Annotated in this window: 51 protein-coding genes and 1 tRNA gene; 10 read left to right on the top strand and 42 right to left on the bottom strand. The window is 38.1% G+C overall.

The genetic code is table 11. From position 1 onward, the window contains the following. Window positions 1-4 precede the first annotated feature (4 nt). Window positions 5-97: an IS3 family transposase gene (locus EIH20_RS08755; protein WP_420894250.1), complete on the top strand. Its 93-nt coding sequence runs from the start codon at window positions 5-7 to the stop codon at window positions 95-97. A gap of 50 nt (window positions 98-147) precedes the next feature. Here the strand turns inward: EIH20_RS08755 and EIH20_RS07730 are convergent, their stop codons facing one another. From EIH20_RS07730 to EIH20_RS07720, 3 genes are all read right to left on the bottom strand, one after another. Next, complete coding sequence (locus EIH20_RS07730; RefSeq protein WP_124059413.1) at window positions 148-345, bottom strand: CsbD family protein; 198 nt, start codon at window positions 343-345, stop codon at window positions 148-150. A 240-nt stretch (window positions 346-585) separates the two neighbouring features. Next, window positions 586-657: transfer RNA gene (locus tag EIH20_RS07725), tRNA-Arg, on the bottom strand. A gap of 70 nt (window positions 658-727) precedes the next feature. Continuing rightward, on the bottom strand, window positions 728-1,531 hold the full coding sequence (locus EIH20_RS07720; protein ID WP_124059411.1) for a hypothetical protein: 804 nt from the start codon (window positions 1,529-1,531) through the stop codon (window positions 728-730). Window positions 1,532-1,807: 276 nt separating this feature from the next. On the opposite strand from EIH20_RS07720, the gene EIH20_RS07715 reads away from it, so the two are divergent. The 3 genes from EIH20_RS07715 (at window position 1,808) to EIH20_RS07705 (ending at window position 3,688) form a co-directional block, all read left to right on the top strand. After that, complete coding sequence (locus EIH20_RS07715; RefSeq protein WP_124059409.1) at window positions 1,808-2,233, top strand: HIT family protein; 426 nt, start codon at window positions 1,808-1,810, stop codon at window positions 2,231-2,233. Window positions 2,234-2,243: 10 nt separating this feature from the next. Then, a complete protein-coding gene (locus tag EIH20_RS07710; protein ID WP_124059407.1) occupies window positions 2,244-2,597 on the top strand; it encodes a YtxH domain-containing protein in 354 nt (117 codons plus the stop codon). Between the two features lie 110 nt (window positions 2,598-2,707). Further along, window positions 2,708-3,688 carry a peptidylprolyl isomerase gene (locus EIH20_RS07705; RefSeq protein ID WP_241152414.1) on the top strand — a complete coding sequence of 327 codons (981 nt, stop codon included), beginning with the start codon at window positions 2,708-2,710 and terminating at the stop codon, window positions 3,686-3,688. A 49-nt stretch (window positions 3,689-3,737) separates the two neighbouring features. On the opposite strand, the gene EIH20_RS07700 is transcribed toward EIH20_RS07705, so the two are convergent. The 10 genes from EIH20_RS07700 to EIH20_RS07655 all read right to left on the bottom strand — a co-directional run bounded on the left by EIH20_RS07700 (window position 3,738) and on the right by EIH20_RS07655 (window position 15,369). Beyond that, window positions 3,738-4,637, bottom strand: coding sequence for an SRPBCC domain-containing protein (locus EIH20_RS07700; protein ID WP_124059405.1), 900 nt, complete (start codon window positions 4,635-4,637; stop codon window positions 3,738-3,740). Between the two features lie 20 nt (window positions 4,638-4,657). Then, window positions 4,658-5,602: a 3'-5' exoribonuclease YhaM family protein gene (locus EIH20_RS07695; RefSeq protein ID WP_124059403.1), complete on the bottom strand. Its 945-nt coding sequence runs from the start codon at window positions 5,600-5,602 to the stop codon at window positions 4,658-4,660. 32 nt (window positions 5,603-5,634) lie between these two features. Beyond that, window positions 5,635-8,454 (bottom strand): ATP-binding protein, encoded by a 2,820-nt coding sequence (locus tag EIH20_RS07690; protein ID WP_124059401.1) that lies wholly within the window; start codon window positions 8,452-8,454, stop codon window positions 5,635-5,637. Then, entirely contained in the window at window positions 8,444-9,712 is a 1,269-nt protein-coding gene (locus tag EIH20_RS07685) for a metallophosphoesterase family protein (protein WP_124059399.1), read from the bottom strand. The genes EIH20_RS07690 and EIH20_RS07685 overlap by 11 nt, the downstream gene beginning before the upstream one ends. A gap of 106 nt (window positions 9,713-9,818) precedes the next feature. Further along, complete coding sequence (locus EIH20_RS07680; RefSeq protein ID WP_124059397.1) at window positions 9,819-10,172, bottom strand: YlbF family regulator; 354 nt, start codon at window positions 10,170-10,172, stop codon at window positions 9,819-9,821. 80 nt (window positions 10,173-10,252) lie between these two features. Beyond that, on the bottom strand, window positions 10,253-12,382 hold the full coding sequence (locus EIH20_RS07675) for a transglycosylase domain-containing protein (protein ID WP_241152413.1): 2,130 nt from the start codon (window positions 12,380-12,382) through the stop codon (window positions 10,253-10,255). Window positions 12,383-12,655: 273 nt separating this feature from the next. Beyond that, on the bottom strand, window positions 12,656-13,942 hold the full coding sequence (locus EIH20_RS07670; protein WP_124059395.1) for an alkaline phosphatase family protein: 1,287 nt from the start codon (window positions 13,940-13,942) through the stop codon (window positions 12,656-12,658). Window positions 13,943-14,248: 306 nt separating this feature from the next. Then, window positions 14,249-14,629, bottom strand: coding sequence for a lactoylglutathione lyase (gene gloA / locus EIH20_RS07665; protein WP_124059393.1), 381 nt, complete (start codon window positions 14,627-14,629; stop codon window positions 14,249-14,251). 61 nt (window positions 14,630-14,690) lie between these two features. Beyond that, window positions 14,691-15,092, bottom strand: a complete 402-nt coding sequence (locus EIH20_RS07660; RefSeq protein WP_124059391.1) for a cytidine deaminase — start codon at window positions 15,090-15,092, stop codon at window positions 14,691-14,693. Beyond that, window positions 15,085-15,369, bottom strand: coding sequence for a glutaredoxin (locus EIH20_RS07655; protein ID WP_206424118.1), 285 nt, complete (start codon window positions 15,367-15,369; stop codon window positions 15,085-15,087). The genes EIH20_RS07660 and EIH20_RS07655 overlap by 8 nt, the downstream gene beginning before the upstream one ends. 148 nt (window positions 15,370-15,517) lie before the next feature. On the opposite strand from EIH20_RS07655, the gene EIH20_RS07650 reads away from it, so the two are divergent. Beyond that, complete coding sequence (locus EIH20_RS07650; RefSeq protein WP_124059389.1) at window positions 15,518-16,348, top strand: DUF368 domain-containing protein; 831 nt, start codon at window positions 15,518-15,520, stop codon at window positions 16,346-16,348. Between the two features lie 125 nt (window positions 16,349-16,473). On the opposite strand, the gene EIH20_RS07645 is transcribed toward EIH20_RS07650, so the two are convergent. The 10 genes from EIH20_RS07645 to glpK all read right to left on the bottom strand — a co-directional run bounded on the left by EIH20_RS07645 (window position 16,474) and on the right by glpK (window position 26,260). Continuing rightward, window positions 16,474-16,962 carry an NUDIX domain-containing protein gene (locus EIH20_RS07645; protein WP_124059387.1) on the bottom strand — a complete coding sequence of 163 codons (489 nt, stop codon included), beginning with the start codon at window positions 16,960-16,962 and terminating at the stop codon, window positions 16,474-16,476. A gap of 93 nt (window positions 16,963-17,055) precedes the next feature. After that, window positions 17,056-17,733, bottom strand: coding sequence for a YczE/YyaS/YitT family protein (locus tag EIH20_RS07640; protein WP_124059385.1), 678 nt, complete (start codon window positions 17,731-17,733; stop codon window positions 17,056-17,058). A gap of 112 nt (window positions 17,734-17,845) precedes the next feature. Next, a complete protein-coding gene (locus tag EIH20_RS07635; protein ID WP_124059383.1) occupies window positions 17,846-18,295 on the bottom strand; it encodes a YaiI/YqxD family protein in 450 nt (149 codons plus the stop codon). A 27-nt stretch (window positions 18,296-18,322) separates the two neighbouring features. Next, complete coding sequence (locus EIH20_RS07630; protein WP_124059381.1) at window positions 18,323-18,652, bottom strand: hypothetical protein; 330 nt, start codon at window positions 18,650-18,652, stop codon at window positions 18,323-18,325. Between the two features lie 13 nt (window positions 18,653-18,665). Further along, window positions 18,666-19,997, bottom strand: a complete 1,332-nt coding sequence (locus EIH20_RS07625; RefSeq protein ID WP_124059379.1) for a carboxylesterase family protein — start codon at window positions 19,995-19,997, stop codon at window positions 18,666-18,668. A gap of 141 nt (window positions 19,998-20,138) precedes the next feature. Continuing rightward, window positions 20,139-20,864 carry an aspartate/glutamate racemase family protein gene (locus tag EIH20_RS07620; protein ID WP_124059377.1) on the bottom strand — a complete coding sequence of 242 codons (726 nt, stop codon included), beginning with the start codon at window positions 20,862-20,864 and terminating at the stop codon, window positions 20,139-20,141. Continuing rightward, window positions 20,861-22,045 (bottom strand): carboxylate--amine ligase, encoded by a 1,185-nt coding sequence (locus EIH20_RS07615; RefSeq protein WP_124059417.1) that lies wholly within the window; start codon window positions 22,043-22,045, stop codon window positions 20,861-20,863. The genes EIH20_RS07620 and EIH20_RS07615 overlap by 4 nt, the downstream gene beginning before the upstream one ends. An 86-nt stretch (window positions 22,046-22,131) precedes the next feature. Next, a complete protein-coding gene (asnB, locus tag EIH20_RS07610; RefSeq protein WP_124059375.1) occupies window positions 22,132-24,015 on the bottom strand; it encodes an asparagine synthase (glutamine-hydrolyzing) in 1,884 nt (627 codons plus the stop codon). Between the two features lie 285 nt (window positions 24,016-24,300). Next, on the bottom strand, window positions 24,301-24,639 hold the full coding sequence (locus EIH20_RS07605; protein WP_124059372.1) for a hypothetical protein: 339 nt from the start codon (window positions 24,637-24,639) through the stop codon (window positions 24,301-24,303). Window positions 24,640-24,748: 109 nt separating this feature from the next. Continuing rightward, complete coding sequence (glpK, locus tag EIH20_RS07600) at window positions 24,749-26,260, bottom strand: glycerol kinase GlpK (protein WP_338133176.1); 1,512 nt, start codon at window positions 26,258-26,260, stop codon at window positions 24,749-24,751. Window positions 26,261-26,419: 159 nt separating this feature from the next. Between glpK and fsa the strand changes: the two genes are divergently transcribed. Continuing rightward, window positions 26,420-27,076: a fructose-6-phosphate aldolase gene (gene fsa / locus EIH20_RS07595; RefSeq protein WP_124059370.1), complete on the top strand. Its 657-nt coding sequence runs from the start codon at window positions 26,420-26,422 to the stop codon at window positions 27,074-27,076. Between the two features lie 83 nt (window positions 27,077-27,159). On the opposite strand, the gene EIH20_RS07590 is transcribed toward fsa, so the two are convergent. From EIH20_RS07590 to lacD, 11 genes are all read right to left on the bottom strand, one after another. Further along, complete coding sequence (locus EIH20_RS07590) at window positions 27,160-27,504, bottom strand: DUF956 family protein (RefSeq protein ID WP_124059368.1); 345 nt, start codon at window positions 27,502-27,504, stop codon at window positions 27,160-27,162. Window positions 27,505-27,539: 35 nt separating this feature from the next. Next, window positions 27,540-28,454 (bottom strand): PTS system mannose/fructose/sorbose family transporter subunit IID, encoded by a 915-nt coding sequence (locus tag EIH20_RS07585; RefSeq protein ID WP_124059366.1) that lies wholly within the window; start codon window positions 28,452-28,454, stop codon window positions 27,540-27,542. A gap of 13 nt (window positions 28,455-28,467) precedes the next feature. Further along, a complete protein-coding gene (locus EIH20_RS07580; protein ID WP_124059364.1) occupies window positions 28,468-29,277 on the bottom strand; it encodes a PTS mannose/fructose/sorbose transporter subunit IIC in 810 nt (269 codons plus the stop codon). Between the two features lie 17 nt (window positions 29,278-29,294). Further along, a complete protein-coding gene (locus tag EIH20_RS07575; RefSeq protein WP_124059362.1) occupies window positions 29,295-30,281 on the bottom strand; it encodes a PTS sugar transporter subunit IIB in 987 nt (328 codons plus the stop codon). Between the two features lie 433 nt (window positions 30,282-30,714). Next, window positions 30,715-31,743, bottom strand: coding sequence for a PTS system mannose/fructose/sorbose family transporter subunit IID (locus tag EIH20_RS07570; protein ID WP_124059360.1), 1,029 nt, complete (start codon window positions 31,741-31,743; stop codon window positions 30,715-30,717). After that, window positions 31,733-32,551 (bottom strand): PTS mannose/fructose/sorbose/N-acetylgalactosamine transporter subunit IIC, encoded by an 819-nt coding sequence (locus EIH20_RS07565; RefSeq protein ID WP_124059358.1) that lies wholly within the window; start codon window positions 32,549-32,551, stop codon window positions 31,733-31,735. Before EIH20_RS07565 ends, EIH20_RS07570 begins: the two co-directional genes overlap by 11 nt. 18 nt (window positions 32,552-32,569) lie before the next feature. Further along, complete coding sequence (gene agaV, locus EIH20_RS07560) at window positions 32,570-33,046, bottom strand: PTS N-acetylgalactosamine transporter subunit IIB (RefSeq protein ID WP_124059356.1); 477 nt, start codon at window positions 33,044-33,046, stop codon at window positions 32,570-32,572. Window positions 33,047-33,061: 15 nt separating this feature from the next. Continuing rightward, window positions 33,062-33,349, bottom strand: coding sequence for a preprotein translocase subunit YajC (gene yajC / locus EIH20_RS07555; protein WP_124059353.1), 288 nt, complete (start codon window positions 33,347-33,349; stop codon window positions 33,062-33,064). Next, window positions 33,349-33,786 (bottom strand): PTS sugar transporter subunit IIA, encoded by a 438-nt coding sequence (locus EIH20_RS07550; protein WP_124059351.1) that lies wholly within the window; start codon window positions 33,784-33,786, stop codon window positions 33,349-33,351. Before EIH20_RS07550 ends, yajC begins: the two co-directional genes overlap by 1 nt. A 95-nt stretch (window positions 33,787-33,881) precedes the next feature. Next, window positions 33,882-35,051, bottom strand: a complete 1,170-nt coding sequence (locus EIH20_RS07545; RefSeq protein WP_124059349.1) for an SIS domain-containing protein — start codon at window positions 35,049-35,051, stop codon at window positions 33,882-33,884. Window positions 35,052-35,073: 22 nt separating this feature from the next. Next, window positions 35,074-36,069 carry a tagatose-bisphosphate aldolase gene (lacD, locus tag EIH20_RS07540; protein ID WP_124059347.1) on the bottom strand — a complete coding sequence of 332 codons (996 nt, stop codon included), beginning with the start codon at window positions 36,067-36,069 and terminating at the stop codon, window positions 35,074-35,076. Between the two features lie 204 nt (window positions 36,070-36,273). Between lacD and EIH20_RS07535 the strand changes: the two genes are divergently transcribed. Together EIH20_RS07535 and EIH20_RS07530 are read left to right on the top strand one after the other, a co-directional pair. After that, the gene (locus EIH20_RS07535; RefSeq protein ID WP_124059345.1) at window positions 36,274-37,029 is read left to right on the top strand and encodes a DeoR/GlpR family DNA-binding transcription regulator; all 756 of its coding nucleotides are present in this window, start codon (window positions 36,274-36,276) and stop codon (window positions 37,027-37,029) included. A gap of 12 nt (window positions 37,030-37,041) precedes the next feature. Next, a complete protein-coding gene (locus tag EIH20_RS07530) occupies window positions 37,042-37,977 on the top strand; it encodes a hexose kinase (protein WP_124059342.1) in 936 nt (311 codons plus the stop codon). A gap of 149 nt (window positions 37,978-38,126) precedes the next feature. On the opposite strand, the gene EIH20_RS07525 is transcribed toward EIH20_RS07530, so the two are convergent. From EIH20_RS07525 to EIH20_RS07495, 7 genes are all read right to left on the bottom strand, one after another. Then, on the bottom strand, window positions 38,127-40,124 hold the full coding sequence (locus EIH20_RS07525) for an FtsX-like permease family protein (protein ID WP_124059340.1): 1,998 nt from the start codon (window positions 40,122-40,124) through the stop codon (window positions 38,127-38,129). Then, entirely contained in the window at window positions 40,114-40,884 is a 771-nt protein-coding gene (locus EIH20_RS07520) for an ABC transporter ATP-binding protein (RefSeq protein WP_124059338.1), read from the bottom strand. The genes EIH20_RS07525 and EIH20_RS07520 overlap by 11 nt, the downstream gene beginning before the upstream one ends. A gap of 104 nt (window positions 40,885-40,988) precedes the next feature. Further along, a complete protein-coding gene (locus EIH20_RS07515; RefSeq protein WP_124059336.1) occupies window positions 40,989-41,888 on the bottom strand; it encodes a sensor histidine kinase in 900 nt (299 codons plus the stop codon). After that, window positions 41,885-42,565, bottom strand: a complete 681-nt coding sequence (locus EIH20_RS07510; RefSeq protein WP_124059334.1) for a response regulator transcription factor — start codon at window positions 42,563-42,565, stop codon at window positions 41,885-41,887. The genes EIH20_RS07515 and EIH20_RS07510 overlap by 4 nt, the downstream gene beginning before the upstream one ends. 80 nt (window positions 42,566-42,645) lie before the next feature. Continuing rightward, window positions 42,646-44,067: an amino acid permease gene (locus EIH20_RS07505; RefSeq protein ID WP_478212820.1), complete on the bottom strand. Its 1,422-nt coding sequence runs from the start codon at window positions 44,065-44,067 to the stop codon at window positions 42,646-42,648. Between the two features lie 131 nt (window positions 44,068-44,198). Then, window positions 44,199-44,915 carry an HAD family hydrolase gene (locus EIH20_RS07500; protein ID WP_124059330.1) on the bottom strand — a complete coding sequence of 239 codons (717 nt, stop codon included), beginning with the start codon at window positions 44,913-44,915 and terminating at the stop codon, window positions 44,199-44,201. 127 nt (window positions 44,916-45,042) lie between these two features. Beyond that, window positions 45,043-45,981: an ATP-dependent 6-phosphofructokinase gene (locus EIH20_RS07495; protein ID WP_124059328.1), complete on the bottom strand. Its 939-nt coding sequence runs from the start codon at window positions 45,979-45,981 to the stop codon at window positions 45,043-45,045. A 167-nt stretch (window positions 45,982-46,148) separates the two neighbouring features. On the opposite strand from EIH20_RS07495, the gene EIH20_RS08750 reads away from it, so the two are divergent. Together EIH20_RS08750 and EIH20_RS07485 are read left to right on the top strand one after the other, a co-directional pair. Then, entirely contained in the window at window positions 46,149-46,526 is a 378-nt protein-coding gene (locus tag EIH20_RS08750; RefSeq protein ID WP_124059326.1) for a DUF3021 family protein, read from the top strand. 28 nt (window positions 46,527-46,554) lie between these two features. Beyond that, window positions 46,555-46,971 (top strand): deoxynucleoside kinase, encoded by a 417-nt coding sequence (locus EIH20_RS07485; protein WP_124059324.1) that lies wholly within the window; start codon window positions 46,555-46,557, stop codon window positions 46,969-46,971. Window positions 46,972-46,979: 8 nt separating this feature from the next. On the opposite strand, the gene EIH20_RS08745 is transcribed toward EIH20_RS07485, so the two are convergent. After that, entirely contained in the window at window positions 46,980-47,072 is a 93-nt protein-coding gene (locus EIH20_RS08745) for an IS3 family transposase (RefSeq protein WP_420894250.1), read from the bottom strand. Window positions 47,073-47,076: the final 4 nt, after the last annotated feature.

Genomic DNA, 47,076 nt, shown 5'->3' with positions numbered 1-47,076 from the left:
CTATATAGAATATTATAATTTAGTTAGGAAGAAGAGAAAATTAAAAAGCAAGACTCCTGTAGAATACAGAAATCTTGCTTTAATGACAGTGGCTTAATAAAAAGTTCAACTTTTTGGGTCCACTACAACGATGGCTTTTTACTTACTTTACTTATTATCCTTCAACCCATCGAGTGCTCCATTGAGGGTTTCCTTAGCATCAGTTAATGCTTCGCCAGCTTGGCCCTTAAGCTTTTCAACTTTTCCTTCTGCTTCTAGGCTTTTATTGTCAGTGACTTTACCAGCTATTTCCTTTGCATTGCCAGCTACTTGATCTAACTTACTATCAAATTTTTCTTCACTCATCTATAATTCCTCCTTCTACTAAGTCTAACCTAAGGATAGTAAAGATAGAAGGATCTGTCTAATATTCTGCTTCTGATAAAAAAACTAAAGTATTGAATTAAGTGCTGAATAAGTAAACGAATGTGTGCCATTTGTGCCAAATTTGTGCCAAAAGATTTTAAAACTAACATTTTTAAAAAATAAAAACGTTGATAAATCAACGTTTCTGATAGCTAATATAAGCAAAAATAGTATAAAATATATCGCCGGAGGGAATCGAACCCCCATTACAAGAACCGGAATCTTGTGTGATATCCGTTACACTACGGCGACCTAACTATTTAATAATACAAATTATCCAGCAAAAATGCAAGAAAAAATTGCCCTTTTCGTTATGACGCCTTTAGTTTAACTTACCTTGTGTACTTGTAATTTGCAATACAGGATTTGAATGTCCTTGGCTATCCACTTGTTCTACATAGATAAGGCCCACTCCCGCTGCATAATAATAATTTTGCGTTTGAACCTGACCCGCTACTGTTTTCTCTTCTTGGATACAGATTACATCAGAAAAAGTCTGATGGTTACCGATTGTCAATTCAGAGACGGGAGCTAGAATTTTGCGACGACCGTTTTCTTTACCACCCATTTTAAAACTTTTGCCAACAGTCAAATCACTTGGCATAATCAGACTTTCATCCGCATCACTAGCTTCCGGAGAATATCTCAAATCTTTAACATCACTATATTGGTCAAAAGTCGCTAACTCATATAGACCAGTAGATCGGATCTGAAGTACATGGGCACTGACTTGCTTATTAGCAAAGACTGCAATTTGAAAAATGCCATTATTATCTGGCGTGTATTCCATAATAACTTCCATTGTTTCAGCTTTTTGATTATTAGTTTGGTAACGATAATTAATATAGTGGATATAAGGTGCGTATGCCGAAAAATCTTGAATCGGCGTTTCATCCATCATGCTAGTTGACTCCTCGCTAGTCTCAGAATCCTCGCTAAGCGGATCCTCTTCTGAAGTGAAAGATTCACTCATTTCACTAACTGATTCAATCGAATCATAACTCGATTCCTCGCTCGATTCTTGAGCCAAAATAGGAACAACTACCCAAGCTTGGATAATAAGACTTCCCATAAGACTTAATAGCAAGATCATTTGCCAAAAATGGCCATTGCGTTTTTCTTTCACCTTCACACCCACCTTAATGTTTACACTCCTGATTAAATAACAAACATATTATAGCATACGAGACCCTTGTTAAAAGGATTTAATAAAGAAAATAATATGAAAAAAAATGATTAGAATGTAATTTATAGTGAATAAAATATGATTTTTTTATGAACACTAAATACGTTGGTGCCATCATTCAATTTCTCTATTTTTGCGCTAAATCATTTCAGACTTGGGCAAAAGTATGTTATCCTTTAGACAAAGCCAACTTTATCCGTTTAAGGAGTGTTATTAATGGAAGATTGTATTTTTTGTAAGATAGTTGCTGGTGAGATTCCTTGTCATAAGGTTTATGAAGATGAGCTTGTTTTAGCTTTCTTAGACATCTCACAAGTTACCCCTGGTCATACTTTAGTTATTCCAAAACAACATGTGACAGATATTTTTGCTTACGAGGATGACCTAGCTGGGCAAGTCTTCGCTCGAATTCCTAAAATTGCTCGTGCTATGGAACAAGCGTTTCCAGACATGAAGGGACTTAATATTGTTAACAATAACCGTCCTCTTGCCTATCAATCGGTCTTTCATTCACACTTCCATCTTATTCCCCGTTATCACAAAGAAGATGGCTTTGGTCTAACTTTCACGAATCATCAAGCTGACTATGATGCCGAAAGCTTAGGTCAAATCGCAAGTAAACTTTCAAATCAATTATCATAGGAGGGTTATTATGTCAAAATTCGGACAAGGATTATTATTTGGTAGTGTCATCGGAGGGATTGTAGCTTTATTAAACGCCCCTAAAAAAGGAGAAGAAACCCGTCAAGATTTAAAACTTTATCTTGATCAAACTCGAACGGATGTCGACGATGTTCGTTTCAAAGTGGATAATCTTAAAGTAGCTATTGAACGCTTATCCAAAGAAGGATTACCACAAGCTCAAAGTGCTGTTAAAGATTTACAAACAGCGATTCAACATTTTTCCGAAGAAAGCAAACCTCGTATTAACCGCGTTATGAATCAAGTTGAAACCTTACAAACAGACATTAAAGATGGAATGGAAGACATTCAAATTAATAAATAAGCTTGTAATTTCTATGAAGATATTCAATTTCAACTAGGATTATGTTATAGTTTTTTTATGCATAATCCTAGCATTTTTTTGCTAATTTGATAAATAGGAGCCGATTACTTATGAAGAAACACGTAATTACCTTTATGACAATTGCTACTGGCGCAACTTTACTTACTGGCTGCTCACAAGCCAATGATAAACAAGCTAGCCAAAATGATAGTCAAGTTATTGCCACGATTGGCGATAAAAAAATCACAAAGGGTGATTTTTATAACGAAATGAAGAAAGCTTCAGGTACTGCCACCCTACGGACTATGATTTTAGAACAAGTTTTAGAAGCTAATGTCCAAGATGCTAATAAACTTAAAAAAGCAGCAGATGAAGAAGTTGCTAAGCAAGTCAAAGAAGCTGGTGGCGAAGAAACCTTCCAACAATTACTTTCATATCAACAATTAGGTTCAATTGATGAATTTAAACATCAAATTTATGTTCGTAATATGTTCCGTGAAGTTGTAGAAAAAGAAATCGACACTTCAGACAAAGCGGTTCAAGCCTACTACAAAGAAGGGTACTCACCTAAGATGGAAGCCCAACACATCCTAGTTAAAACCGAAGAAGAAGCTCAAAAAGCCATCGATCGTATCAACAATGGTGAAAAATTTGATGATGTTGCCAAAGAAGTTTCAACTGACGGATCTGCTCAAAACGGTGGATTATTAAGTCCTTTTACTAAAGGGCAAATGGTACCTGAATTTGAAAAAGCCGTGACTAAACTTAAAAATGGTCAAATGACCGAAAAACCAGTTAAATCACAATATGGCTACCATGTCATTAAAGTGATTAATAATGGCGAAAAGAAACCTTATGATAAAATCAAAGATCAAGTGAAAAAAGAGTATATCGATAGTAAATTTGCTGATCAAAAATTTGCTTATGGCATTATCGGCGAGTTAATCAAAAAAGCTAAAATTGATATTAAAGATGCCGACCTTAAATCAGCTGTAACTGACTTAATCAATATTTCAAAACAATCTGCCCAACCTACAGGTCAAGATGCACCTGCTAGCCAAGCACAAGAATCTAAACCAAAAGCTGAATAATATTCATTAAAAAAGAACGATTTCAATTGAAATCGTTCCTTTTTTTAGTTTAATCAAATTCTTGATCTGTTTGTTGTTCTAGCATGGTCTTAATCCGTGGATACAATTCATCAAATTTTTCTTCACGGTCACCAAATGGTTCATTATTTAATACAGCCGCCATGTTTTGTAAGCAAATCATCCAGCCCGTTAAATCAACTGGACTATGGTCATTGACTTGAGAAATCCATTCAGTAAAGACCATTTCAGTTTGACCCTCTTCAGCAGATTGTAATTCAAACGAGACAATGTTGATGTCCCAAGTAAAGGATAAATAATGAGGTTTTTCAACATCTAATACCATCATCTCTTCCGAACCACCGTCACGATAATTAAAAATTAGTCGCCCTCCAGGTTCCACTGCTTCAAATTCAAGCTCGGGGAACCATTGTTTCAAGCGTTCGTTTTCGGTTAACATGGCCCAGACTTCCGCGATGGGAGCTTCAAATAAGCCTGAGAATTGTACGGTAACACCAGCATCTGGTTCAATATCATTAAAGTGTTCATGATTATGCCCACAACAGCACCCTTCGTGATCATGATGATGGCCGTGACCCCCACAGCATCCTTCGTGATCGTGCTGGTGGCCGTGACCTCCACAGCATCCTTCGTGGTCATGCTGGTAGCCATGACCTCCACAGCATCCTTCGTGATCGTGCTGGTGGCCGTGACCTCCGCAGCATCCTTCATGGTCGTGTTGGTGCCCGTGACCTCCGCAGCCCCCTTCGTGATCATGATGATGGCCGTGACCTCCGCAGCATCCTTCGTGATCGTGTTGGTGCCCGTGACCTCCGCAGCATCCTTCGTGGTCATGATGATGCTTGCAAGTACATTCTGCTTCTTCATTTGACTTTTGGCATTGACAAATTTGACCTTTTTGCTGACATTTACATTCTTTTTCTTGTGTCATAATAATTCTCCCTTTGATGGTTATTTGAACTTAGGTTTATACACTTGTCGACGATCTAATGGATAAATAGCTTCTGAAAAATGACCAGGTTCAACTTTAGCTAAAGCAGTTGTCATCATATTAATAGTTGCATCCATATTATCGATATGGTGAATAACTTCGGCTTCTAATAGTTGCGGCACAACCGGACTACCAAACTCGAGTTTACCGTGATGGGCTAATACAACATGTTTTAAAGCTAATACCGCTTCAATTTCAGGATCAATACCTAATTCAACAGCTGCACGATCAATCAATTCATCCATAATGACGATATGACCCATTAATTTTCCTTTTAGTGTGTATTCCGTCGAAATGGCCCCGCTGAGCTCAATCGTTTTACCAATGTCGTGGAGTATAATTCCACCGATCAGCAAGCTAGAATTTAGTTGAGGATATATTTTTAAAAGTTGGCGTCCAATTTGTACCATCGTAATCGTGTGAAAACTCAAACCGCCTGCCATGGCATGATGGTGGCGTTTTGCAGCTGGATGCAAGTAGAACTCTGTTTCAAATTGATGCAAAATTTTTCTGACAATTCGTGCTATATTTGGTTCTCTGAGCTCAAATAATGCATCTTTAAGTTCCGCCTCTAGATCATCTTGGTTAACCTCTATTCGCTCAATAAACAAACTTGGGTCATTGGGCTCTCCTTCATCGGCTAAGCGAAGAGCTTTAATTTTGATTTGAGGAGATCCTTGATAAGAATCACGTTCTCCACGTAAGAAAGCTACCTTACCAGGTTGGTACTTAGCAATCTCTTGTTCCGTTGCGGACCAATACATCCCATCAATGGAGCCTGACCGATCTTGAAAACTAAAGGCAATAAACGGGTTGCCATTGCGAGCCATGCGGATATCCGCAGATTTGATTAGAACAAACATGCCAAATTCTTCGTTGTTTTTTAGATCATATAGTTGCGTCATGATTTCCTCCTAAACCCAAAAGTAGATTTATATTATGCCTCACTACTTGCCTTATTGTTTTCTAATACACTTAAATCAATTCGAATATCCTCACTAAATGATTCACGCGCTTGCAAATCAAAGGTAAAGAATAGGACTTGCATTTCTTTGGCAATTTTTTCAAGTACTTGATACATACTCGTCTTGCGTAATTCATCAAAATTCACAAAAGCATCATCTATAATGATTGGCATCTTAACCATTTCACGAGCATTTATAACGAAGGCAATTCGTAAAGCAACATATAATTGTTCTAAGGTTCCTTGAGAAAGTTCATGTGGTTCAAAAAGAATATCACTAAACTGTTTCACCTTAATACCCGTTTTATTCAGTTTGATTTGCGTATAGCGTCCGTAACTTAGCGTCGAGAAAATTTCATCCGCGATTCGGTTCATCTCTGGCAATGGGTTATCCAAACCTTGACGCAAGGTGCGGTATATCATCTCCATAGCCATGCGTTTTTTACCCCAAGTTAATGCCATTTCACGAACTTCCGCTTTCTTATTTTCCAACTCTTGACTCAAATCTTGATAGGTGCCATCTTGCTCAAGATGAGATATCTCAACTAGTAAGTTGGCCCGTTCGTGGTGATGAGGTGCCAAACTCTCTTTTGCCAATTCTAATTGGTGTTCTAAGCGGTGATAATCTTCAATAAGACTTTGCTTATTCTTAATTTGAGCCAGAGCGTCTTCAAAACCTACCATTTGTTCTTGATATAGACTATGTTTATCATTCAACTCTTCAATGCGATTATTGGTCTCCACTTTCTGCATGAAATCCAATTCATTTTGACTATTGGTTTGATCAAATAGGGACTGTATCAGAGACTGATTAGAAGAAATCAGTTCTTGATTCTTTTGAATTTGGGATTTCGCCTCTTGAATTCGGGCATCGATCTGTTGCCCTTTTTCTTGAGTTTTAACCAAATCAACTTCAATTTCTTCCACATGCCGGATTAACTGACGAGTGGCTTCCTCTTGACTAGGAAAGCGTTCTAATAACGGTTGAATTTGTGTTTTCCACTCTTCAACTTTTTGTTCTAATTGTTTAATTTCAGTAAGAAAATGTTCCTTCTGTTGTTTTGCTTGGAAGTAATTTTTTACCGGATTGGCCTTCAAGATAAGCTCAGGATCGGCAGATGGATAGAAACCAATTTGCTTAAGCCATTGAATTTGTTCCTGACCGAGTTTTGCTAATTGATTCGCTAACTGATCAATGACTTCATCCCGTTGATTAATTTGTAAACCAGTTTGTTTACTTTGCTCATAATAATCGGCTTCTTTTTCCCGCAAATCTTGGATTTGACTTAAGATTGGATCATTGCGATAATCCGCAAACCGTCTACGGTGAGCTGAAAAAATGTATCCGATACTAGCTAATCCAATTAAGGAAAAAATTAAACCAAAAATTAGGAACATTTTTGAGCTATCTGGCGTCATAAATTTAACAAGTAATACCGCTAATCCAGTTATTAAAAATAAAGCACCAAAGAAATAATGTTTGAGTGACGTTTCTTGAACTAATTGTGCTTCTTGGTTCATTCGTTCAGCTTCCAATTGAGCCACTTGCTGTCTAACCGTCACGCTATATTGCTGCTGTTCTTTCCTTTGTTGCAAAAAGACTTTTCGCTCAGCCTTCAAAGTATCTTGTTGTTTAGTTAATTCGATCTTTTGAGTTTGAATAGCTAAACCGGCTTCCATTTGTTCATCAAATTCAAGATCTTCTTTTATTTTATCTGGATAAAATTGTCCTTGGACGGCTAACTGGGTCATGGTTTCATCTTGTTCACGAACCCGTTCAGTCAACTGTTCAATCTTGGCTTGAATTTCTTTGATTTTTAGAGTTTGAACGACCCACTGACGTCTTTGATCTTCATGATTGTTAGCCCAGTTTAAACGGGTCAGAGCATGAAGTTCGGTCTTCAACTGCTGAATCCGTTCTTGCAACTGAATCAGTTCTTCATTGGCTTGCTTATTTTCGTTAGACGCTTTCATTAATTTTTGCGACCCTTCTTCAGGAATCGGCGTAAAAATCAATTGTTCTAACTCGCGTTTAACTGTCCGATCTTTTAGATAAATATCATATCGACCTAGAAGTTTGTCTAAATCTCTTATTTGGGTTTCTAACTGATTAATCGATTGATTAATTTGTTCAATCGCAGCTTCTTGTTCCTGCTTTGCTTGATTTAAAGCATCATAGCGCCCCATCGATTGTTTCATGCGATCAACTTTTTGTGCTAATTCATCGTATTGGCTTAACACTTGATTCAATGGACGACTTTGACCTTGAGGTCGATAAAGGTCATCGGTCGCTTTCTCTAATTGTTTAGCTAAGCTCAGAAATTTATCCGATCCGACCGTTCCAATTGAAAGAAAATAGTCACTTAATCGTTCAACATCGATATTGGCTAATTCTTGTAAATTTTGCAGATTAAAGGCATAAAAGTTATCATAGAGTGTTTCGTTTAAACCGCCAAGTACTTCATCTAAAGTTTTATTTGGTAATAAATCCCCTGCCGTATTGGTAATTTTTAATCCTTTTTGAGTACGTTCAATCCAAATGTCACCATGACTGGTTTCAGTGAGTAACAATCGTCCCCCATAAACTTCACCTAATTTGGGTTCATACCGGTTGGGCTGATTCACCTTTTTGCGTTTGGTTGGGAAGCCAAACAACATGCTTCGAATAAACGATTGTAAAGTAGATTTACCGGCTTCATTTTGTCCATAAAATAGCTGCAATTGATCTTTCAATTCAAAACGTTGATTGACCCATTTACCATAGCCATAAATATCTAAGGTTTTAATCTTCATGGTCAGCCTCCTCTGCATCGATACCCAAGGTTTGAATCATCAATTGCTGCGTAGCTTGGATCATTTCAGCTTTAAAATCCGCATCCTTGCTTAAATCTGCCAACCAAGTGCGCATGGTGGCATGTTGAGCTAAATCTTTAGTTACCTCATCATATAAACTACCGTCAACTAAGGCCTCTAGAGCCTCCAAGTAACTATTTTTAAGTCCTGCATCATAGCTAAAAGCATCGAAATTGGTTTCCATTTGCATTTGGACTTTAATAATGGCAACAAAAGGAATATGGTTATTCAGTTCAGGTAACACTAAACTTAGCTGGTCCTGGGCAATCTGCTCTTGAAGTTCAGGATTTAATCGTTGCGCATTTTCCAATATTAAAGTCAATAATTGAGATTGCTGATTGGCATCGGCTTCTTCTTGATAATTATTGAGCACCTGTTCCAAATGCTCAAGCAAGTGATTGACTTGCCAATCTTTGTGACAATCTAAACGAACCTCTTGCCATACGATTGGTGCTAATGAAATAAAGCGGCTTTTTGGCGGTTGACCCTGCTTAAGTTCAATGATATAGGCTCCCTTATCCCCTGATTCGTTACGGTGTCGTCCTTGGATAGTCCCTGGATATTGAATCAGTGGGTTCTCATTGAGTACTAAGGCTTGATGAATATGACCTAGCGCCCAATAATCATAATTCTTTGCGACTAATTCATTAACGGTAAAAGGAGCATAATTTCCTTTGGTTGACTGAAGACTTTCTACCGAACCGTGTAGGTAGCCAATCGTATAATCTGTCTCTTGAGGATTCACTGGGTAGTGTTGAATCATCCGTTCTTGAATCCAGCGTTGAGTATAAGAAAAGCCATAAATTCGCGTCACTTCTTGATTCTTGTGTTTTAAATCAAAAAAAGTAACCTCTTGTTGATCAAAATGATACACATTTTCCGGATAAGATAAACCGGCTTTTTCTAAATTTAAAAAATCGTGATTCCCATGTCCAACTACAACTGGAATCTCAACTTCTGCTAACCGCTTGAGTTGTTTTAAAAAGAAATTCTGCGCATAGATAGTCTGTCTTTCTGCATCATAAACATCACCAGCAATTAACATAAAATCAACATTTTGATTAATAGCGATTGAAACACATCGTTCAAAAGCTAGAAATGGTGCTTGAATCAATTGTTTTTGCACGACCTGAAGTTGTTTAGCCATCCCAACAAATGGCGTATCCAAATGCAAGTCAGCCACATGCATAAATTTCATAGTAACCCTCCCATCCCTGTCACTAAAAAAGCCAGAAGTTAAATCGAAAGGAATCGATTGACTTCCAGCTACTTGTCGTAAAACGTTGAATCAATTACCTGACCCTTTAAATTTCGGATTGGTAAATTTCTTGTAATGGCTTAGTGATAATTTGGTTAATATCCGCCATAATTTGGCTTAATTGTTGTTCACTTGCCATTAATTGATTAATCGCTTCGTTATCTCTAACTTGATCCGATAAGTCTTGTAACGCTTTAAGATCCTCTTCAGAGATTTCTTGACCGGACATTTGTTTCATTTGATAATCTTGGCTTGCTTGTTTAAATTGTTCAAATAATTTTGCGCTTGCTTCATCAGCTCTAATGGCTGCAAAAGCAGCTTGTAATTGTTTAAATGCATTTAATTGACGGAATTCCCGTTCAAGTTGATTAGCTGTATCATAAATATTAATTTCTGCCATATTTAAGCCCCTCTCTATCTTCTATATCATAACAAAATTACGCTAATTTATCCACGCTTAATCCTTGTTTTGACCGGCTTTTACTGATTCAATAAATTCCCAGCCCAGTCACTCACACCATTCCAGATTTCATTAGCTTTTTGTTTTCCTTGTTCCCATAAATTCGAGCCATTTTGATCAAACCAGTCCTTTCCTTCTTGGAAAACTTGGTTAACTTGATCATCGATACCGGAGGCCACCCCGTCGTTAGAATTCTCTTTCATCTGTGAGGCCATTCCTACCGCAAAAGGAGTTTGAGGCGAGTTAGCCATTAAATTCGTCGTTTGAATACTAAATAATTCGCGAATACCTGAAGGCATGAGATCATCAAGTGACTGTCCTTGCTCCTCTCGGTCCAAACCGACCCAAGATACCACAACAAAATCAGGCGTATAGCCGACCATCCACTTGTCTCGAGTAGCCATATTTTCTTGCGAAATTTCGGTAGACCCAGTTTTACCGGCAATCTGTCCACTTGCTGGTCCGGCACCGTACCCCGTTCCGTAACCTCCATAAGTATCTAACATCATGCTAGTCATATCAGCAGCCACCTTAGGTGTCATAACCATGTGCTTTTTCGGTTTTTCATTGGCATAAACGACATTACCGTCGGCATCTTCAATTCTACGAATGAAATAAGAATCTTGACGAACCCCTCCGTTAGCAAACGCAGCATAAGCACTAGCTAATTGAACCGGTGAAACGCCTTCTCGCAAGGCTCCAAGGGCTAGGGTTAGTGACCGATCTTCCTCTTTAATATTAATGCCAAATTGGCTTAATTTCTTCACTGACCGATCAATACCTAGTTTATCCATTAAGTAAACGGCTGTGGTATTTTTACTCTGAGCTAAAGCTAAATAGAGTGGAACTTCACCACTTGGATCCGTTTGGCGGTCATAATTTTCAGGAGCATAGTGATCGCTACCATAAGCCTTGACCACATCCGGAACTTGCGAATGAATATTGAAATTATTCTCCAAAGCTGGCGTATAGATGGCTAACGGTTTAATGGTCGATCCAGGCGAGCGCTTCATGCTAACGGCACGGTTAAAGCCGCGATAAACATAATCTCCTCGTCCCCCATAAACAGCCATGATTCCCCCAGTTTTTGGACTTACCACAACACTGGCACTCTGCACCAATGGCTGACCAGTCCCATCATCAGGGAAAACATTACTATTTGCATAGGCACTATCGATTGCACTTTGATAGCCAGTGTTGAGATTGGTATATATCTTATACCCTTTAGCCATTAATTCATCTTCTGGTATATTGGCTTCAGATACAGCTTCTGTGATGACAGCGTCAAAATAATAAGGAAACTCATTTCCAGCTTGACTTGCATAAGCATCATTTAAGGTAATCGGACTATTCTTCACGTAATTAGCATCATCTGCCGTAATAATTCCTTGTTTAAGTAATAAATCAGCAATGACATTTCGCCGATCAATTGCTCCTTGATACTCATCAATCGGGTTATACAAAGATGGGCCTTTTAAGATTCCCGTTAAAACCATGCTTTCATTCCAGTTAAGACTGTCCGCTGAATGACCAAAGTACTTAAGAGAAGCATCTTCGATTCCCCAAACACCGTTGCCGAAATAGGCGTGGTTCAGATACATCTCTAAAATCTGATCTTTAGTAAACTGTTTTTCTACTTCTAGGGCTAAGAAGAGTTCTTTTAATTTCCGTTCAATCGTCTGATCGGATGAGAGAAAAGCATTCTTAACCAGTTGTTGAGTGAGGGTCGACCCACCGCCCCCTGATGCATTTCGACGAATAACCGCCCGAACTAGCGCGCGACCAATCCCAATCGAATCAAAACCATTATGCTGATAGAAACGTTTATCTTCTGTCGCGATTAGCGTATCACGCATTTGTTGTGACACATGATCTAATTCAACGTAAGAGCCTTTTTGCGATGACAAGGTCCCTGCTTTTGCATCATTCATATCATAAATAGTTGTTTTTGACATTAAAGCATTTTGCAAAGTAGCCACGTCAGTTGTTTTAGCAATGAGTACTAGATAACTGGATGTCACTAATGCTAGCGACATACCTATGAAGATTAACCATTTCCAACCACGATAATACTGCCATAGATTTTTTATTCCTTGCCAAATTCGCTGCTTACGTGTCATTTGATGGGGATCAAAGTAATGATCATTCATAATAATGTACCTCTCTATAATATCTAAGTTCAATTTTAGGCCAAACAATCATACGATACCTCGGCCTTTTTACTGAATTTTCTTTCCCAATTATATACCACACTGTCACTATAGCATTAAATTATGTCTTTTTGATGAAAAAAATATGCCATCAAGCAAGACAATTCTTTTTGAGAGTTATTCATTATAACACAGTCATTAGCAAAGAAAAATCCGCTCCCAAGACATTAAGTCTTAAGAACGGAGAAAAGGTGGGTCTTGTTTTCCAAGTAGTTAAGTGAAGAGATTAAATAAAATCTTTCCATCAAAGTAATGGTTCAACTTCAAATCACAAGTTCGCGCTAAGGTGGGGGCAATATCTATTAAGCGTGCTTCAGGAAGATGGTAACCTTGTTTTATTCTTGGTCCCATCCAAAGAGCCAAACTATCATGTTTAATTTTATTTGAAATCCAACCCGAGCTAACTTTGTCGTGTTCGTAAGAATCTTGGTAACTGAAAGCTTCCACAAAAGATCCGCGCAAATCATCTCTAAAGGCAAAACCCGGTTTGGCTTCTAACATGAAAAGACAGTTTATATTGGCTCCAAGATGTTTAAGTTCTTCTTGGTCATAGTAATGATTGATCATCGGATTTAATGGGCTTAGGCAATCTACTATTGCTTTTTTGGAAATGTCAGCTTTTGGGTGACGATAAACATAGGCACTGGCTTGTGTCGCCTTACAATAGACCTGCCACTGATTAATGCGTCCTTGCTTAGAAAGAGACTGCCAGCCCTGTGGAAGGCTGAGTAGATGATTCGGTCGGATTAAAGTATGAGTATGAATGGGAGCCTGATCTCCAACAATAACCACATGAGCCGACTTTCCCTTACCTAACTGATTTAATACCATCATGAGCCGACCAAGTCGTTGGTCAAAATGAGCTAAGGCTTGTTGGGCTTCAATCGAATTTAAGCCGAATCGCTGACGTGTTTTGGCCAACTCTTGACAGGAAATGGCCAAAAAGTCAGCTTGATGATTTTGCAAAAGATAGCAAAGAATGTCAAATAAGTAGTCATCTAGATCGGCTCCACACGCTTCCTTGCGAGCTTTAAAGGAACCAAATTTTTGTTCCATCTTACGAAAAAAAGCCTTACTCGATAATTTATAACTTTCTAATCGTGCATGTTGCCAAGTTCGACTTGGTGTAAAACATGACCAATTATAATCAATGGCTGGATGTTTACCTACTACCGGCCAATTTAAACTCGCTGTCCGATAACCATTAGCTTTAAAATAGTGAAACAAACTTGGTACCCGCACCTGTTTAGCAAGTCGATACTCGCTTGCCTGATAGTATTCAGGTTCAATCAGGGTCTGATCAATAATGCCATGGTGGCTAGGGAATGTTCCTGTAATTAAGCTAGTTTGTGCAACCGTAGGCAGAGATGGACTCACGCTAGATAAAGACCTAATTAACGTTCCCTGGGCCATGGCTTGTTTAAAGTGAGGTAAGTCGGCCATAATTGCTAAATCATGAGCTGCTAAACTTGATAGTGATAGGATGATGACAGGATCCATGACCCCTCCCCCTTCCAATGAATCCGTTTACATTTTCATGTTTATCATAACAAAACACAAGCAAAGATAACAGTCCCAAATAAAAAAAACCTTGAAATCTAAGATTTCAAGGTTCGAAGTGTCACCACTCCATTCGAACGACAAAACTCCGCAGAGTTGATTAGAGAGGTTCACAGCAACTCTAACCCATACCGCCTTCCTGGCTTGGAATTAAATCCAGGTATCCTGTCTTGCAATCTATCAGATTGCTTCTCGACTCATCGCATGTTCTAGAGTTTAACATATCTGTTAATCAGTCGCAAGCTTTTATTTATTTCGCATGACTTCAAGTCGATAACCGTCTGGATCAGAAACGAAGAAATAATACGGTTGATCACCAGGCAAGCCTTTTAATTCGGTTGTTTTATAGCCAGAAGCTTGACATTTTTCATGAATGGCTTCCAAATCATCGACACCTAAGGCTAAATGACTAAAGCCATCCCCAACAGTATAAGGCCCATGATCATAATTATAGGTAAGTTCAATCTCAAAAGGACTACCCGGAACCACTAAGTAAACCAAATCAAATTGGTGTTCAGGCATCCGTTTTTCACGCGAAATACGAAAATCAAATAATTCCGTATAGAATTTCAAACTCGCATCTAAATCTGCTACTCGAATACAAGCATGTAATAATGTTTGGGTCATGAATACCACTCCTTTTGCTTTACTATACCAAATATTGATAATAAGGCTCAAATGAGATGCCCTAGAGATCTAAACTTTCAAAAGCATAGGGTACCAATTCTGCCAAGCTCAGGCTCTTAATTTGTCCATCTTGACGTGTTAAATAAACCGGTGTTTCTGGACCACAGAATTCAACTAGAACTTGACGACAAACACTGCATGGGGGTAAAAAATCTGTCGTTTGGCCGGCAATGGCAATTGCTTGTATATCTCCCTTGTGATAGCCTTGACTCACCGCTGTAAATATGGCGCTGCGCTCCGCACAATTCGTTACCCCAAAAGAAACATTCTCAACATTTACCCCGGTAATCACGGAACCATCCTTCATCAATATAGCACAGCCAACTGGAAAATGAGAATATGGACTATATGAATGAATGCGAACCGAACGAGCTTGCTCCATTAATTGTTCAACCTTATTCATGAAGATCATGCCCCTCCTTAACTAAACCTTGAAGTTGAGCTTGGTCAAAAATAAAGACCCCTTGAGGACCTACTAGAACTGGAATGCCCACTTGTCCTCTCTCCTTAGCTGGGACAAAGGCATCTTGTTTATCACGCAAGGCAAGAAATTGTTTAAGATTTGCCATCGATGCTGTAATATCGATAGATTGATATTTGATAGGCAAACGATCAAGCTCGGTTACAAATGCGTCCGTATCTGGACAATGACTACTATAAAATAGTTGATAGGTCAGCATAACTTCTTCCTCTTTTCTTATTCTTTTTTTAGTATACTGTATTTTATAATAAATTCCTATCTTCTTTCGATTTGCCAAATAGTCAAATTCAGTATAGACTGTTTAAGAAATGGTTAGACGAAAAAGCCTAACCCTGTAAGGAGGATTTATGGAAACCAAACACAATCAAAATTGGATTTTGCGCTTTTTTAAAGGCATCTTAATTGGATCAGGATTTATTGTTCCTGGCATTAGTGGTGGCGCCCTGGCCGCTATCTTTGGATTATATGAGCGAATCATTAACTTTCTAGCAAATATGACCAAAAACTTTAAAGAAAATGTTCTCTTCTTCATTCCAGTAGGCTTAGGAGCTTTAATGGGAATTGTTCTATTTTCTTTTGGCGTTAGCTTTGTCCTTGAACACTACACAACAATTATTTATTGGTTCTTTGTCGGCTGTATAGTCGGTACCGCCCCTAGTTTATGGTCCGAAGCCGGTAAGAAAGGTCGTCAATCCGTTGACTATATTATTCTTTTGGCCTCATTAATTGGCGGACTTGTTCTCTTGCGTTTTGGTCAAGATATGTTTGGTAGTCAGGTTCAACCAAGCTTCTTTGCTTGGGTAATCTCCGGAGCCCTGATTGCCCTAGGTATTCTCATCCCTGGTCTAAGTCCATCTAATTTCATCGTCTATATGGGATTATATAAAAACATGTCAGATGGCTTCAAATCAGTAGATTTTGGCGTAATAATCCCAATCGGAATCGGTGGACTCCTTACAATTGTGACCCTGTCAAAATTAATTGAATTTATCTTTAATAAATATTACGCCCACTTCTTCCACTTCATTTTTGGCGTCGTGATTGCATCAACCATTATGATTATTCCAACGGACTATAGTCACTTTAGTCTTTTACAATACGCAATGTGCTTTGTCATGCTACTAGCCGGCGCTCTACTTGGCTGGTGGATGGCTCAATTAGAGGAAAAATATAAATAGCCCTAGCTTATATTTCTCCAGTCACACCATCATGAACAGTCAAAAAACCGCTTCATTAAGCTCAACAGCCAATGAAGCGGTTTTTTTGTGTATCTTTGACGAAAGTAAATATCTTGAATCGAAATCTATGCTTGAGGTCGATCGCGGAAAATCCGTACGTGCTCTTTAGGTTCTAAGAGAATTTGTTGGTAACAAATTGGAACTATTTGATTGGCTTTTATTTGGGATTGATCAAGCCAAATAAACTGGCGTTCAGGATTTTTCTGCTGATTATACTTTTTAATCGCTTCAGCCAAAGCTGTTTCATGATCAGCCAGGTCAATTCGATAATAGAAAGCTACTTCATGATGAGTCTGATGCATTTGTGGATAAGTATTAAATGATTCTTCAATCATTAATAATCGTTCAACCTGAGCTTGGATTCCAAAGGTTTCTTTTAATAAACGAAGCACAGCCTGCTCGGATACCTCGCCTGCTTCCACTTGGGTAGAAACTGGATAATAATGATTATCTAGGACTTGTTGCATCATCAAATAATGTTTATTGACCTCAATGACAGCAACAGATCTTAACAAGAAAGATTGCTTCATTTCCATAACATTCGTATCTTCCATCTTAATCTACCTCCAAGTATATTCGATTTTATATAATCTAATTTTACCGCAAAATATTATTATAATAAACTAATAGGTTTAAACACTAACATTCTAGAGATAATCTTTATTGGAATTGAAGCGCAGACGGTAAAGAAAATTTTTAAATCGCGGAATAATCCAGCTAAGAACGGGGCCAAATGATAGAGCCATCAAAACTGTTCCTTCACGAATAAACAAGGGTAATTTAAAAATTAAGGTAGCCGCTATGACAAGGGCTAATGAGATCACATCAATTGCCTGACGAACTTGCCCAAATTTTAATTGAAAATGATTTGCAAAGACTAAAGCAAAACCCTCCAGAGGAAAAGTAATAATATCAAGGGCCATTATCATCGAGATAGCTAAGCAAATCATACTAAATGCCAAAAGTAAGACTAGAAAACGTAGTCCATAGGAGGTTAAATTCCAATTTCCTAATATTCCATAATAAACAAAATTCACGACATAACCCAATAAAACCGTAATTGGAATTTGGAGTAAGGTAGACAATTTCGTTTGCTTTTTCAAGATAATAATCTGACCGAACACGCATAACCCATTTAAAATCATTCCAATGGTTCCCACTTTAATGGTGGATAACTGGGATAGAGTTTGAGCCAAAGCATCCCAAGCACTTACACCTATGGCCGCTTTCAGTGAAAACGATCCTGCAACGCCGACCGAAAGGATTGATATGATTAATAAAGTTATCTCGATAAAAGTAAATTTCTTTAGTGACTGTTCTTCCATTCATTCCATGCTCCTCACGCAGTTATCTTGTTTAATCATATGCTAGACCACAAGGATAAGCAAGCTTAATTCTATCCTTTACTGTCGTAAACTTACCTCAAATAAATAGGGGCTAAGATTCGATAGTTGATTCAATTAAGCGCCGTAAAGCTAGATCAAATTCGGCTTGTTGTCTAGCTGAAAATGGTTTAGGTCCTTTAGTTCGAATGCCCGCTTGACGCATTTGTTTGGCTTGCGCACGCTGAAACAAGAGAGCTTCAATATTATTTTTGTTATAAATCATTCCTGTATGATGGATGACTAGAGCCTTGTCTAGAACTAGAGAAGCTAGACCATAATCTTGAGTCACTAATATGTCTCCCACTTTAATTAATGCAAAGAGTCGATAGTCGGCCATTTCCTGCCCCTTGTCAACATAGACTATTTGGACATAGTCAGGATAGACTTTATGCGTATAATGGTCAATCGAAGTGACTATTTTTACTTTTAAGCCATAATCATTGGCAATGCTGATCACCCTATCTTTAACAGGTGATCCATCACCATCAATATAGATGTCCAAAGACTAATCCTCCCATCAAGTTAGACACTAACTAAAATAAAGACCCAAAACAAGACATTCAAGTAGAAGAATAGTGGTGGAAAAGCGACCTACCCTCTTTTGATTAAAGTACTGGCTCACCAATATATCTAAAAAATTCTTGACTAATGAAAGCGACATGACCGCCATCATTAAAAATGGGCTCCGCACAAAAAAAGGAATAATAGAAATGCCTACAAAAACCAATTCTCGACTCAGCAAATATTGCGTGCTCACTCTTAGGGCTTCTTGATTTTTAAAATAATCATGTAATGAGAAGGAAAAACTCAAAACCGCACTAAAAAAACAAACGACTGCACATAAATAATAATCTAACATGGTTCATTCTCCCTTAATGATTTATCTCATTAATTAACTTTATGGTTAATACCTGATCAACTTGTTTATGGCCCACAAGTCCTGATCGAGCAAATTCAGCCCAAATCGCTCGCACTTCTTGACCTTTTTGTTTCACTTCCTGCCAACTAGAACCACGTAAAATATTTCGCCGTCCCCAAGCAGCTTGATCAGCAAAAATAAAAGGAAGTTCAACACAGTGGCCCGCAGCTTCTGGATTAGCTTCAGGACCCCAGTAGAAACGGTAAAAATAACTTGGATATAAGCTGTGGCGATACCGGCGAACCACTCCTTTTATTGGTCGAACAAAAACCCACCAAGTAGCCGCTCGCACCCCTGCTTCGAAGAGGATTTTCCCAATAAAAGGCCACGAACGAATTTTTGCCACCCAAGGCATGGTATATGTTAAGGAGGCCACTTCCCGTTGATTGTAACCAATCATAATGGGGACGTTTTGACTCGCCGCTTCAAGCTGAAGGCCAATCTGTTTGGCCTCAGGCAATGGAAACTGTCCATACTGACCAGAAAAAGGCATTAACTTGGCTAATTTAATGCCTGACAATTGTTTTTCCATTTGATGTTGAAAGACCACTAATTCTTTTAGTTCGACTTGGCTAATCCAATTCTGAATCGAATGACTCACCTGGACTAGTAAAGATTGACGTGAACGAATCAAACCTAAGGGAGGACTCTGTAAAATAACACGATTAAATAAACCTATAGCTTGATCAGTCAAAAGCAAATTATAGATGGCTTCGGCTCCAGCCGACTGTCCAAACAAGGTGATATTGGTTGGATCCCCACCAAAATGAATGATATAATCACGTACCCATTTTAAAGCTAAAATAATATCAGCCAAGGCTAAATTGGCTGGCAACTGATCTGTTTGTGGTAGGAAACCCAAAATTCCAAGACGATAAGTGATGGCTACCACAATCACCCTTTGTTCTTCAACTAGAGCTTTAGGGTTATAAATCGTTAAATCTCCCCCACCTGTTGTATTCATCCCACCATGAATCCAAACCATAACCGGAACTAATTCTCCTGGCTCTAGATCTTTAGGTATAGTAATCGATAAGTGTTGGCAGTCCTCACTCATTGTCATTGAACGTGTTTGAGGTAACTGATTCTTAATAGCAGCAAAGTTTTGGGGAGCTATGGGTGACCAGCTATTAGCCTGAATAACCTGATCAATATGATAATTCACTGCTTGCGGGAACTCAAAACGCTTGGCATGACCATAGGCAATTCCCGTTGCCTTAATCACTGTTCCATCTTGCCATCCTTGAATTACCGTCTGATCGATTTTCCATTCCGTTCGCATCATCTTGCTCCTCCCCTCCCTATCCTATTTCCTTATCATGTTAAACCATTACGTTACGTTTAGCTATTATTTCGCCTATTTATACCAAAAAGAAAACCCAATTCAGTGTCAAACAGTGACTTGAAATGGGTTTTTTGTATCATTCTAACTTACTTTGTCTTTTTTTGCTTCCATCAAGCTAATCACTTGATCCACTAACTCAGATTGAGCATCGACTACTGGACATGGGTGTTCTCCCTGATAATTGGCTTCAATTAAAGATAATTCCGTACAGCCCAAAATAGCAACTGACGCTTGATATTGACTCGCAGCTTGATCTAAAACTTCATAAAATAACTCGAAATTTAAAAAAGCTCTTTCTTTAACATCTTGATAAATAAGATGGTTCACTTTGGCTTGTAAATCTACTTGCGGTTCAATATAGCGATAACCTTTCGACTCAATCTCTTGGCGATAAACACCTGCAATTAATGAGCCCTCTGTCCCTAAAAAGATGATATTTGGAGCTTGTTCTACCGGATAACGCTGAGCCAAAGCCTCAACAGCAAGCCGAGGCATATGAAGAATTGGATAGGAAGTTTGAGCAGCAATCTCATCATAAAAATAATGCGCTGTATTGCAAGTCATCACAAAGAAATTTGGTTCGAGCGGCGTCAAACTTTGAACATCTTCAATTAACTGTGGCCGAGGATCTGGCAAGGTACGATCCTTAATAAACGCAGTCCGATCGGGAATAGTCGCATGATTGACGACTAAATAATTATAATAATCTTGATCACAATGGGCAGGTGTCCGTTGATTCAACAAATGGACAAAACTCTCCGTAGCGAGCGTCCCCATCCCCCCCAAAATTACAAAGAAATCTCTCATTTTAATTCCTCTTTATAATACTTTTTAAAGGCCCCATAATAACGATAAAACACATAATGATTCAAAAGCCAACGTTTTAATGATCGATCTTTACTATAAAAGCTCGTTGTTCCATAGGCCTTACGGTCCAAATAAAATCGAACTTCCTCTTTTAATTTATCATCTTTAAGATATTTCTCAACTAAACCTTTAGGTGCACCTAGCCAAAGTTTATCTCCTTTAACAAACTCCGTTTGAGTAAATGGTTTGTTAAAGATTCGATCTTCAACTAGATAGCGAGCCATATTATAACCATTCAAAGTTACATAATAGCTTGAACGTCCTTGACGCAAGTTAATTTCGAATAACTTATATTGCCCATCACGCTCATCAAACTTCATATCAAAATTGGCATAACCAACATATTTAATCTGCTCTAAGAAGTTCTTAAGCAATTGATATAGGGTCATATCAAAATCAGGTAAAATAGCCAAGTAATTACCTACTGCAACTGGACTCGGATCTTCTAATAACGGATGACCTAGACACATCATTCGCACCTGATGATTTTGGTCAACATAAGCATTTAGAACCCGCATTTTACTATCATCGCCGGGTATCATATCTTGAATAATCATTTCGCCTGGATAACCCGCTTGATAGATAGCCTGTAAAGTGTCCTTCATTTCTTGAGCCGATTCGATAATAAAAGCCTTTTTCTTTCCAGGAAAATCCAATTCCAAATAAGAGATTGAATCGTTGGGCTTTAACACCATAGGATAAGAAAATTGAATGTTATCAACAAAGTTAGCCAAATCATTCATCACTTGGTCGGTCGCAATCACTGTACTAGGATACGGTAAGTGGTACTGATCACAGATTTGATAGAAATCTTTCTTATTCTCTAATTTCTCATATAAATCAAAATCAATATAAGGACAAATAAAGAATTGACTTAACTCAGCCATATACTTTGAAACTAATTTAGCATAGCCATCACCACAGGCAACGAGAAGATATTGAATTCCGTCACCTTGATGTTCAGCTATAAAAGTCTTCAAAGTTGCCAAGAAAACCTGATCATCAATAAAATTAGGGATAACATGAATATCCACAATTTTTGAATACTTAGTTGGTGCCAAATGACCCGCGCTATAAGCGATTGATTTTAGCCCATAGGCTTCATGAAAGGCTCTTGCCATTCCATAAACATTAAAGTCACTTCCTAATAACACCGGTTGAAATTTTTTCTGATTATAATCCAAAACGTCGCCTTCTTTCTATTGTCTTAGGCTATGGTTTGAACAGCCGGTTTATCCCCATTATGTTCAAAGTAAACATCATACCAAGTTAAGAAAGTATAGAGGGTCCAAATTTTACGACGGCCATCCACTTTATCATGGAAATTATCTTCTAATAACTGAAGAATCTTGTCCTGATCAAAGAATTCTTTAACAAAGTCTTTTTCAAATGTTGTTTTAACTACTTGATAGAATTTTTCCTCATGCAACCAATCTTTGATAGGCACTGGGAAGCCCAATTTTGGTCGGTTTGACCACTCTTTTGGCAAATGTCGACCTGCAGCTAAGCGAAAAGCATATTTGGTATTCTCATCTGTTAATAAGAATTTTGTAGGTACTTTTTCAGCCACTTCCATTAATTGCTTATCTAACAAAGGAACACGCAATTCTAATGAATGGGCCATAGACATCTTGTCAGCCTTTAACAGGATATCTTTTGGCATCCATTGGTGAATATCTAGATATTGCATTTTCTTAGTTTCAGAGAATTGGCTTGCTTTTTCAAATTGTTCCATAACAATCTCTTTCACACTTGGAGCTTGTTTATACTTAGCTTGTAATAGTTCGTCAGCTTCATATTCTTCAAACACTTTAGCTTGACCGATAAAGAAGTCCTCAGCAGGAGAAGCAGCCCGTAATAAATGACGACGGCCCTTAAAGTTAGGCATTTTCTTCAAAAATTTAGCCAATTTGTAGCGGCGTTCCTTAGGCATAGCCTTAATTTTCTCACCTAAGCGACGAACTGCTCGCGAATTAGAAAACCAACCATATTCTTGGTAGCCAGCAAATAGTTCATCCGCCCCTTCACCGCTCATGACAACCCGCACATCACGGCTTGCCAATTCAGCTAGGAAGAATAAAGGGACACAAGATGGATTTGAATCTGGTTCATCTAAGTAATACTGAATTTGTGGGAAATAAGCAAAAGCCTCTTCCCCAGTTACTACCCGCGAGGTATTCTTTAAATCAATTAAATCAGTCAAGGCTTTTGCTTCAACAGACTCATTATAAGAATGATCACCAAAACCAATAGAATAGGTATTATTCGGCCGCAAAACGCTAGCTACAAAACTTGAATCAACCCCACTTGATAAGAAGGAACCTACTTCAACATCAGCGATTTTATGGGTTTCGACTGATTCCAACACGGTTTTTTCAATTAAATCAACCGTCTGATCTAACGTCATTTCTGCTTCTTGAGGTTGCATATCCCAATATTTTTCTGTTGTTAATTGTCCGTCTTTATAGGTGAAATAGTGACCCTCTTTAATACGGTAAACCCCTTTGAAAAAGGTTTCATCTAAAGCAGAATATTGAAAAGTTAAATATGGTTTCAAAGCTTCTTGATTCAATTCCTTAATAAACTGAGGATGTTTTAATAAGGACTTGATTTCTGAGCCATAAATAAAGGAACCATTCATTTGGGCATAGTATAGAGGCTTGATACCAAAATGATCCCTTGCACCAAATAATTCTTGTTTATTTTTATCCCAGATCACAAAAGCAAACATCCCTCTTAATTTCTTAAGAAGTTCAACTCCGTACTCTTCATAGCCATGTAATAAGACTTCAGAATCCGTATGCGTCTGAAAGATATGCCCCTTAGCCACTAAATCTTCGCGTATTGACTGGAAATTATAAATTTCACCATTAAAAGTTAGAACCATTGATTTATCTTCATTATAAATCGGTTGGCTCCCTCCTTCTAAATCAATAATACTTAAACGGCGAAAACCTAAAGCAGCATGCTCATCGACATATTGTCCAGCTGAGTTTGGCCCACGATGAACAATTGTATCCATCATTTCCTTAATAATTTGTTCTTTATTTTCGATTGAATTTTGATCAACAAATCCTACAATTCCACACATATTTTAAATCCCCCTATTGGTGAAAACCACGCTTACGCTTGATAAAAAGCGAATAATCTAGGTAATTTTATCATACAAAAATTTTAAAGTCTAATTACTATCAGTATACAGTAAGTTCGAATAGTTAGACACAAAATATCCTGAATATTGTCTTTTTTCGCAAACTTATCACAATATTTTCACAACTTATGTTCGCCACGATTTCAAAAGAGAATGAATAACTTTCAAGTCATTTATTTTCTAATACGGACTCTTTATAAGCTTATTATTCTATGCCCTTGTTTATTAATTGACCTTGCCAAAAATCCAGAATACAATCATCGCCGCGAACTGAATGACAGCCGCTAAAGCAGGTGTCCAACTAGATTTCATTTTATGATTGGCCATGCTAATGAACGCATCTAATCCATGAACAATAACCAAAGATATGCCGATTAAGTTTAATAAACGTGTCGAAATTACAACCAAGGGAAGCATTGCCAAGATTAATAAAGTCAAACTCCGAATACAAGTAAAGGTTATGTTGGGTTTGCCTATTCCTTTGATTGAAAAGAATAAGCTGATGCTAAATGCTAAACTAAAACAAGCACTCAACAGGGTCAGCCAAGCTACTACATAATACACTGACATCGCTCCTTAGTGGATCTATTTCAACTAAATTATACCATTATTTTGAGCATGCAAAAGCGTTTACTATTATTGAAAACAATAATCCACCCACTTTTGCAATAGATTAATCAAGAAAATCCTCATCTTGAGCAAAGACTTCTGTTGCTTTAACCGCTCGCTTCCATCCTCGATACAGTTGGTCACGATTTTCTTTTCCCATCTTCGGTGAATAAGTTCTACCAACAGAGACAAGGGCTTGTAATTCATCTAAATCTTGCCAATAACCGATCGCTAAGCCAGCTAAATAGGCTGCCCCCAAGGCGGTGGTTTCTAAATTAGCCGCTCGAGCAATTTCAATTCCAGTAATATCAGACTGAAACTGCATCAAATAGTTATTCATGGCTGCCCCACCATCCACTTTCAAGATTGGGATATCCATTTGACTATCTTTTTTCATCGTCTCAACCACGTCACGTACTTGATAAGCAATCGATTGCAAGGTTGCTTTAACAAAATCCGCTTTAGTCGTTCCTCTAGTTAAGCCAAAGGCTGCCCCACGGGCATTGGAATTCCAGTAGGGAGCGCCTAACCCGGTAAAAGCTGGAACGATATAGACTTCATCCTGGTTTCGAGAAGAAAAGGCCAAGTCTTCAGTTTCCGAGGACTGTTCAAACATTGACAAACCATCACGTAACCATTGAACCGCACTACCAGCAACAAAGATTGAGCCTTCCAAGGCATAGTGAACCTTTCCATCAATCACATAAGCAATGGTGGTTAACAAGTTATTTGCCGACTTATGGGCTTGGGACCCCGTATTCATCACTATGAAGGCCCCGGTACCATAAGTTGACTTAATCATTCCCGGCTTGAAAGCTAACTGTCCAAATAAGGCAGCCTGTTGGTCCCCAGCCATACCGGTAATTGGAATCTCATGATTAAAGAAATGATAGGTATGGGTCCGGGCATATTCTTCTGAATTGGACTTAACTTCTGGCAACATGCAGGCGGGGATATTCAACAGATTTAAAATTTCTTGATCCCATTCTAAAGTATGGATATTAAAGAGCATGGTTCTAGCCGCATTGGAATAGTCAGTGACATGAACTGCCCCGCCGGATAATTTATAAACAAGCCAAGAATCAATAGTACCAAATAACAGTTGGCCAGCCTCTGCCTTTGCTTGAGCTCCGGGAACATGGTCAAGAATCCAACGAATTTTAGTTGCTGAGAAATAGGCATCAATAATCAAGCCTGTCTTATCTTGAATCATTTGTCGATAACCTTGGGCAATGAGTTGGTCTGCAATACTCGCTGTTTGCCGTGACTGCCAAACAATAGCGTTGTAAATAGGTAGTCCGGTCGTTTTATCCCAAATAACTGTTGTCTCTCGTTGATTGGTTATCCCTAAGGCGGCAATTTGATTAGGTCGTATCCCCGATTCAATAAAAGCTCCGGCAATCACCTGTTGAACATTATTCCAAATTTGATTAGCATCGTGTTCAACCCAACCTGCTTGGGGGTATATTTGCTCAAACTCAGCTTGACTCGATCCAATTAACTTGCCTTGGCGATCAACAATGATGGCTCTTGAACTAGTCGTTCCTTGATCGATGGCCATAATATATTTATCCACTGTTCTTTACTCTCCTTCATCTTTCAACTTAACAGGTCTATTTTAGTCAAAGAAAACGCTTAATTCAATCAATTATCCTTTATTTGAACTTATCCTTTCGTTGACGGTATAATCCACATTCTTTATACTTAAATTATTAAGTTAAAGGAGGATTATCAGATGAAATTTTTCTTAGACACTGCCAATATTGATGAAATCAAACGAATTAACGACTTAGGCTTATGTGATGGCGTCACCACCAACCCGTCTTTAGTTGCCAAAGAAGGCCGTGATTTCGAAGAAGTAATTAAGGATATTGCTTCTACTGTGGACGGTCCCGTCTCAGCCGAAGTGACCGGATTAACATATGAAGAAATGGTTGCTGAAGCTCGTGAATTAGCAAAATGGGCTGACAATATTGTCGTTAAAATCCCCATGACTGAGGCTGGCCTTAAAGCCGTTAGTACCCTTTCTAAAGAAGGGATTAAAACCAACGTGACTCTTATTTTTTCGGTTGCTCAAGGCTTGTTAGCTGCCAAAGCGGGTGCAACTTATATTTCTCCTTTCATCGGTCGTATTGATGATATGGGTGAAAACGGCATTGAATTAATTGCTGATTTACGTCAAGTATTAGACATCTACGACTTAGATGCTGAAATTATTGCCGCTTCTATCCGCCATATTGGTCACTTTGAACAAGCGGCCTTAGCTGGAGCTCATATCGGCACCATCCCTGGCACCCTCTTCCCTAAATTATGGTCTCATGTCCTAACTGATAAAGGTATTGACGGCTTCATGAAAGACTGGGAAAAATTTACATCTAACCAAAAAAAATAAATCTATGCCCATTTTTACAAACTAAAAAGTCCGACCAAAGACCCTAAATAAGGGCTTCGGTCGGACTTTTTGTTTACAATATTCTATTTGAAAAAGCGTGTTTTAGCGCGAACAAGTTGATCTGGCTTTAGATAACTTTGCATTTGTTTTAAACATTTACCTGCATCTTTAACGACAAAATTAAACGTTCCATTTGCTTTCGTATCCAGATAAAAACCACGAATATAGCGATTACCAAACAATATTTGGGCTCTAACTAAGTGAATCTCCTGCCACGGAATTTGTAAAAAATCTTCTGGATTTCGACTATTATAAAACTCCAAAGCTTGGTTACCGATTAAAATATCCCCATGTTTTGCACCAAAGCCCCCCATCAACAAGTTGGCTTTAGTATTAAAATCTACCCGACTATTTAAGGAAATGGCCACGTTTATTCTCCGTCCTTTACTACTTCACTATTTGTTTAGAAAATGCCTACTAAATGTCCTAAGATACCCAAAATAAACAAGCCAAAGATAATCACGATTGGGCTAACATTTTTCTTCAATAACCACATACAAGCAAAGGTTAAGAATAAAGCCGCAAAACCTGGAATTAATTGATCAAGGTTATTTTGTAAAGTGGTGACTTTTTCAGGACTTAATGACAGTCCAGCATTAGCTTGACCCAAAATCTCTTGTAATTTAGGACCTGTAACTGAATCTTTAGGGAATTCAATGAAGGCACCTTTAGCCAATTTAACTTTAGAAACTACCATAGGGAAATTAATTGAGGTCCAACGTTGTACAAGAATACCCATAACGAACATCCCCAAAATGGAAGCACCTTTGGTCACTGTTTGTAATAAACCACCTGATAAGTCTTGAGTGATTTCTGAACCTTGTTTGTAACCCAATTCTTGTGTGTACCACAAGAAGGCAATCCGAATTAAATTCCAAGTAATGAAGAAGAATAGTGGAGCAATAATGGATCCTCCAGTAGCTAAAGAAGCAGCAATTGCACCTAAAATTGGGCGAACTGTAAACCAGAAGACTGGATCCCCAATTCCGGCTAACGGACCCATCATACCAACTTTAACCCCTTGGATTGCTGCATCATCGATCGGCGCTCCATTAGCTCTTTCTTCTTCTAAAGCTAAGGTTACACCTAGGATTGGCGCAGCAATATATGGGTGGGTATTAAAGAATTCCAAGTGACGTTTCAAAGCTTCAGATGCTTCTTCTTTATTTGGATATAATTTTTTCAAAGCTGGGATTAACGAATAAGCCCAACCCCCATTTTGCATCCGTTCATAGTTCCAAGAACCTTGAAGGAATTGCGAACGTAACATAACACGACGACGGTCTGCTTTAGTTAAGGTAATTCTATTTTCAGTCATGTTCTTTTCCTCCTTAATAGTCATTTAGTATATCGCCTAAAGGGTCACCTGATGAGGCTACATTTCCGTTTTGTTGACCTTTGTTCTTAGTAAGATTTAAATAAATAATAGCTAATGAAAGACCAACAATACCGGTAGCAATTAAGGTTAATTCTTTAAGAGGAGCTAAAGCAAAACCAAGGAAGAAGAATGGCCATACTTCTTTAGTTGCCATTAAGTTGATAACCATAGCAAAACCGACTGCTACGACGAATCCACCACCGATGGTCATCCCTTCAGTAAACCAAGCAGGTAAAGAAGCTAAACCAGATTGAACCACGCTTGATGGAATGAATAATAAGAGACCTGATGGAATAGCGATCCGTAAGCCTTGGCAAGCCAAAGCAACAAAATGCCAAAATTCTACTTTAGAATAAGAACCTTCTTCAGCAGCGCGGTCGGCTTGGTGCACAATCACAACTGATAAAGTCCGTACGATCATGGTTAATACTAAACCAACAGTGGCTAATGTGATTGCAGCTGCAATCGCTACATTTTGTCCGCCAGGTGTAAAATTACCTGCTTTAACAAAGATAATTGCAGAAGCCACGGATGCTAAGGCTGCGTCTGGTGCCACGGCTGCCCCAATATTTGACCAACCAAGAGCTAATAATTGTAAAGCTCCCCCTAGCATAATACATTCAGCAACGTGACCAGTAGCTAAACCAATTAAAGAACAGGCAATAATAGGTTGGTGAAATTGAAATTGGTCAAGAATTCCTTCCATACCCGCTAAAAATGCGACAATTAAAATTAAAATAATCGAAATAATACCGAATTCCATATTTTATCCTCCTTTACTTACAGACTTAAGCCATCATGAGCTTTAGCTGCAATTAATTTCATCAATGACGATGGTTTATCAGATGGCACTTTACGAACGTCAAAACTTACTCCTTTAGATTCCAATTGTTTAAAGGTCTCAACGTCCTGTTGATCCATTGACAATGAATTTGTTACTAAAATTTTACCCACACTATGAGCCATTGAGCCCACGTTTAATTCCTTCAAGTCAACCCCTTTTTCAATTGTAGCCAAAGCTTCTTGAGGACTTTCAAATAATAGTAACGCACGTGTTGCACCAAATCGAGGATCTTTGTCAATTTCTACCAATTTATCAATCGGAATAACATGGGCTTTGATCCCTGGCGGAGCCGCTTGTTCAATTAACTTCTTGCGTAAGTCGTCTTTCGCAACTTTATCTGATACCACAATGATTCGGTCAGGAGTTGTAGATTTGGCCCAAGAAGTAGCCACTTGTCCATGAAGTAAACGTGAATCAATCCGTGCAAGAACATAATCAATCTTGCCATTTCCTAATACAGTGCCTTCCGGAATAGTGCCACCTACCGCTGCACCCTCCACTGGACTTGTCACTTTCTCTTCAACTTGCAAAGCTTCAGGTCTTACTTTAACTCCATCCTTAGCTGTTGGGATGATAGCCGCTGCAATCTCATGAGCTGTTTGCATAGATAAGCGTGCTGCACAAGCTTCAATTAGCATCGGCAAACTTAAACCTGCCACAATCGCCCGTTTATCAGTAGCCTCTTCAAACAAGATATTTGCTTGATTGAAAGGACTACCTCCCCAAAGGTCTACTAAGAATAAAACTTCTTCGCTATCAACTGTTTCAATAGCTTGACGAAGTTTAGCCTGTAAATCATCTGGTCCTTCGCTCGGCATAAAGGTTACGACTTCAAAATGATCTTGCTGACCAAAAATCATTTCACAAGATTGTCGAATACCAGCAGCAAATTCACCATGTGATGCAATGATTATTCCAACCATTTAATTACCTCCTTTATATTTTTGTTATGGATTTGATAACGTTATCACAATATCACATTGTGAATGTTTTTGCTATATCTTTCAAAAACATTATTCATTCAAAGCTCCGTACGTATTTGGATTGAATAGCCTTTGTGATTAATTTATCGAGGAATTCCATTAAATTATGATTGATCTTGAAATGATACCCCTCCTTGTACTCGTACCAATAAAATAATGAATATAATCTATCTTAATACCCAAACATTCAAAAACATTAATTCACCTCTACATTTCTAATAGCGAGAACGATTTTTTCGAATACATTATTCAATCAACAAACAAAAACCCCCAAAGGGAGACTCCAATGACGGTCGAGCCGTATCATCGAAATGCCCTTCGAGGGTTAACTTTTTATTCTATTTGAATGAGTCGTACAAGTTATATCTAAGGCTTAACCCCAGATACTTGGCCACCAACCGAAAGGTCCAGCCCCAATTAAACCGATGACTAATAATAAGACGATACATTTAATTGGTGTCCAGCCTTTAAAAGCAAGTAAATAGTAAAGTAAGAAAGTGATTGCCAATGGAATTAATTTTGGTAAGATACCATCTAAAATTTCTTGAACCTTAATTGTAACAGGTGTTTCAAGATACTCAGAATATTTCACTTCATAATTACCCGATTGCATCTTAGTAATGGTTGAATTTTCTTGACCTGGTTTGAATTTGCCCGCTGCTTCATCTTCAAAGATGATTTTTTTGTATTGGCCAAGGTCGCCTTCGTTCACATAAGTGGTCACTTCAGTTGCTGTATTCGTTGTTCCATTATTAATAACTAAACCAGAAACATTAGTAGCACCATAAACGCAAGTTAAAGCACCTACAACGAAAACACCTAAGATAGAAGCTGCCCGAGTAAATTCACGTGCATTAGCTGTTAAAACGCCGATAGCATTGGTTCCCATCTCATATGACCAGTTCATTAACCAGAAACGGATAGCAAATTGGACTAAGTTGAAGATAAGGAGGAATAGAATTGGCGCAAAAACATTACCATCCAAAGCCATTTGCGACGTGATACCTGCTGTAATTGGAACTAAAGTAAACCAGAAGATTGCATCGCCTATTCCACCTAAAGGTCCCATTGCGGCTACACGCACGGCACGAATGGTAGGAACATCGACTTTATTTTGTTCCAAAGATAGAATAATCCCCATAACAAAGGTTACCAAGAATGGGTGGGTATTGAAGAATTCCAAGTTATGACGCATTGAAGTTGATAAGTCTTCTTTATTATCTTTATGGATTTCTTCTAGACCTGGAAGAATAGAATATAGCCATCCAGCTGCTTGCATCCGTTCATAGTTAAATGAACCTTGTAAGTTAAGTGAGCGCCATACCATACGATTCAACGTTTTTTTATCTAATTTCTTCGCAGGGGTTGTATTGATGTAGTTAGTTGGGATATTAGATTCCATCCTCTTCACCTCCAAAATCTTCAGTTGCTGTTGCTGCAGCTCCTTTTAAACGCGTTTGAATTTGGAAATCCCAATACGCAAACGCAAAACCAATAATAGCTAAGATGAGTAATGCAGGACCTGCTAAGCTTTCAATACCACTGATAATAATAGCTAAAGCAAAACCTAAGAAATAGAAGCCCCATAATTCGCGCGATACCATTACTTTAAGTAAAATGGCAAAACCAACGAAACGCATCATTCCGCCAGCCGCTTTGAAGCCATCCATCACCCATTTATGTTGATCAAAGAAGTTCGCGATATTTTGACCGAAAGCTTGTCCACCGATAAAGAATAAGGTAACGATTAAGGCGAAAGACAAACCTAAAATTCCCATCGCTGTATAGTTCAGACGATCAATCGCCCGTGGATTTGCTTCTACGGCAAATTGATCTGCTTTAGACATCATTGGTGACATAGCTGTAAAGAGCATCATAACCGCATATTGTCCTAACAAAGCAAAAGGAATAGCCATACCTACAGAAGCTGCTGGATCTAATTTAAGCGAAATGGCTAAAACCGTCGCCATAATACCCCCGATAACAGCATTAGGTGGTTGAGCCCCACCGACTGGCATATTACCAATCGTCATTAATTGATAAGTACCCCCTACAATCAAACCCGTTTGGACATCTCCAAGGATAGCCCCAATTACAGGCCCCATTACAATCGGCTGGTACAATGATTCTAACAAGTCAAATTGATCAATGGCAGCAATAAAAGTAACGATAAAAACTAATAAGATCTGGATAATATTAAATTCTCCCATTTATGACACTCCTTTCATTTATTGAAATAATTTATTAATGCTTTCTGTTCCCTCTTGAGGAACACGACGAATTTCAAGTTCTACGCCAAGTTCTTGAAGCTTCTTAAAGCAAGCGACATCTTGATCGTCAACGGCAACAGATCCTGCAACTTGGCGTTTTCCTTCAGCCATATGCATGTTACCGATGTTGACTTTCTTAATTGGTACACCTCCTTCAACTAAAGTCAATACATCTTGTGGCGATTCCACAATAATGAAAATCTTTTGACGATCGGCTGCTTTATGAATAATTTCAATCGTCTTGGCAAGCGAGAAGTAGCGAGTTTGAGCACCTGCTGGTGCAGCCATATCCATGAGTCCTTGACGCATCTTATTAGTTGCCACCTCATCATTGGCAACTAATAAAAGATTTGCTCCAATTGAACCCGTCCATTGAGTAGCAACCTGACCATGGATAAGTCGGTTATCAATCCGTGTCAACAAAATATTTGGCATATATTATTTCTCTCCTTATTTATCTAAAATATCTGAAATGGTATATCGTGAAACAGTAATTATTGCGCCCGACTTCACTTTTATGTCGCAAGTATCTAGGCCAACCTCTGCAACGGTTCCTCTGAGTCCGTTACCAAACTCGACTTTTTGACCCACTTTTAAATTTTGATGTAATTGTTCAAAGTGAGTTTTTCGCGTTTTGATGGATTTTCGACTTGCTATATAGTAAAGGCCAATCGTAAGTAAAACCATGGCCAACACTACAAATGAAGTCACCATAACTTGATACCAAAATGTATTCATTAAATCCCCTCTCCATCAAAGTCGTCTTGATGCTTTTGACTAAAATCAGGTAAAACAACCGCAGAACGACCTGTTTCAACTAATTTTTCTGCTAAGGCTAGAGCTGATTCGGCAAATGGACCAGTTAATACGCCTTCTAAGACCATTGGCAAATTCGTTCCAGCTAATACAACAACAGAATCTAAATCTTGACTCTGAAGGACACTGACATTAAATGGTGTCCCACCAAGTAAGTCGGTCAATACCACTACCCCGTTTGAACAGTTTTCAAGCAATTGCTCCATTTGTTGGCGTAATTCACGTCCAAAATCGTCTAAATTCATGCCATCTTCAAACATGACAAATCTGGCATGGTCTGCTTTTCCACCAATCATTTGACTCGCTTGCATCATTCCTTTAGCAAACTCACCATGACCAGTCACTAAAATTCCAACCATTACAATGTTCCCCCTTAAAAAAACTCATAAAATAACGCTTACAAAAAGAATCTAATAATAACATAATGGACAATCCATTATGTTATTATTGATTTTTAACCTTGATAAGGGTGAATGCTTACCCCTTTAACCACACGATTAACTGTTCCTGATGGCGAAGGTGTATCTGGAGTGTTGCCAACTTTAACTGCTGTCATTAACGCAAAAGCTTGACCGAAAATGATATATGGGAAAGCTAAGTAGACATCATCTAATTGATCAGTTTTTTGGTTTAAACTGAATTGAGCCGCTTCAATTTCTTGCCGCTTTCGATTGGTAACAGCTAATGTTAATTTTGCAATCTGATCAGAAGCCACTTCATTTAGCAAATCTACATCATATTGGCGTGAATAGGCTTGATTTGAAACAAAATCAATCACAATGGTCTTGTCATTAACAAAAGATTTAGGTCCATGACGGAAGCCTAATGGGCTTTCATATTGTGTCGCCACTTTACCAGCCGTCAATTCAAGAATTTTTAATTGCGCTTCATGGGCCAAACCAAACAATCCTGCTGAACCCAGATAGACAAGACGATCAAAATCTAAATCAACATAGGCTTGAATTTCATCTTCTCTTTGTAAAACATCTTGTCCCATCTGTACAATTTGCTCAACCGCAGTAATTTTACTTGCTAGATCAGCTTTATCAAAAACTAACAAGCAGCTTAACATCATACAAGTATAGCTACCTGTCATCGCGAAGCCCGCATCGTTTGAACGACTTGGTTGCAATAACAATAGATTATCTACATCATCTTGAGCCGCTAGTGCCAGTTTACCCTCAGGTGCACAGGTAATAGTCATTTGATATAAATCTTTAATCAATTGTTTTGCTAATTGAACCGTTGCCACACTCTCAGGAGAATTGCCACTTCGAGCAAATGACACCAATAAAGTTGGTTGCTCTGCCATAAGATAAGTATAGGGATGAGAGACAATATCCGTCGTTGCAATAGCTTCAAAGGTGAATCCTTGATGCTGATAAACTTGATTCAAATAAGCATAGATGGCTTGACCCACATAGGCAGAGGTACCTGCGCCAGTAAAAATAACGCGGACATGATCATGTTGATTAGCTAATTTAGCCAAAAAATCTTCAATTTTGCTCACATTAGCTTGATAATCTTTCAAAACTTCTTGCCATAATTCTGGTTGTTGCTTGATTTCACGAGTCGTAATCTCAGCACCCAAGTTTAACAAGTCTTCGGTATTATTTGAAAACATAATCACATTACTCCTTCTTATGTTAGTCTTCTAAGGCTAATTTAGAAGTCCACGGGCTTGCTGAAGCTTCGATAGCTTGATTTAAGCCAGTGATATTGGCTTGTCCTTGGTTTTGTAACCAAGCACGGGTCGCTTCTTGTCCGCCTTGAACAAATTCATTCACAGCATCTTTCCATGTTGCTCGTCCACATAAAACTCCATTAAAACTTGCTCCTGCTTCTTTAGCAAATAATAACGTATCTTTAAACAAGTCAATAGAAACGCCGGCACTCAAATAGATATAAGGTAAATCGGTCGCTTGATCTTGTTCTTTGAAGAAGTCTAAGGCTTCTTGACGTGTGTAAAGCACTTGACCTTGACTAAATCCTTCAACAAAATTCATGTTTACAGGCACTTCAACCTTTAATACATCTACATTGTATTCAGCTTTTGAGAATTCTTTCATGGCTTCGATCACTTTATGAGGTTTCACTTTAGCATATTCGACACCCTTTGCGTCTTCAATCTCAGCATCATAGGAAACAATTTCTAAGAAGAAAGGAATTTCCTCAGCTTGGCATTCTGAACCGATTCGTTGGGTAAAGGCGTGTTTCCAATTGTTAATTTTAGCATCCTCGTCACAATCATAATAAAGCAAGAATTTAACTGCATCAGCCCCCGCTTCTTTTAAACGTTTAGCTGACCACTCAGGTAACAAATCAGGCAAGCGTCCAGGTTCTGAAGCATCATAACCGGTTTCTTCATATGCTAAGAGTAAGCCGGCTTGCTCATGGCGTTTAGTTGACGCCGGCAAACCATATTCTGGATCCAAAAGGATGGATGATGAATAGGGGGTTAATTCTTCAGAAATAGCCACCTTAAATTGTTCTACTGCTGTTTGAATATCTTCAACATTGCCACCGGCTGTGAGCATTTTCCGCAATGATCCTCGCTGATCAATGGCCAATGCTGAGATAACTTTACTTTCAGTTGAAAGTTTTTCCATTCGAGCCATTTTTCCAGCTGAAATTTTTCGCATAAATATCCTCCTTATCATTAACGCCTTTTCCGACCACATGTTCGAAAATGTTCGAACATGTTATTTCTCGATAATAATACCGCTTGAAATCCATTTTGTCAATATTCATAAAAGCGTTGACAAACATTGATAATATAACTATTATTATCTTTGAATTAAAGTTAACATTTTCAAACATCATTTCGAAGAAGGTGAACATTTGTAATGCTGAAAGCAGAACGTCAAAGCCTAATTCTGGATTTTCTTAAAAACAATAAATTTATTAAAGTCTCCGACGTTACCGATATGATTAATGTAGCAGACATGACTGTCCGTCGTGATTTTATTGAATTAGAAGAAAAAGGCCTAGTCAAACGCATTCATGGGGGCGCTGAACTTATCGAAGAAATCCCCAATAATCTCAATGAACTCAGTCATCTAGAAAAAAAATTACTCAATCTTGAAGAGAAACACGAAATGGCTAAAAAAATTAATCAAGAGCTTGTCGATGGTGAAACCATCTTTATTGGACCAGGCACTAGTCTTGAACTGATTTATGATGCTTTGACCCTTTCCAGTGGAACAATCATCACCAATTCGATCCACGCCTTTAATAAATTCAAATATGACGATCGATTTGAACTTATCCTCATAGGCGGAAATTACCGACAAAAAACGGGCTCTTTCTTCGGCACCATCGCCAATAGCTTAGCTCAAAACATCTACGTTCATAAAGCCTTTGTATCCGTTAACGCCCTCAATCTCAATGAGTGTTATACGGCCAACGCGGATGAAGGTATTACTTTACAGATGATTCTAAATAATTCCCAACAAAGATACGTTGTTGCTGACACCAGTAAATTTAACAAACGCGACTTCTATCGTTTTTATCAAATGCGCCCAAGCGATACACTGATTACTAACTCATCAATTAATCCCCAAGTTAAAACCTTATATGAAAACTATATGCGTGTCATCTAAAGGAGGTCTATCATGATACTTACGGTTACACTCAATCCTTCAATCGACATTTCCTATCTTGTTCCTGATTTCCACTTGGACCAAGTTCAACGCTGCCAAGAAGTTCATAAAGTAGCTGGAGGTAAAGGAATAAATGTGACTAAAGTTTTGCATCAGTTAGGAGCACCCGTTAAAGCGACTGGCTTTTTAGGGGGGCATTTCGGTGATTATCTTGCTGATAAATTAAGTCAGGCTAATATTCAACATGACTTTATTACCATTAGTGATGAAACACGGCAATCCATTGCCATCCTTCATGACCATCAACAAACTGAAATCCTTGAATCAGGTCCTCTTATTTCACCCTCAGAGGCTCAAGCTTTTCTAAAGCATTTCCCTCACTTGCTTGCAGAATGTCAAATTTTAACCCTCTCAGGCAGCCTACCTAAAGGATTAAGTCCTGAATTTTATCAAGAGCTAATCTCTTTGGCTCAACAAGAGAATGTTAAAGTTCTCTTTGATTCCTCTGGGCAAACCCTAATTGATGTACTCACAGGACCAGCTAGACCCTTTTTAATCAAGCCCAATGATGATGAAATTAGTCAAATCACAGGCCGCCCCTTCAACTTAGATCAACTTAATCAATGCAAAGCTGATTTAAATATTCCCCTTTTCGCCGATATCGAATGGTTAGTCATTTCACTAGGAGCCGATGGGGCTTTCATCAAACATCGTAATCAATTTTATCGGGTCTCAATTCCAAAAATTGAGGTTGTTTCCCCAGTCGGATCTGGAGATGCAACGGTCGCTGGACTGGCTTGGGCCTTGCATCAAGCAGTCGATGATGATGTTGTCATTAAAACCGGCATGACCTGTGGTATTTTAAACACTATGCAAGCTCAAACCGGCCATATTGATCCACAATATTTTGATCAAATTTATAAACAAATCCGGGTTGAGGCCGTCTAATAATTCGTAGCTAAACTATTTAATAAACCAAATAAAAGCCAGGACACCTACAGGTGTCCTGGCTTTTTGCTGTCAATGGATTCTTTATACATTATGTTACAAATGCCGAATTTGATTGGTTGTATATGTCAGCTCATGCTTCTGATGGACTATTGATTCACAAGTTTATAATAAACTTGTGAGATCCATTGATAGAATAAACCATACAAAATAACAAACACGACAATGACTGCTAACATGACTTTTATATAGCTCATCGAATCATAGAAACCAAAGAGGCTCATCAAATTAAACACAATTTTCCCTGCGACTGCCACATGAATCACAGCAAGAACGATAGGTCCAAAAATAAGCCAACGCATTTGTTGTCGGATGGTTGCTTTAATCATCTGATCAGGCAAGCCTAAATTTTTCATAATCCCCATTGATTTCTGGTCTTCAATTCCTTCAGAAATCTGTTTGTAATAAAGCATTAAGGCCATCCCGACTATTAAGATGATACTAACTAGACCGCCAATAAATAGGAAACCACCATTGATTTCGTACCAAGCTTGGCTTTGGTCTTGCCGAGTCATCAATTCGCCACCTAGCTCTTGAATTTCCGCCTTAAGTTTGGCTACCTGCTCCTCTTTTAAGGGTTGGCTCATTTCATAAGTTGACGAAAATTGATATTCAATCGGGAATCGAGGATTCACAGCTCCCATTTTTTCAGCTTGACTATAAAAGCTAGAGACAAACGCATCTAATGCCTCTTGATCCGGGAATAGCAAATAAAAGCCATCCATAAGAATATTTCCTGGAAATGTTTGTTTAAAGGATTGGATTTGGTAAGTATCTTGGCCTAATTGGATATGGTTTAGTTGCTCATACTCTTGATTGTTAGTCGCAAAATACACTTGCCCCCGCTCTAACTTCAAGTGGCTTCCCTCAATTTGATTATAATTTTCCAATGTCTGTGCAATCACATATTTAGGCATAGATGCTTCTTTTGAAAATCCCTTAGGAACAATACTGTCCTTTTTTAAATCCACTAACAAACTAACTGTCTTAGCTACACCTGGGCTAGTTATGTGATAGCGGCGCTCTATCGTCTCTGTCTGCGTCTGAACCTTCTTTAGAATTTCTGCCTGTTTATTTGCTGGCAAATGAATGGGAATCGTCTGATCCCAGGTAACTTGATAATCCGACGAAATAGTCGAATCAATCATGGTTTCAGCCCCTTGATAAATACCGATTGTTGTGCCAATGCAGAGGATAATTCCCGTACTCAAGACGCACATGCTCGCTAAACTTACAGCATTAGATTTCATCCGATAAAGCATTCCCGAAATAGTTAAGAAATGGTGACTAGAATAATAGTAGTCTTTTTTACTTTTAAGATATTTCAAAAGCCAAATACTCAAAGAGGAAAAGATTGCATAGGTTCCGAACATAACTAAGATTACAGCCAAAAAGAAGGTCGGAATTGCCTTTAACAAACCTTCTGAGTTTAAAGCCAAATAATACCCAACTGCAATGAAGACTAGACCCAACACACCTTGAAAAATAGACGCTCTGGGTTCTTTTTGTCCTGCGTGAGCTCGATTAAATAGTTCAATCGGATTGTAACGATAGATTTGCCAGGCATTTAATAAGAGCAAGCTTAAATTGATCAAACCAATTAAAGCAAGCGTCACACCAAGTGTTTGACCGTCGAAGACATAATCTTGTAGAGCGGCTGTCTTATCTTTCATAAGCAAATTTAAGAGTTTGAATAAGAGATGCCCTAATAGATACCCACCAAAGATACTAATGAGATTGGTAATGACCCACACGAAGCATTGTTCAAGAAGAATAATCGAAAAAATATGCTTCTTCTCCAAGCCTAAGACATTATACAAGCCATACTCTTTCTGACGTTGCTTTTGAATAAAATGATTGCCGTAACTATAAAATATGATTAATAAGATAGTGACAACCACGATACCCAATCGAATAATCATTGGTAGACTTGCATGTCGTGTTTGAACAAAATGGTTGTTTAACAAAGACACCATTACAAAGAATAAAGCTGTCATTAAACTGGTAGAAAGAACATACGGTAAATATAGATCCATCAAAGCAGCCAGATTTCGTTTTGCAAATGAGAACAAATAATTAGGCTTCAAATGAATCACCTCGCTGATTTAACATGGTAATCGCTTGAGAGATTTTTTCTTGGAAGTCGGCTTGGCTGAGTTGACCGCGATAGATTTCATGAAATAATCTTCCATCTTTAATGAAAGATACCCGTTTGGCGAATGAGGCAGATCGAATTGAGTGTGTGACCATTAACAACGTGTTCCCTGCATCATTGATTTGAGTAAATAAATTCATGACTTGTTCTGCTGTCTTTGAATCTAATGCTCCCGTCGGCTCATCAGCTAGTAATAATTTAGGATTGGTAATAATCGCTCTAGCAATCGCAATCCGCTGTTTCTGTCCACCTGATATTTCATAGGGATACTTTTCAAGTAAGGATTCTACTCCTACTTGACTAGCAACTTTGTTGAGTTGACTTTCCATTTGCTTAACCGATGTTCCAGATAAGACTAACGGCAAGAGTATATTATCTTTATTGGTAAAACTATCCAAAACATTAAAATCCTGGAAGACAAAGCCAAGTTGTTGCCGACGAAATGCTGCTAAATCCTTTTGCGGAATCTTAGCTAAGTCCTGTCCATTAAACTGAATTTGTCCACTGGTTGGTTGATCAAGAGTGGCAATAATATTTAATAAGGTCGATTTACCCGAGCCAGATTCCCCCATAATAGCCACAAATTCCCCTTCATCGATAGCTAATGATAGATTATTTAAAGCTTGCGTCTTGACCTGACCTATTTTGCCCCCATAAATTTTATTAAGTTGTTTTACTTTTAATAGACTCATCTTATCTCCCCCTTATGTGTTTGTACCCTAAGTATAAGGTAAGAAAAAAAGCCAAGCCTTTATTTTAAATAACAAAATAAAAACTTAGCTTACAAAATTGTAAGTTAATGGTATTTAAAATAGAGGGTGACCCGGGTTCCTTGACCTAGGGTTGATTCGATGATTACTTTTTGATCTAATTTTTGACTAATTTCTTTTACTAAAAATAGACCAAGACCTGAGGATTTATCATTGTATTGTCCATTAAAACCCGAAAAACCCTGTTCAAAAATACGAGGTAAATCTTCTTCACGAATACCGATACCGGTATCTTCAATCACCAAACCGTGGACATGAGGATCAAAAAAGAGTTTTATTTTTTCCCCTTTAGCATATTTCACCGCATTGGCTAAAATCTGTTCAATCATAATAGCTGTCCACCGCGCATCCGTTAATACTTTCTGTTCAAGTGGCTGATAGTCCAGCTGAATATGATCGTAGATAAACCAGATGGAATACCGCTTTAGTAAGGGTTGGATTAAACTATCAAGATCAACTATGGTGAAATCTAAATCTGTTGATTTACTAGCTAATTTCATATAAGAAATGGCCATTCCAGTATAAGTCTCAATGCTAGCTAATTCTTGTTTAATTTTCCCCATTTGTTGCGGATTATAGTTATCAAGCATGAGTTGAATACTGGTAATGGGAGTCTTAATTTGATGGACCCAGAGAACAAAATAATCCTCTAAGCGTTTGGTTTGCGCTTGCGTCTGATTGATTAAGTTTTGATAATCTGATTTCGCTTGAGCCAACTCCAGCTTTAATTGCGTCGTTTTCTTGAAACGAAGCCAAGATACTCCCAAAAAAAGCAGCCAAATAAAACTCAAAAAGGCTAACAAAAGAAACCCTTCTGCCCAAGGTAACCCATATAGATAGAAAATGAGGCTAATAATGCCCATGCAAAACAGATAATAAATAATAAACTTCATTTCATCATGGATAAAGGCTTTGAATTTATTCATAAGGTCTCCTGTTTCAAGGCATAGCCTACATTACGCTTGGAAATAATTTGATAGTCCGGTGTCAATGTGGCCAGTTTTTTCCGCAAACGAGTGACATTTACGGCTAACGTATTGTCATCAATAAAAGAATCATTTTGCCAACATTTCTCCATTAAGCTTTCACGGGCTACAAATTGGCCCTTAGCTAACATCAAACTTTCCATTACTTGTAACTCCGTCCGAGTTAAATCAACTGTTTGCTCTTCCCATACTAATCGCGCTTGACCTAAAAACAAAGTTAACTTATCCATTGTGAGCAAATCTAAATTATCAGTAAAATCATAGGTTCGACGCAAGAGAGCCTGAATTTTAGCAATCGTAACCGTCATATCGAATGGTTTAACAATAAAATCATCAGCTCCCATTTGCATAGCCATCACCATGTCCATTTGTTCATTTCGCGATGAAATGATGATAATGGGAACATTGGAAATTTGACGAATTTGACCACACCAGTGATATCCATTGAAGCTCGGTAAATTAATATCCAGCAAGACGAGATGAGGTTGAATCGTTTTAAATTCAGCTAAAACTTGGTTAAAGTCATCGACTTGATAAACCTCATATTGCCATTTTCTTAGTTCTTCAGCCATTGATTGAGCAATATTTGTATTATCTTCAACAATGAATATCTTCACGCGAACTCACACTCCCTAAAGAATAAAGACTCTTAGGCTTATCTTAACCTAAGAGTCATTAAATTGCTATTTTGAATTAATTAATCGTTTTGAGCTAATTGTTTCTTAGCAATCGTTGGCAAAACAAGACCTAAGCCAATCAAAATAAATGGCGTAATAATATTTAAGACTAATTGGAAGCTATCCTCTGAGTACATCCCTAAAATGCAGGCAAATGCGGTAAAGAAGAAGCACCAAGCAGCAGCAATATAACCTGAAACTTTTCCTTTAGTGAAGCGATATTCAGAATTAAAGCGACTACCTGCTTTTTTCAAAGCATAGTAGGCAAAGAATACCCATAAATAACGAAGTGGCATACACACGGCATTTAATTTAACTAACCAGACTACTAAAGTATCCACATCTTTAATACCGAAAGCTGGGATAATAATTAAGATAGCGATGATTACACCAATTAATTTGTGACCATTAATATAGGCACCGTATTTGTTTTGTTTGTATAAAGATTGAGGAATAAAGCGACGATCAGATGATTCAATCAAAATACGTAAAGGTGCATCAATTGAAATAATCATAATCGAAACCTGACCAATAAAATCAGCGACCGCATAGATAATCATAAATAAATTACCTACATGATAATATTCCCCTAATTTTTGGAAAGCATAATAGGTTCCATTGGTCATTAAGTCTTTAGGGATATTGTTCGAATCAAACATTAAACCTAATGCTAACGTCCCTAACATAGCTGTGATAGCTACCATGATAACTAAAGCAATCATCCCTTTAGGAAAGTCTTTTGCCGGACTCTTCATCTTATTTACATAAGGTGAGATTTTCTCACAACCCCCGACCGCAAAGACAAGAATGGATAAACTTGATAAGAATTTCCAGTCGAAAACAGGCATTAATGATTTAGCGGATAAGTCCAAGTGATTGACCTTTGCTCCCATAATTGATGGAGCTGCTAGGGCTAACACGACAAATAATAAGGACATAACAAACATAGAAGATCCAGCTAATGCAGCAACTTTCTTAATGAAATCAACGCCTCGCGAAGCCAGGACAAGAACAATCGCAAAAATCACTAATGAAACCATTTGAATCATCACGACATTGGCATCACTGATTCTTTTGTCACCAAAAATCATCCAAGATAAGGAAATCAAAATGCGTGATGGTTTTTGAGAGATATACGGCATATGAACCACCCAATAGGTCCATCCAGCTAAATAGGCTAATTTTGGCCCTACCGTGGCATTAATCCAAGAAGAAACACCGCCACCTTCCTCTTTAAATGCCGAACCCAATTCCCCTACCATTAAAGAATATGGAATAAAATAAATAGCAAAAATAATAATCCAAGAAATAATGGCTTTTAAACCACCGTATGCGGAAAAGCCATTGACTACGTTACCAAATGACCAAACCGTAGAAAACGCCATAAAGGCTAGGGTATACCATAATATATTTTTATGCTCGAGTTTTTTCTGCATGGACATCCTCCCAAAAAATGCTATATTAAGCATTCATTATATGCTATTCCTTCTATACTTGACAATAGTCTTAGAGCAGATAAGTATAATATTGATTTATCATTTTAAAAGGAATATTGGTTAAAGTTAGCTCTATTCTATGATAAATCAAAATTAATTTTACTATTAAAGTAACGGAAAATAGCCTCGTCATCGCTAAAGCTACGTACATTTGGATGTTCAACTTTTTGGCCTTTTAGGTTCAAGTAGAAAGCTAACCAACCAGCATCGGCGGCTCCCATCACATCATTATCCGGGTGATCACCAATATAAAGAATTTCATGACTCGCGTAACCTAACTGACTTTGAACGGCTTGGAAAATCCGTCTATCTGGTTTAGAGATACCTAACCGTTCTGAAACAAAGAAACGATCCCGGGGAATATATTCTTCCAACTCTAGGTTATGATATTTATTCAATTGATCCGCTTCAGCCCCGTTAGTTAAAATAAAGAGCTCCAAATCAGTATTCTTTAACATTTCAAGAAGCAACTTCATATATGGCCGTGGCACAATTTTATCACGGAAATAATAATATAAGGCATCAAAAATATAGGCCTTCTCCATATCAATATCATAGCCAAAGAATTCATAGGTACGAATGACGCGATCAAGCTTATAGGCTAATTTTGATTTTTGTCCAGCGATAAATAATTGATATTCGGCAATGGAAAATTCTTGATAAACTTTATTAAACTCTTCAAAACGCATGTGGGTCCGAACCACATTGTTTTCCATAATATTATAGGTATTACGATAAATCTGATTGCGATCATACAAGGTGTCATCCAAATCAAAGCCAATTACTTTAATCATGTCGTCTCCTCTTCAACGAAAATATATAGTGCGTGCTATTAGATAATAGCACGCACTATATAAGAAATAAAGTAAAAATCACTCAGTCAACAAAAAAAGTTCGTCTTTTGACGAACTTTTAATTAGCCTACATAAATGGCATAATCATTTCTTTTTCTTTATTTAGTGTTTCCTCGATATCTTGAACAACAATTCGCCGCGATTTTAACGCTAAATTACAACCTGAACCCTCTTCTTTAACGATATATTCCACAGCTCGTTTAGCATAAGCTCCCGCTAATAGGCGGTCTAAAGCTGCTGGGCCGCCTCCCCGCTGAACATGCCCAATCGTTAAGCCACGCACATCATAATTGGTACTTGAGCGGATAAAATCAGCAAACGCATTGGCGGTCATTATCCCCTCAGCAATAATAAAGAGTTGATACCGTTTCATCGCATTTTTGGAGTGTTCAATTTGATTTTTAATTTTCTCTAAGTCCACATCTTCAGGACGATAAATAATTCCTTCAACGTCCAATGCCGTACCAGCCCAATAGGCAATATCTGGTGCATGTCGACCCATAACCTCAATTGCGAAGATTAAACCGTGGCTAGCTGCGGTTGTTTTAACTTGATCCACCGAAGAAACTACTGATTTAACAGCTGTATAAAAACCAATGGTCATATCCGTATCCGGAATATCATTGTCAATAGTACCCGGTAAAGCAACGACAGGCACCCCTAACTTAGATAACTCTAAAGCCCCCCGATAAGATCCGTCGCCACCGATCACGATTAAAGCGTCGAAACCATCTTCTTTTAACATTTGGGCAGCTTCTTGACGAACACTTGGATCTTTGAATTCTGGGCACCGGGACGTTCCAAGAATCGTTCCACCCTGTCCTTCAAATCGTTCAGTCCACGCGGTTTCTAAAAATTGATAATCCCGAGTAATTAAACCGCGATACCCATTATTAAAGCCAAAAACTTGATGACCATTCGCACTAGCCTCTTTGACGACTGTATGAATCGCACTATTCATACCTGGGGCGTCGCCACCACTGGTTAATATTCCGATTTTCTTCACAAAATGACCTCCTAATATAGGACAATATTTAACTTTATCATAGCATTTTTTTGGCAAGAAATCAGGCCAAAGAAATAATTATTTTTTTAATTAGATTTTAACGCCTATTTATTCCACTTTCGGCTATAATAGGATATATGTTCAGCGTTTGACGCTAGAAAAGAGGGATGATGATGTTAACTTCACTTATTTGGCACAGCTTGATAAAAGCTCTTGGTTTGTTTTTTCTTTTGTTAATCCTTGCTTTTATCTTTAATTATCAAAAACATTTTAAGAGCGCTAAAAACATCTTTTATTTTGCCGCCATCCTTCTTGTCATTCAGTTGTCCAATGTTGTCTTCAAGATACCCAATTGGACGGCTGCCAAACAAACATTTAGTCATTTTATCTTAATGCTTTGCTCCGTCTACCCTCTACTCCTACTTAGTGGTTGGTTTCCTCGGAAGACACACGGAGACCGCATCAAAGTCTTATTATTACTCGTCACAAGTCTTTTAATAATCTATTTATTCTTTTTAATCTTTTCAAGATTAGTCAATATCTAATCACTTTATAGATACAAGGAGTTGAACAATGAGCGTGATAGTTGTAGGTGGCATGATTGGTGCTGGAAAAACTTCAATCGCAGAATTATTGAGTAAAAATCTGGGTAGCCAAGTATTTTATGAAGACGTTGAAAATAATGCCTTATTGCCTTTATATTACCAAGCAAGTGAGGAGGAACAGTTAGCTAAGCGTTATCCTTTCTTGCTCCAATTGAGTTTCTTAAATTCTCGCTTTAGTTCAATTAAAGCAGCCCTTAAAGATCAGAATAATGTTCTCGATCGCTCGATCTATGAAGATTGGTACTTTTGTAAATTGAACCATCAGATGGGCCGCATTTCAGATATCGAATTTCAAATTTATGAAGATTTATTAGATAACATGATGGAAGAACTCGATTCTTTGCCGAAAAAAGCACCCGACTTTGTAGTGGACCCAAAAAGTTGAACTTTTTATTAAGCCACTGTCATTAAAGCAAGATTTCTGTATTCTACAGGAGTCTTGCTTTTTAATTTTCTCTTCTTCCTAACTAAATTATAATATTCTATATAG

The organism is Vaginisenegalia massiliensis (genome assembly GCF_900604935.1).
In the GTDB taxonomy this organism is placed as follows: Bacteria; Bacillota; Bacilli; order Lactobacillales; family Aerococcaceae; genus Vaginisenegalia; species Vaginisenegalia massiliensis.
Note: the sequence above shows the minus strand (reverse complement) of the source record. Positions and strands in the feature narration are given on the sequence as shown.

What these genes read in the sequence shown, in the direction of transcription:
- EIH20_RS07730 (WP_124059413.1), bottom strand. Translation starts at nt 345, where the DNA reads ATGAGTGAAGAAAAATTTGATAGTAAGTTAGATCAAGTAGCTGGCAAT.
- EIH20_RS07715 (WP_124059409.1), top strand. Translation starts at nt 1,808, where the DNA reads ATGGAAGATTGTATTTTTTGTAAGATAGTTGCTGGTGAGATTCCTTGT.
- EIH20_RS07710 (WP_124059407.1), top strand. Translation starts at nt 2,244, where the DNA reads ATGTCAAAATTCGGACAAGGATTATTATTTGGTAGTGTCATCGGAGGG.
- EIH20_RS07705 (WP_241152414.1), top strand. Translation starts at nt 2,708, where the DNA reads ATGAAGAAACACGTAATTACCTTTATGACAATTGCTACTGGCGCAACT.
- EIH20_RS07700 (WP_124059405.1), bottom strand. Translation starts at nt 4,637, where the DNA reads ATGACACAAGAAAAAGAATGTAAATGTCAGCAAAAAGGTCAAATTTGT.
- EIH20_RS07695 (WP_124059403.1), bottom strand. Translation starts at nt 5,602, where the DNA reads ATGACGCAACTATATGATCTAAAAAACAACGAAGAATTTGGCATGTTT.
- EIH20_RS07690 (WP_124059401.1), bottom strand. Translation starts at nt 8,454, where the DNA reads ATGAAGATTAAAACCTTAGATATTTATGGCTATGGTAAATGGGTCAAT.
- EIH20_RS07685 (WP_124059399.1), bottom strand. Translation starts at nt 9,712, where the DNA reads ATGAAATTTATGCATGTGGCTGACTTGCATTTGGATACGCCATTTGTT.
- EIH20_RS07680 (WP_124059397.1), bottom strand. Translation starts at nt 10,172, where the DNA reads ATGGCAGAAATTAATATTTATGATACAGCTAATCAACTTGAACGGGAA.
- EIH20_RS07675 (WP_241152413.1), bottom strand. Translation starts at nt 12,382, where the DNA reads ATGAATGATCATTACTTTGATCCCCATCAAATGACACGTAAGCAGCGA.
- EIH20_RS07670 (WP_124059395.1), bottom strand. Translation starts at nt 13,942, where the DNA reads ATGGATCCTGTCATCATCCTATCACTATCAAGTTTAGCAGCTCATGAT.
- gloA (WP_124059393.1), bottom strand. Translation starts at nt 14,629, where the DNA reads ATGACCCAAACATTATTACATGCTTGTATTCGAGTAGCAGATTTAGAT.
- EIH20_RS07660 (WP_124059391.1), bottom strand. Translation starts at nt 15,092, where the DNA reads ATGAATAAGGTTGAACAATTAATGGAGCAAGCTCGTTCGGTTCGCATT.
- EIH20_RS07655 (WP_206424118.1), bottom strand. Translation starts at nt 15,369, where the DNA reads ATGCTGACCTATCAACTATTTTATAGTAGTCATTGTCCAGATACGGAC.
- EIH20_RS07650 (WP_124059389.1), top strand. Translation starts at nt 15,518, where the DNA reads ATGGAAACCAAACACAATCAAAATTGGATTTTGCGCTTTTTTAAAGGC.
- EIH20_RS07645 (WP_124059387.1), bottom strand. Translation starts at nt 16,962, where the DNA reads ATGGAAGATACGAATGTTATGGAAATGAAGCAATCTTTCTTGTTAAGA.
- EIH20_RS07640 (WP_124059385.1), bottom strand. Translation starts at nt 17,733, where the DNA reads ATGGAAGAACAGTCACTAAAGAAATTTACTTTTATCGAGATAACTTTA.
- EIH20_RS07630 (WP_124059381.1), bottom strand. Translation starts at nt 18,652, where the DNA reads ATGTTAGATTATTATTTATGTGCAGTCGTTTGTTTTTTTAGTGCGGTT.
- EIH20_RS07625 (WP_124059379.1), bottom strand. Translation starts at nt 19,997, where the DNA reads ATGATGCGAACGGAATGGAAAATCGATCAGACGGTAATTCAAGGATGG.
- EIH20_RS07620 (WP_124059377.1), bottom strand. Translation starts at nt 20,864, where the DNA reads ATGAGAGATTTCTTTGTAATTTTGGGGGGGATGGGGACGCTCGCTACG.
- EIH20_RS07615 (WP_124059417.1), bottom strand. Translation starts at nt 22,045, where the DNA reads ATGGCAAGAGCCTTTCATGAAGCCTATGGGCTAAAATCAATCGCTTAT.
- asnB (WP_124059375.1), bottom strand. Translation starts at nt 24,015, where the DNA reads ATGTGTGGAATTGTAGGATTTGTTGATCAAAATTCAATCGAAAATAAA.
- fsa (WP_124059370.1), top strand. Translation starts at nt 26,420, where the DNA reads ATGAAATTTTTCTTAGACACTGCCAATATTGATGAAATCAAACGAATT.
- EIH20_RS07585 (WP_124059366.1), bottom strand. Translation starts at nt 28,454, where the DNA reads ATGACTGAAAATAGAATTACCTTAACTAAAGCAGACCGTCGTCGTGTT.
- EIH20_RS07580 (WP_124059364.1), bottom strand. Translation starts at nt 29,277, where the DNA reads ATGGAATTCGGTATTATTTCGATTATTTTAATTTTAATTGTCGCATTT.
- EIH20_RS07575 (WP_124059362.1), bottom strand. Translation starts at nt 30,281, where the DNA reads ATGGTTGGAATAATCATTGCATCACATGGTGAATTTGCTGCTGGTATT.
- EIH20_RS07570 (WP_124059360.1), bottom strand. Translation starts at nt 31,743, where the DNA reads ATGGAATCTAATATCCCAACTAACTACATCAATACAACCCCTGCGAAG.
- EIH20_RS07565 (WP_124059358.1), bottom strand. Translation starts at nt 32,551, where the DNA reads ATGGGAGAATTTAATATTATCCAGATCTTATTAGTTTTTATCGTTACT.
- agaV (WP_124059356.1), bottom strand. Translation starts at nt 33,046, where the DNA reads ATGCCAAATATTTTGTTGACACGGATTGATAACCGACTTATCCATGGT.
- yajC (WP_124059353.1), bottom strand. Translation starts at nt 33,349, where the DNA reads ATGAATACATTTTGGTATCAAGTTATGGTGACTTCATTTGTAGTGTTG.
- EIH20_RS07550 (WP_124059351.1), bottom strand. Translation starts at nt 33,786, where the DNA reads ATGGTTGGAATTTTAGTGACTGGTCATGGTGAGTTTGCTAAAGGAATG.
- EIH20_RS07545 (WP_124059349.1), bottom strand. Translation starts at nt 35,051, where the DNA reads ATGTTTTCAAATAATACCGAAGACTTGTTAAACTTGGGTGCTGAGATT.
- lacD (WP_124059347.1), bottom strand. Translation starts at nt 36,069, where the DNA reads ATGCGAAAAATTTCAGCTGGAAAAATGGCTCGAATGGAAAAACTTTCA.
- EIH20_RS07535 (WP_124059345.1), top strand. Translation starts at nt 36,274, where the DNA reads ATGCTGAAAGCAGAACGTCAAAGCCTAATTCTGGATTTTCTTAAAAAC.
- EIH20_RS07530 (WP_124059342.1), top strand. Translation starts at nt 37,042, where the DNA reads ATGATACTTACGGTTACACTCAATCCTTCAATCGACATTTCCTATCTT.
- EIH20_RS07520 (WP_124059338.1), bottom strand. Translation starts at nt 40,884, where the DNA reads ATGAGTCTATTAAAAGTAAAACAACTTAATAAAATTTATGGGGGCAAA.
- EIH20_RS07515 (WP_124059336.1), bottom strand. Translation starts at nt 41,888, where the DNA reads ATGAATAAATTCAAAGCCTTTATCCATGATGAAATGAAGTTTATTATT.
- EIH20_RS07505 (WP_478212820.1), bottom strand. Translation starts at nt 44,067, where the DNA reads ATGTCCATGCAGAAAAAACTCGAGCATAAAAATATATTATGGTATACC.
- EIH20_RS07500 (WP_124059330.1), bottom strand. Translation starts at nt 44,915, where the DNA reads ATGATTAAAGTAATTGGCTTTGATTTGGATGACACCTTGTATGATCGC.
- EIH20_RS08750 (WP_124059326.1), top strand. Translation starts at nt 46,149, where the DNA reads ATGATGATGTTAACTTCACTTATTTGGCACAGCTTGATAAAAGCTCTT.
- EIH20_RS07485 (WP_124059324.1), top strand. Translation starts at nt 46,555, where the DNA reads ATGAGCGTGATAGTTGTAGGTGGCATGATTGGTGCTGGAAAAACTTCA.